General features: G+C 70.5%; 55 protein-coding genes, 2 tRNA genes and 1 pseudogene (2 of these 58 running past the window's edge). 40 read left to right on the top strand and 18 right to left on the bottom strand.

All coding sequences use genetic code 11. The features are described 5' to 3' along the window. Window positions 1-68, top strand: part of the annotated coding region (locus GQR16_RS13760; protein ID WP_157415712.1) for a M23 family metallopeptidase (this coding region is incomplete at its 5' end). Its footprint begins 1128 nt before the window's first position; 68 of its 1196 annotated nt are in view. Between the two features lie 222 nt (window positions 69-290). Here the strand turns inward: GQR16_RS13760 and GQR16_RS13755 are convergent. Next, complete coding sequence (locus GQR16_RS13755; RefSeq protein ID WP_246200839.1) at window positions 291-2003, bottom strand: glycoside hydrolase family 13 protein; 1713 nt, start codon at window positions 2001-2003, stop codon at window positions 291-293. A gap of 274 nt (window positions 2004-2277) precedes the next feature. Here GQR16_RS13755 and GQR16_RS13750 point away from each other — a divergent pair, with 274 nt between their 5' ends. From GQR16_RS13750 to GQR16_RS13720, 7 genes are all read left to right on the top strand, one after another. Continuing rightward, window positions 2278-3510, top strand: a complete 1233-nt coding sequence (locus tag GQR16_RS13750) for a sugar ABC transporter substrate-binding protein (RefSeq protein WP_157415710.1) — start codon at window positions 2278-2280, stop codon at window positions 3508-3510. Between the two features lie 115 nt (window positions 3511-3625). After that, a complete protein-coding gene (locus GQR16_RS13745) occupies window positions 3626-5266 on the top strand; it encodes an ABC transporter permease subunit (protein ID WP_157415709.1) in 1641 nt (546 codons plus the stop codon). Window positions 5267-5379: 113 nt separating this feature from the next. Then, window positions 5380-6249, top strand: a complete 870-nt coding sequence (locus GQR16_RS13740) for a sugar ABC transporter permease (RefSeq protein ID WP_157415734.1) — start codon at window positions 5380-5382, stop codon at window positions 6247-6249. An 80-nt stretch (window positions 6250-6329) separates the two neighbouring features. Beyond that, complete coding sequence (locus GQR16_RS13735) at window positions 6330-8231, top strand: glycoside hydrolase family 13 protein (protein WP_157415708.1); 1902 nt, start codon at window positions 6330-6332, stop codon at window positions 8229-8231. 121 nt (window positions 8232-8352) lie between these two features. Further along, window positions 8353-8784 (top strand): DUF4190 domain-containing protein, encoded by a 432-nt coding sequence (locus tag GQR16_RS19615; protein WP_170298503.1) that lies wholly within the window; start codon window positions 8353-8355, stop codon window positions 8782-8784. 117 nt (window positions 8785-8901) lie between these two features. Further along, window positions 8902-8973: transfer RNA gene (locus GQR16_RS13725), tRNA-Thr, on the top strand. Window positions 8974-9019: 46 nt separating this feature from the next. Continuing rightward, window positions 9020-9093: transfer RNA gene (locus GQR16_RS13720), tRNA-Met, on the top strand. Here the strand turns inward: GQR16_RS13720 and GQR16_RS13715 are convergent. After that, window positions 9091-9384, bottom strand: coding sequence for a hypothetical protein (locus GQR16_RS13715; protein WP_157415706.1), 294 nt, complete (start codon window positions 9382-9384; stop codon window positions 9091-9093). The two genes, GQR16_RS13720 and GQR16_RS13715, sit on opposite strands and share 3 nt — an antisense overlap. A 171-nt stretch (window positions 9385-9555) precedes the next feature. Here GQR16_RS13715 and GQR16_RS13710 point away from each other — a divergent pair, with 171 nt between their 5' ends. From GQR16_RS13710 to GQR16_RS13690, 5 genes are all read left to right on the top strand, one after another. Beyond that, window positions 9556-10566, top strand: coding sequence for an ABC transporter permease (locus GQR16_RS13710; RefSeq protein ID WP_157415705.1), 1011 nt, complete (start codon window positions 9556-9558; stop codon window positions 10564-10566). After that, on the top strand, window positions 10563-11468 hold the full coding sequence (locus GQR16_RS13705) for an ABC transporter permease (RefSeq protein WP_157415704.1): 906 nt from the start codon (window positions 10563-10565) through the stop codon (window positions 11466-11468). Before GQR16_RS13710 ends, GQR16_RS13705 begins: the two co-directional genes overlap by 4 nt. 100 nt (window positions 11469-11568) lie before the next feature. Next, entirely contained in the window at window positions 11569-13140 is a 1572-nt protein-coding gene (locus GQR16_RS13700; protein ID WP_170298502.1) for an ABC transporter substrate-binding protein, read from the top strand. Window positions 13141-13261: 121 nt separating this feature from the next. Beyond that, window positions 13262-14257 (top strand): ABC transporter ATP-binding protein, encoded by a 996-nt coding sequence (locus GQR16_RS13695; RefSeq protein WP_157415702.1) that lies wholly within the window; start codon window positions 13262-13264, stop codon window positions 14255-14257. Next, window positions 14247-15227: an ABC transporter ATP-binding protein gene (locus tag GQR16_RS13690; protein ID WP_157415701.1), complete on the top strand. Its 981-nt coding sequence runs from the start codon at window positions 14247-14249 to the stop codon at window positions 15225-15227. Before GQR16_RS13695 ends, GQR16_RS13690 begins: the two co-directional genes overlap by 11 nt. Before the next feature lie 232 nt (window positions 15228-15459). Here the strand turns inward: GQR16_RS13690 and GQR16_RS13685 are convergent, their stop codons facing one another. From GQR16_RS13685 to GQR16_RS13675, 3 genes are read right to left on the bottom strand one after another with little or no spacing between them, the layout of a single operon-like run. Then, window positions 15460-16464, bottom strand: coding sequence for a cyclase family protein (locus tag GQR16_RS13685; protein ID WP_157415700.1), 1005 nt, complete (start codon window positions 16462-16464; stop codon window positions 15460-15462). A 52-nt stretch (window positions 16465-16516) separates the two neighbouring features. Further along, window positions 16517-16720 (bottom strand): ferredoxin, encoded by a 204-nt coding sequence (locus GQR16_RS13680; RefSeq protein WP_157415699.1) that lies wholly within the window; start codon window positions 16718-16720, stop codon window positions 16517-16519. A 2-nt stretch (window positions 16721-16722) separates the two neighbouring features. Next, window positions 16723-17892 (bottom strand): cytochrome P450, encoded by a 1170-nt coding sequence (locus GQR16_RS13675; RefSeq protein ID WP_157415698.1) that lies wholly within the window; start codon window positions 17890-17892, stop codon window positions 16723-16725. A gap of 168 nt (window positions 17893-18060) precedes the next feature. Here GQR16_RS13675 and fdxA (GQR16_RS13670) point away from each other — a divergent pair, with 168 nt between their 5' ends. The 9 genes from fdxA (GQR16_RS13670) to GQR16_RS13630 all read left to right on the top strand — a co-directional run bounded on the left by fdxA (GQR16_RS13670) (window position 18061) and on the right by GQR16_RS13630 (window position 27332). Then, entirely contained in the window at window positions 18061-18375 is a 315-nt protein-coding gene (gene fdxA / locus GQR16_RS13670) for a ferredoxin (RefSeq protein WP_157415697.1), read from the top strand. A gap of 337 nt (window positions 18376-18712) precedes the next feature. Further along, window positions 18713-20191: an MFS transporter gene (locus GQR16_RS13665; protein ID WP_170298501.1), complete on the top strand. Its 1479-nt coding sequence runs from the start codon at window positions 18713-18715 to the stop codon at window positions 20189-20191. Window positions 20192-20293: 102 nt separating this feature from the next. Then, entirely contained in the window at window positions 20294-21169 is an 876-nt protein-coding gene (locus GQR16_RS13660) for an SDR family oxidoreductase (protein WP_157415695.1), read from the top strand. 50 nt (window positions 21170-21219) lie between these two features. Further along, entirely contained in the window at window positions 21220-22713 is a 1494-nt protein-coding gene (locus tag GQR16_RS13655) for an aldehyde dehydrogenase (protein ID WP_157415694.1), read from the top strand. Window positions 22714-22870: 157 nt separating this feature from the next. Further along, window positions 22871-24175, top strand: a complete 1305-nt coding sequence (locus GQR16_RS13650; RefSeq protein WP_157415693.1) for a cytochrome P450 — start codon at window positions 22871-22873, stop codon at window positions 24173-24175. Then, on the top strand, window positions 24175-24387 hold the full coding sequence (locus GQR16_RS13645) for a ferredoxin (RefSeq protein WP_157415692.1): 213 nt from the start codon (window positions 24175-24177) through the stop codon (window positions 24385-24387). Before GQR16_RS13650 ends, GQR16_RS13645 begins: the two co-directional genes overlap by 1 nt. Next, entirely contained in the window at window positions 24384-24878 is a 495-nt protein-coding gene (locus GQR16_RS13640; protein WP_157415691.1) for a Zn-ribbon domain-containing OB-fold protein, read from the top strand. Before GQR16_RS13645 ends, GQR16_RS13640 begins: the two co-directional genes overlap by 4 nt. A gap of 4 nt (window positions 24879-24882) precedes the next feature. Next, the gene (locus GQR16_RS13635) at window positions 24883-26031 is read left to right on the top strand and encodes a thiolase family protein (protein WP_157415690.1); all 1149 of its coding nucleotides are present in this window, start codon (window positions 24883-24885) and stop codon (window positions 26029-26031) included. After that, the gene (locus GQR16_RS13630; protein WP_211373518.1) at window positions 26028-27332 is read left to right on the top strand and encodes a CaiB/BaiF CoA transferase family protein; all 1305 of its coding nucleotides are present in this window, start codon (window positions 26028-26030) and stop codon (window positions 27330-27332) included. The genes GQR16_RS13635 and GQR16_RS13630 overlap by 4 nt, the downstream gene beginning before the upstream one ends. A 150-nt stretch (window positions 27333-27482) precedes the next feature. On the opposite strand, the gene GQR16_RS13625 is transcribed toward GQR16_RS13630, so the two are convergent. From GQR16_RS13625 to GQR16_RS13605, 5 genes are all read right to left on the bottom strand, one after another. Beyond that, the gene (locus GQR16_RS13625; RefSeq protein ID WP_157415689.1) at window positions 27483-28688 is read right to left on the bottom strand and encodes an Mrp/NBP35 family ATP-binding protein; all 1206 of its coding nucleotides are present in this window, start codon (window positions 28686-28688) and stop codon (window positions 27483-27485) included. Window positions 28689-28690: 2 nt separating this feature from the next. Further along, window positions 28691-30043, bottom strand: coding sequence for an FAD-dependent oxidoreductase (locus tag GQR16_RS13620; RefSeq protein WP_157415688.1), 1353 nt, complete (start codon window positions 30041-30043; stop codon window positions 28691-28693). Window positions 30044-30046: 3 nt separating this feature from the next. After that, window positions 30047-30370 (bottom strand): ferredoxin, encoded by a 324-nt coding sequence (fdxA, locus tag GQR16_RS13615; protein ID WP_157415687.1) that lies wholly within the window; start codon window positions 30368-30370, stop codon window positions 30047-30049. A gap of 53 nt (window positions 30371-30423) precedes the next feature. Further along, on the bottom strand, window positions 30424-31656 hold the full coding sequence (locus GQR16_RS13610; protein WP_157415686.1) for an NAD(P)/FAD-dependent oxidoreductase: 1233 nt from the start codon (window positions 31654-31656) through the stop codon (window positions 30424-30426). Between the two features lie 267 nt (window positions 31657-31923). Continuing rightward, window positions 31924-32739, bottom strand: coding sequence for an IclR family transcriptional regulator (locus GQR16_RS13605; RefSeq protein WP_170298500.1), 816 nt, complete (start codon window positions 32737-32739; stop codon window positions 31924-31926). Between the two features lie 192 nt (window positions 32740-32931). On the opposite strand from GQR16_RS13605, the gene GQR16_RS13600 reads away from it, so the two are divergent. From GQR16_RS13600 to GQR16_RS13585, 4 genes are read left to right on the top strand one after another with little or no spacing between them, the layout of a single operon-like run. Continuing rightward, the gene (locus tag GQR16_RS13600; protein WP_157415684.1) at window positions 32932-33729 is read left to right on the top strand and encodes an SDR family oxidoreductase; all 798 of its coding nucleotides are present in this window, start codon (window positions 32932-32934) and stop codon (window positions 33727-33729) included. 14 nt (window positions 33730-33743) lie between these two features. Next, entirely contained in the window at window positions 33744-34412 is a 669-nt protein-coding gene (locus GQR16_RS13595) for a carboxymuconolactone decarboxylase family protein (RefSeq protein ID WP_157415683.1), read from the top strand. After that, on the top strand, window positions 34409-34921 hold the full coding sequence (locus GQR16_RS13590; protein ID WP_157415682.1) for an HtaA domain-containing protein: 513 nt from the start codon (window positions 34409-34411) through the stop codon (window positions 34919-34921). The genes GQR16_RS13595 and GQR16_RS13590 overlap by 4 nt, the downstream gene beginning before the upstream one ends. A 2-nt stretch (window positions 34922-34923) precedes the next feature. Further along, window positions 34924-35637 (top strand): TetR/AcrR family transcriptional regulator, encoded by a 714-nt coding sequence (locus tag GQR16_RS13585; protein WP_157415681.1) that lies wholly within the window; start codon window positions 34924-34926, stop codon window positions 35635-35637. 84 nt (window positions 35638-35721) lie between these two features. Here the strand turns inward: GQR16_RS13585 and GQR16_RS13580 are convergent, their stop codons facing one another. After that, entirely contained in the window at window positions 35722-36660 is a 939-nt protein-coding gene (locus tag GQR16_RS13580) for an SDR family NAD(P)-dependent oxidoreductase (protein WP_157415680.1), read from the bottom strand. A 170-nt stretch (window positions 36661-36830) separates the two neighbouring features. Between GQR16_RS13580 and GQR16_RS13575 the strand changes: the two genes are divergently transcribed. The 5 genes and pseudogenes from GQR16_RS13575 to GQR16_RS20185 all read left to right on the top strand — a co-directional run bounded on the left by GQR16_RS13575 (window position 36831) and on the right by GQR16_RS20185 (window position 40798). Then, entirely contained in the window at window positions 36831-38471 is a 1641-nt protein-coding gene (locus GQR16_RS13575; protein ID WP_157415679.1) for a flavin-containing monooxygenase, read from the top strand. After that, window positions 38471-38773: a DUF4286 family protein gene (locus GQR16_RS13570; protein WP_157415678.1), complete on the top strand. Its 303-nt coding sequence runs from the start codon at window positions 38471-38473 to the stop codon at window positions 38771-38773. Before GQR16_RS13575 ends, GQR16_RS13570 begins: the two co-directional genes overlap by 1 nt. A gap of 110 nt (window positions 38774-38883) precedes the next feature. Beyond that, on the top strand, window positions 38884-39393 hold the full coding sequence (locus GQR16_RS19945) for a hypothetical protein (protein WP_246200837.1): 510 nt from the start codon (window positions 38884-38886) through the stop codon (window positions 39391-39393). Further along, a complete protein-coding gene (locus tag GQR16_RS13565) occupies window positions 39329-39796 on the top strand; it encodes a fasciclin domain-containing protein (RefSeq protein WP_246200835.1) in 468 nt (155 codons plus the stop codon). The genes GQR16_RS19945 and GQR16_RS13565 overlap by 65 nt, the downstream gene beginning before the upstream one ends. Before the next feature lie 196 nt (window positions 39797-39992). Then, window positions 39993-40798, top strand: a pseudogene (locus GQR16_RS20185) (siderophore-interacting protein). A gap of 120 nt (window positions 40799-40918) precedes the next feature. Here the strand turns inward: GQR16_RS20185 and GQR16_RS13555 are convergent. From GQR16_RS13555 to GQR16_RS13545, 3 genes are read right to left on the bottom strand one after another with little or no spacing between them, the layout of a single operon-like run. Next, on the bottom strand, window positions 40919-41692 hold the full coding sequence (locus GQR16_RS13555) for a DivIVA domain-containing protein (protein WP_157415676.1): 774 nt from the start codon (window positions 41690-41692) through the stop codon (window positions 40919-40921). Further along, window positions 41689-42882: a globin domain-containing protein gene (locus GQR16_RS13550; RefSeq protein WP_157415675.1), complete on the bottom strand. Its 1194-nt coding sequence runs from the start codon at window positions 42880-42882 to the stop codon at window positions 41689-41691. The genes GQR16_RS13555 and GQR16_RS13550 overlap by 4 nt, the downstream gene beginning before the upstream one ends. A 4-nt stretch (window positions 42883-42886) precedes the next feature. Beyond that, window positions 42887-43291 carry a group I truncated hemoglobin gene (locus GQR16_RS13545; protein ID WP_157415674.1) on the bottom strand — a complete coding sequence of 135 codons (405 nt, stop codon included), beginning with the start codon at window positions 43289-43291 and terminating at the stop codon, window positions 42887-42889. A 176-nt stretch (window positions 43292-43467) separates the two neighbouring features. On the opposite strand from GQR16_RS13545, the gene GQR16_RS13540 reads away from it, so the two are divergent. From GQR16_RS13540 to GQR16_RS13530, 3 genes are all read left to right on the top strand, one after another. After that, on the top strand, window positions 43468-43701 hold the full coding sequence (locus tag GQR16_RS13540) for a hypothetical protein (RefSeq protein WP_157415673.1): 234 nt from the start codon (window positions 43468-43470) through the stop codon (window positions 43699-43701). Further along, complete coding sequence (locus GQR16_RS13535; protein ID WP_157415732.1) at window positions 43701-45152, top strand: phytoene desaturase family protein; 1452 nt, start codon at window positions 43701-43703, stop codon at window positions 45150-45152. The genes GQR16_RS13540 and GQR16_RS13535 overlap by 1 nt, the downstream gene beginning before the upstream one ends. 82 nt (window positions 45153-45234) lie before the next feature. Next, the gene (locus GQR16_RS13530; protein ID WP_157415672.1) at window positions 45235-45693 is read left to right on the top strand and encodes a YdeI/OmpD-associated family protein; all 459 of its coding nucleotides are present in this window, start codon (window positions 45235-45237) and stop codon (window positions 45691-45693) included. A 62-nt stretch (window positions 45694-45755) separates the two neighbouring features. On the opposite strand, the gene GQR16_RS13525 is transcribed toward GQR16_RS13530, so the two are convergent. Continuing rightward, the gene (locus GQR16_RS13525; protein WP_157415671.1) at window positions 45756-46460 is read right to left on the bottom strand and encodes a DUF5995 family protein; all 705 of its coding nucleotides are present in this window, start codon (window positions 46458-46460) and stop codon (window positions 45756-45758) included. Between the two features lie 192 nt (window positions 46461-46652). Between GQR16_RS13525 and GQR16_RS13520 the strand changes: the two genes are divergently transcribed. The 5 genes from GQR16_RS13520 to GQR16_RS13500 all read left to right on the top strand — a co-directional run bounded on the left by GQR16_RS13520 (window position 46653) and on the right by GQR16_RS13500 (window position 52688). Next, window positions 46653-47759, top strand: a complete 1107-nt coding sequence (locus GQR16_RS13520) for a LacI family DNA-binding transcriptional regulator (protein WP_157415670.1) — start codon at window positions 46653-46655, stop codon at window positions 47757-47759. Window positions 47760-47851: 92 nt separating this feature from the next. Continuing rightward, a complete protein-coding gene (locus tag GQR16_RS13515) occupies window positions 47852-48571 on the top strand; it encodes an L-ribulose-5-phosphate 4-epimerase (protein WP_157415669.1) in 720 nt (239 codons plus the stop codon). After that, window positions 48568-50205: a xylulokinase gene (locus GQR16_RS13510; RefSeq protein WP_157415668.1), complete on the top strand. Its 1638-nt coding sequence runs from the start codon at window positions 48568-48570 to the stop codon at window positions 50203-50205. The genes GQR16_RS13515 and GQR16_RS13510 overlap by 4 nt, the downstream gene beginning before the upstream one ends. A gap of 29 nt (window positions 50206-50234) precedes the next feature. After that, window positions 50235-51758, top strand: coding sequence for an L-arabinose isomerase (gene araA, locus GQR16_RS13505; protein WP_157415667.1), 1524 nt, complete (start codon window positions 50235-50237; stop codon window positions 51756-51758). Further along, window positions 51759-52688 carry an aldose 1-epimerase family protein gene (locus GQR16_RS13500; RefSeq protein WP_211373517.1) on the top strand — a complete coding sequence of 310 codons (930 nt, stop codon included), beginning with the start codon at window positions 51759-51761 and terminating at the stop codon, window positions 52686-52688. Window positions 52689-52890: 202 nt separating this feature from the next. On the opposite strand, the gene GQR16_RS13495 is transcribed toward GQR16_RS13500, so the two are convergent. Further along, on the bottom strand, window positions 52891-53178 hold the full coding sequence (locus GQR16_RS13495; RefSeq protein WP_246200831.1) for a hypothetical protein: 288 nt from the start codon (window positions 53176-53178) through the stop codon (window positions 52891-52893). Window positions 53179-53200: 22 nt separating this feature from the next. On the opposite strand from GQR16_RS13495, the gene GQR16_RS13490 reads away from it, so the two are divergent. Then, window positions 53201-53719 (top strand): MarR family winged helix-turn-helix transcriptional regulator, encoded by a 519-nt coding sequence (locus GQR16_RS13490; protein WP_157415666.1) that lies wholly within the window; start codon window positions 53201-53203, stop codon window positions 53717-53719. On the opposite strand, the gene poxB is transcribed toward GQR16_RS13490, so the two are convergent. Together poxB and GQR16_RS13480 are read right to left on the bottom strand one after the other, a co-directional pair. Then, entirely contained in the window at window positions 53716-55449 is a 1734-nt protein-coding gene (gene poxB / locus GQR16_RS13485; RefSeq protein WP_157415665.1) for a ubiquinone-dependent pyruvate dehydrogenase, read from the bottom strand. The genes GQR16_RS13490 and poxB overlap by 4 nt on opposite strands. An 88-nt stretch (window positions 55450-55537) precedes the next feature. Then, a protein-coding gene (locus GQR16_RS13480; RefSeq protein WP_484456020.1) for a DNA polymerase IV crosses the window boundary here: on the bottom strand, window positions 55538-55677 show its end. 931 nt of this gene lie beyond the right edge of the window; 140 of the gene's 1071 nt are visible here — the last part of the coding sequence; the start codon falls outside the window, past its right edge; the stop codon is at window positions 55538-55540.

Genomic DNA, 55677 nt, shown 5'->3' with positions numbered 1-55677 from the left:
TCCGCATCGGCGGCATCAACGGCGAGTGGGTCGACCCGCTCGAATGGCTCTACGCCAACACGAACTGACGCGCCGCCCTCGCGGGCTTCCGCCACGGGCTTCCGCCGCATCCGGGCCGGTTCATCGGGCGACGAATGCGCCGAAGACCCGTGACGCAGAGGGCGGGCGGATGTCGCAGGCGGGCGGATGTCGCGGGGCGCCGGTTGAGCCGGCAGACGCACGCAGAACGGGCGCCCGCTGGTGCGGACGCCCGTTCGGGAGCGCGAGCGCGGAGGCCGCGCCGGGAACGGCTAGGCGGCGATCCAGACGGTCGTGTCGCCGGGCAGCGTGCCGCCGTCGAGCGCGCCGCTCGCGAGCAGCACGTCGCCCTCGGGCAGCGCGACGGGCGTCGAGCCCGTGTTCGCCACGACGAGCATGTCGCCGTTTCGGAAGGCGAGCACCGCGGGGTCGGCGACGCCCTCGAGCGGGACCCACTCGAGCGTGCCGGCGCCGAGCGCGTGCTCGCGCCGCAGGCGCAGGGCGGCCCGGTAGAGCTCGAGCGTGGATTCCGCGTCGCCGCGCTGCGCGTCGCGCGCGAGCGTGCGCCACTGTTCGGGCTGCGGCAGCCACGGCGTGCCGGTGGCGCCGAAGCCGTAGTTCGCGGCATCCGCGTTCCAGGGCAGCGGCACGCGGCATCCGTCGCGTCCGTAGCGTTCGCCGTTCGTGCGGAACCAGGTCGGGTCTTCGCGGGCCTCGTCGGGCAGGTCGATGACCTCGGGCAGGCCGAGTTCTTCACCCTGGTAGAGGTACGACGAGCCGGGCAGCGCGAGCATGAACGCGGTGGCCGCGCGGGCCCGGCGCACGCCGGTGGCGTACTCGGGCAGGCCCTTCGAGCGCGGACCCAGTCCGTGGCCCTGCGGGTTCGGCTCGGTCACCGACAGGCGCGTGGCGTGGCGCACGACGTCGTGGTTCGAGAGCACCCAGGTCGAGGGCGCGCCCACGGCGCCGAACGCGGCGAGCGAGGCGTCGACGACCGAGCGGAGCGCCGCGGCCTCCCAGGGGGTCTCGAGGTAGGCGAAGTTGAACGACTGGTGCATCTCGTCGGGGCGCACCCAGTTCGCCAGGCGCGGCAGCGGGTCGACCCACGCCTCGGCCGCGAGGATGCGGTCGCCGGGGTACTCGTCGAGCAGCAGTCGCCAGTCGCGGAAGATGTCGTGCACGCCGTCTTGGCCCCAATAGGGTGCGCCGGCGGGCTCCTCGTCGCTGATCTCGGGCTCGAGGGCGACCCCGGGCGCTCCAGCACCGTCGGCTCCGTCGAGGCCGGCTGCACCGCCCATGCTGCCGCCCTCGGCGGGCGGCGTGTAGTCGGGCAGGCCCTCGGCCTTGGCCATGCCGTGCGCCACGTCGACGCGGAACCCGTCGACGCCGCGGTCGAGCCAGAACCGCAGGATGCGCCGGAACTCCTCGTGCACCTCGGGGTTGGTCCAGTCGAAGTCGGGCTGCGAGCTGTCGAAGATGTGCAGGTACCACTGGCCGGGCGTGCCGTCGGCCTCGGTGATGCGCGTCCATGCGGGGCCGCCGAAGACGGACTCCCAGTTGTTCGGGGCCTCGTCGCCGTTCGCACCACGACCGTCGCGGAAGAGGTAGCGGGCGCGCTCGGGGCTGCCCGGCTCGGCGGCGAGGGCGGCCTGGAACCAGGCGTGCGCGCTCGACGAGTGGTTGGGCACGAGGTCGACGATGACGCGGATGCCGCGGGCGTGCGCCTCGGCGAGCATCACGTCGAAGTCGGCGAGCGTGCCGAACAGCGGGTCGACGTCGCAGTAGTCGGCGACGTCGTAGCCGGCGTCCTTCTGCGGCGACGTATAGAACGGCGACAGCCAGATGGCGTCGATGCCGAGCTCCTGGAGGTCGGCGAGGTGCGCGGTGATGCCGGCGAGGTCGCCCATGCCGTCGCCGTTCGCGTCGGCGAAGGAGCGTGGATAGATCTGGTAGATCGTGGCGGTACGCCACCACTCGGAAGTCATGGCGACACTGTACGACATCCGTCAACCCAATGGAAACGCTTGCATAACGAGCCGGAAACTCGAATGGTCACAAACCCGTATCGATAGACGGTTCCCGGTTTGGCGATTGACTTGATGAAAGGTATACCTGTAATCGCTTGCATTTCTTGCGGGCATTCCACACGGAAGAACGGCCTTTCGGTCTCGGTGCACGTGCTGTCCCTCATTCGGGGGTTACTCGCGTCGTCGCCCGGCGAAGGAGCCGGTCTCAACGCACACTGAGAAGGGCACACCAATGAGGGTGAACACGAAGAGCCTCCTCGCCGCAGGCGCTGTCGCGGTCGTCGCGACGCTCGGCCTCGCGAGCTGCGCCGGCGCCGACAGCGGCTCCGAGAGCGAAGCCTCGGCCAGCGGCACGCTGACCGTCTGGGTCGACGCCGAGCGCGTCGACGCGCTGAAGGGCGCGGCCGAGTCCTACACCGAGAAGACCGGCGTCAAGGTCGACCTCGTCGGCAAGGACAACGCCGACATCAAGGACGACTTCATCCAGCAGGTGCCGACCGGCAAGGGCCCCGACATCACCATGGGTGCGCACGACTGGCTCGGCGAGCTGTCGACCAACGGCGTCGTGGCGCCGCTCGAGCTCGGCGACTCCGCCGCCGACTACCTCCCCGTCGCGATCGACGCGTCGACCTACGACGGCACCGTCTACATGCTCCCGTACGCGGTCGAGAACATCGCCGTGCTGCGCAACGCCGACCTCATCCCCGAGGCCGCCACGAGCTTCGACGACATGATCGCGAAGGGCAAGGCCGCCGGCCTCGCCCAGCCGTTCGTCGTCGAGCAGGGCGCAGAGGGCAACCCCTACCACCTGTACCCGTTCCAGACGGCGTTCGGCGCCCCGGTGTTCGGCAGCGACGAGAACGGCTACAACGCCGACGACCTGCAGCTCGGCAGCGCCGGCGGCGAGGCGTTCGCCACCTGGCTCGGCTCGCAGGGCAAGAACGGCACCGGCGTCTTCAACACCGACATCGACGGTGACATCGCCAAGCAGGCCTTCCTCGACGGCACCGCGGCCTTCTGGCTGACCGGCCCGTGGAACGTCGGCGCAGCCGTCGACGCCGGCATCAACGTCGCGGTCGACCCGACCCCGAGCCCGACCGCCGACCCGGCGCAGCCCTTCGCCGGCGTCAAGGGCTTCTTCATCTCGGCCGAGTCGAAGAACAAGGTCGCCGCGAACGACTTCCTCGTCAACTACCTCGGCAGTGAGGACACCCAGCTCGAGCTGTTCAAGGCCGGCAACATCCTGCCCGCGAACGCCGCAGCCGCCGAGACCGCCTCGAGCGACCCGATCCTCGCCGGCTTCGCCGCCGCAGGTGCCGACGCCGTTCCGATGCCCGCGATCCCGGCCATGGGCCAGGTCTGGCAGTACTGGGGCATCGCCGAGGCCGACATCATCAACGGTGCCGACCCGGTGACCACGTGGCAGAAGCTCACCGCCGACGTGCAGGCGGCGATCGCCGGCTAAGAGAGCGGATGCCCCGGGGCGGGGCCCGTCGTGCAGGTCCGCGCATCGCGCGGCCGGCGACGGGCTCCGCCCCTGGGGCGCATCCCCCTCCGACTCGACAGGAAGACCAGGCAGCATGAGCACCACCATCGACGACCCGGCCACGGCCGGCGAGCCCAACACGGGCGCCACGGGCGGAACGCCGCCCACGCGACGACAGCGACAGGCCGCAGGCATCGCCGACGCGGCATCCGTCGGGGTCAAGGTGCTGCTCGTGAAGCTGCTGGGTCTCGGCATCGTCGACGCGCTCGCGATCTTCGGCATCATCATCCTCGTCGGCGCCGAGCAGTGGCTCGTCGCGGCGATCGTCGCGATCGTCGCGATCGCCGTCAACTGGATCTACTTCTCGCGGCGCAAGCTGCCCGCGAAGTACCTCACGCCCGGCGTCATCTTCCTCGTGATCTTCCAGGTGTTCGTGCTCGTCTACACCGGGTACATCGCATTCACGAACTACGGCACGGGCCACAACGGCTCGAAGGAGCAGGCCGTCTCCTCGCTCATGGCCTCGTCGCTCGAGCGGGTCGAGGACTCGCCCAGCTACCCCGTCACCGTGGTCGACCGGGGCGGCGAGCTCGGGCTGCTCGTGACCGACCCCGAGGGCGACGCGCTCGTGGGCACGGCCGAGCAGCCGCTCGAACCCGTCAGCGCCGAGTTCGACGGCGACAAGGCCGTCGCCGCCGACGGCTGGACCACGCTCGACTTCGCGCAGGTGCTCGCCCGCACCGACGAGATCACCGAACTCGCGGTGCCCTACTCGAGCGACCCCAACGACGGTGCGATCCGTACGCCCGACGCGTCGAGCGCGTACCTCTACGTCTCGACGCTCGAGTACGACGAGACCGCCGGCACCATGACCGACCTCGAGACGGGCACCGTCTACTCCGACATCGGCACGGGCGCGTTCACGGCAGAGGACGGCACCGAGCTGCTGCCGGGCTGGCAGATCGTCATCGGCTTCGACAACTTCGTGCGCGCCGTGACCGACGAGCGCCTCGCCGGGCCGCTCGTGTACGTGACGCTCTGGACGTTCGCGTTCGCGCTCATCTCGGTCGCGTCGACGTTCTTCCTCGGGCTCTTCCTCGCCATCGTCTTCAACGACGCGCGCATGCGGGGCCGCAAGTTCTATCGCGTGCTGATCATCCTCCCGTACGCGATCCCGTCGTTCCTGTCGGCGCTCGTGTGGGCGGGCATGATGAACGAGAGCTTCGGCTTCATCAACCAGGTGCTGTTCGGCGGTGCCTCGATCCCCTGGCTCACCGATCCATGGCTCGCCAAGGTGTCGGTGCTCGTCGTGAACCTCTGGCTCGGGTTCCCCTACATGTTCCTCGTGTGCATGGGTGCGCTGCAGTCGATCCCCGAAGAGCTGCAGGAGGCCGCGACCGTCGACGGAGCGAAGCCGTGGGCGATCTTCCGCCTCATCAAGCTGCCGCTGCTGCTCGTCAGCGTGGCGCCGCTGCTCATCGCCTCGTTCGCGTTCAACTTCAACAACTTCAACGTGATCTACATGCTCACCGACGGCGGGCCGCGCGACTCGAACGCGCCCATCCCCGTCGGGTTCACCGACATCCTGATCTCGATGGTCTACAAGGTCGCCTTCACCGGGCAGACGCGCGACTACGGCCTCGCGAGCGCCTACTCGATCCTGATCTTCCTCATCGTGGCCGTGATCTCGATCATCGCGTTCCGCCGAACCAAGTCCCTCGAGGAGCTGAACTGATGGCACGCAAGCCCGTTCCCGGCACGCAGGCCGGCCTCGTCGTCGGCGAGCTCGAGGAGTTCGACGACTCGACCCGCGCCCACGCCAGCCTCGGCACCGGTCAGGTGCGCGAGATGCCGAAGCGTCCGTTCAACTTCGGCCGCTGGTTCCGCGCGACCGGCTGGCGGCACATCGTCGGCGTGCTCATGCTCCTGTTCTCGCTGTTCCCGATCGTGTTCGTCGTCTCGTCGTCGCTGAACCCGAACGGCACGCTCACGGGATCGAACGCCCTGTTCTCGAAGATCGGGCTCGACAGCTACGTGCGGATCCTCACCGACCCGCAGGTGCCGTTCACGACCTGGCTCGGCAACACGCTCATGATCGCGGGCATCACCGCGCTGCTCACGGTGTTCCTCGGAGCGCTGGCGGCGTACTCGTTCTCGCGCATGCGGTTCACGGGCCGTCGCTTCGGCCTCATCGGCATCGTCGTCGTGCAGATGTTCCCGCAGCTGCTCGCCGTCGTCGCGATCTTCCTGCTCATGAGCGCGATCGGCGACCTGTTCCCGGCCATCGGCCTGAACACGCACATCGGACTGATCATGGTCTACCTCGGCGGCGCGCTCGGCGTGAACACCTACCTCATGTACGGCTTCTTCAACACGATCCCCGTCTCGATCGACGAGGCGGCCAAGATCGACGGCGCCGGGCACGCGCGCATCTTCTTCACGATCGTGCTCCGACTGGTCGCGCCGATCCTGGCGGTCGTCGCGCTGCTCTCGTTCATCGCGTCGGTCAACGAGTTCGTCGTGGCATCCGTGCTGCTCATCGACACCGAGAAGCAGACCCTCGCCGTCGGCCTGACGAAGCTCGTGTCGAACCCGCGCTACGCGGACTGGAGCGCGTTCTCGGCTGGCGCCGTCATCGCGGCCCTGCCGGTCGTGGCGCTGTTCCTCTTCCTGCAGAAGTACATCGTGGGCGGCCTGACCGCCGGCGCGGTGAAGTAGGCGGATGCCGCGGGGCGGCGTCGTGCGGCGGCGTCGGGCGAGTTCATGCCGATGTCACACGGAGATGGAAGGGTGAGCGCATGTCCGTTCAGCTGAGCCCGCTGCATCCGCACCACGACGGGTCGCCGCTGCACGTCTCGAATGCCGCGCCCGCGCTCGGCGAGACGGTGTCGGTGCGGCTGCGAGTGCCGGCCGACGCGGCGGCCGCCGACGGTTCGCCGATCGGCCCGCTCGCGTGGGTGGGCACCCGATCGAACCCGAACCGCGAGCCGCGGTTCGCCGAGGCATCCGTCGTCGAGACCACCGACGGCTGGGCGTGGTGGCAGGCCGAGGTCGAGGTCGAGAACCCGGTGCACGGGTACCGGTGGCTGCTCGTAGGCGCCGACGGCCGCCAGCACTGGCTGAACCAGCTCGGGCTCAGCGCCACCGAGACGCGCGACCGCGACGACTTCCGGCTCGTGGCGCACGAGCCGGCTCCGGCGTGGGCCGCGTCGAGCATCCTGTACCAGGTGTTCCCCGACCGCTTCGGGCGGTCGTCGGCGGCTGACGCGCGCCCGGCGCCCGACTGGGCGTTCCCCGCCGAATGGGGCGACCCGCAGCGCCTCGACCCGCCCTATCGGTCCAGTCAGTTCTACGGCGGCGACCTCGACGGCGTGCGCGAGAAGCTCGACCACCTCGAGTCGCTCGGCGTCGACCTGCTCTACCTGACGCCCGTCTTCCCGGCCCGGTCGAACCACCGGTACGACGCGTCGACGTTCGACCACGTCGACGAGCTGCTCGGCGGCGACGACGCGCTCGTGCGGCTCGTCGAGGCGGCGCACGCCCGCGGCATCCGCGTCATCGGCGACCTCACGTCGAACCACTCGGGCGACGCGCACGAGTGGTTCCGGGCGGCGCAGGCCGACCCCGCGGCATCCGAGCGCTCCTTCTACTTCTTCCGCGACGCCGAGCACGGCGGCGGCTACGAGTCCTGGCTCGGCGTGCCCAGCCTGCCGAAGTTCGACTGGAGCTCGGCCGAACTGCGGCGCCGCTTCATCGAGGGGCCGGACTCGGTCGTCGCGAAGTACCTGCAGGCGCCGTTCGGTCTCGACGGCTGGCGCATCGACGTCGCGAACATGACCGGCCGACTCGGCGGGGCCGATCTGAACGCCGCGGTGCGGCAGACGATCCGCCGCACGATGCTCGACGTGAACCCCGACACGATCCTGCTCGGCGAGTCGACGAACGACGCCGCGAGCGACTTCCAGGGCGACGCATGGCACGGCGCCATGTCGTACACGCCGTTCACCCGACCGCTGTGGAGTTGGCTGCTCGAGCCGGGCAGCCCGGGCGGCGGCGGCATCGGCTTCGCGCTCGGCCGGGTGCCGACCTTCACCGGCGGCGAGTTCGTCGCGACGCACCTGCGGTTCGCCGCCGAGTTCCCGTGGCGCACGCGCGCCGCGACCATGAACGCGCTCGACACCCACGACACCCCGCGCTTCGCGACGCACGCGCGCCCCGGCACGGTGCCCGTGGCACTCGGCCTCGCAGCGACGTTGCCCGGCATCCCGGTCGTGTGGGCGGGCGACGAGTTCGGCCTCACGGGCGAAGACGGCGAGGCGTCGCGCACGCCCATGCCGTGGGGGAGTGAGGGCTCGCCCGAGGTGGCTCCCGTGCTCGAGACGTACCGCGCGCTGCTGCGGCTCCGGCGCGAGCACCCCGTGCTCGCGACCGGCGGCATCCGCTGGCTCGCGGTCGGCGACGACACCGTGGCGTTCGTCCGCGAATCCACGGATGCCTCGGTGCTCGTGTTCGCGGCACGTGCGGGTGCGACGTCGTCGTTCGACGCGGCGGCGCTCGGCAGTGCGACTGCGGCGGATGTCGCGACGGCCCTCTACGGCGATGGCCGGCTCGCGGCATCCGAAGGTCTCGTTCATCTCGAGAGCGACGGCCCGTCGTTCACGGCCTGGCTGCTGCCCGGGGTCGCGTCGCCGGTCTGGTGAGGATACGTTCCGGTCGCGACCGATCGGCGTTGCTCACAGGCGGGCGCCGCCGCCGGCGGACGGCGGCCCAGTAGCATGGCGATCTGACCTGGCACCAACCCCATCGAGCCGGAGCCCTCACATGGACGCACCCACGCCCACGCCCATCCCCGTCGCGCCCGCGGCGCCGCCGAGCGGTGTCCTGCCGACCGGTGCCGCACCCTACGGTGCGCCCGCGTTGCCGCCGGCCACGCCATACGGCGTCGCGCCCGCATGGGCACCGCCGACCGCCGCCCCGCACAACGTGCTTGCGTGGGTGGCGCTGGGCCTGGGAGTCGGCAGCCTGATGTTCGGACTGCTCGCTTCGATCGCCGCGATCGTCTGCGGACACATCGCCCGCCGACAGATTCGCGAACGAGGCGAACAGGGTGGTGCCGCGGCCCTCACCGGGCTCCTCCTCGGGTACATCCTGAGCGGACTCTTCGTCGTCGGATTCGTGCTGTACCTCCTCTTCATCCTGGTGATGGTCGGCGTCGGTGCGGGCAGCGCGTCGAGCGGGTTCACGAGCCTCTGACCGTGTGCCGGGAGCGCGACGATGCCATGGCGGAAGCCGGTATCGTCGGCCCCGGCCCCTGGTTCGGAAGTTGGCCGAAGAGGTGATATCCTCTTCAGGTTGCCGATTACGGCGAACGCCCCGATAGCTCAGTGGTAGAGCACTTCCATGGTAAGGAAGGGGTCGTCAGTTCAATCCTGACTCGGGGCTCGGTTCTCTCGGTTCGGCCTTCGGGCAGAGCCGGTGAAGCCTTCCCGGCGGGGTAGCTCAGGTGGTTAGAGCACACGGCTCATAATCGTGGTGTCGCGGGTTCGAGTCCCGCCCTCGCTACACAGTCAACAGCCCTGGATCTTCGAGATCCGGGGCTTTCGTGTTTTCGGGGCACTCCGGGCCGGACGCCGACGCCGACTCTGATTCCCGCACGATCGCGGCGATCGCGACCTTCTCGCGCGCCATCTTCGGCCACCGGCGCGATCGTTTCAATATCTCGACACGAATGCTTAGTTCATTCGGATGGTGGAGCGCAGCGAGCCTGATCGGCGTTGTCTTGGTGAGGTAAACCTTTCCCTTCGTGTCGTTGTGATGTCGGCAACTGATTGAGCAGGTTTGCTCAATACTCATTGACACAGCGCAATTTAGCCTGCACAATCCTCATGTGTTGCGTTGTACTGCAACGCTGTTCCGTCTAGCGGAACGATCTGATGTGACGTCGGTTCGCCGACGAACTCGACAAAGGAGTCCGAGTGCACGATCACGATTCGACCCCAGCCGCAGTGGCGGGAGGTGCCTGCGATGTGGTCTGACATCCTCCGACGCGGGGGCTACGCGCTCCTGGTGATCCTGCTCGTCACGATCGGCGTGCAGGCGCTCATGGCGCTCGCGCCGGGATCGGTCGCGGAGGTCATCCTCGGCGAGGCGGCGACCCCCGAGGCCGTCGCCGCGATGAACGCCGAGCTCGGGTTCGACCGTCCCTTCTTCGTCCAGTACTTCGACTGGCTGTTCTCCGCGCTGCAGGGCGATCTCGGCACCTCGCCGATCACCCACATCCCGGTGACGGAGGCGATCATGCAGCGGCTGCCGGTGACGCTCGAGCTCGCGGTGCTGGCGCTGTCGATCGCGCTCCTCGTCGCGATCCCGCTCGCCGTGCTCTCGGCGACGTTCCCGAACAGCGGGCTCGATCGCGGGATCAACGCGGTCACCTCGGCGTTCCTGTCGATCCCGGCGTTCGTCGCCGGCCCGGTGCTCGTCTTCTTCTTCGCCGTGACGATGAAGACCCTTCCGGCACTCGGCTGGACGCCGATCGAGGAGGGCCTCGGGCCCAACCTCCGCGGCGCGATCCTGCCGGCCCTCGCCGTCGCGCTGACCGAGATCGCGGCGTTCCACCGGGTGCTGCGCGCAGACCTCATCGGCACGCTCCGGGAGGACTACGTCGCCGCGGCTCGGGCGAAGGGCATGACCGGCACCTACGTGCTGTTCCGGCACGCGTTCCGGCCGTCGTCGTTCTCGCTCCTGACGATCTCGGGGCTCAGCCTCGCCCGCCTCATCGGCGGGACCATCATCGTCGAGGCGCTCTTCGTGCTGCCCGGAATCGGACAGCTCATCTCGAGCTCGATCATCCAGCGCGACGTCGTGACCGTGCAGGGCGTCGTCGCGTTCATCGCGGTCGGCTTCGTCGTCATCAACATGCTCGTCGACGTCGGATACGGGGCCATCGACCCCCGCGTGCGTCGCGGGCCGCGGGCCAGGAAGGCGCCGGTCGCCGCGAAGGCCCGCACGACTCAAGGGAAGGCGGTGTCGGCATGACCGTCGTCACCAGGAGCATCTCCTCGGTATCCGGACAGGCCCTTCGTGGCGCACGCACCGGGATCCCCGTCGTCGCCCCGGCGAAGCGACAGTGGTCGGTCCTCGTCTGGTTCTCCTACTTCTGGATCGGGCTCGTCGTCTTCCTCGCGATCTTCGCGTCGGTGCTGCCGATCGCGCCGATCGACGCGGTCGTCGGCCCGCCGCGCCAGCCGCCGCAGCTCGGATCGCTCGACACGCTCCTCGGCACCGACGGCACGGGGCGCTCGCTGCTCTCGCGGCTCATCTACGGCGGACAGGTCTCCCTCGTCGTCGGCACGGTGTCGGCCGCGGGCGGCGTGCTGGTCGGCACGATCCTCGGACTGCTGGCCGGGTACTTCCGCGGGAGGGTCGACTGGATCGTCACCCTCGCCGCCGACGTGCTGCTCTCGTTCCCCGCCCTCGTGCTCCTGCTTGCGATCACCTCGATCTTCTCGCCGAGCGTTCCGACGCTGCTCATCGGACTCGCGCTCACCAGCACCCCGACGTTCATCCGGCTCGCGCGCGCCAACACGATGGCGTGGTCGAGCCGGGAGTTCGTCAGGGCCGCGCGGAACATGGGCGCCTCCGACACCCGGATCGTGCTCCGCGAGATCCTGCCGAACGTCGTGCCGACGATCGCTGCCTATCTCCCGCTCGTCGTCGCGGCGCTGATCGTCGCCGAGGGATCGCTGAGCTTCCTCGGACTCGGCGTGCCGCCGCCCACCCCGAGCTGGGGCGGCATGATCAACGCCGGCGCGGCCGAGATGCGCACGTCCCCGTACCTGGTCTTCGTGCCGGCGACCGTGCTCTTCCTCACCGTCTTCGCCCTCAACCAGGCGGGGGAGCACCTGCGCCTGCGCTTCGACCGCACGCTCCGCGACTGACCGGGACCCCGCCGACCGACACCGCGCACCGACACCGCGCATCAGACCTGCACGTACCGACCGCAGCACCGAACCGATGACCCACCAAGAGAAGGACAGGATGACCATGATCACCAGGAAGCGATCAGCGCTGATCGCCGTCGTGACGGCTGCAGCGCTGCTGCTCGCCGGATGCGCCGGCTCGGGCGAGGCGGCGACGGGCGGCGACTCCGTCTCGAGCGAACCCGTGGCGGGCGGGACACTCCGCGTGCTCGAAGTGGTGCAGCCGACGGGCTTCGACCCCGTGCAGGTGTTCAGCTCGACGTCGATGCCGATCACGTACACGGCCCTCTACGGTCAGTTCGTCATCGCCAACGAGGAGACCGGCGGCTACGACTGCGGCCTGTGCGAGTCGTTCACCACGAGCGACGGCGGTGCCACCTGGGACGTCGTCACGCGTGAGGGCATGACCTTCACCGACGGCACGCCCTTCGACGCCGAGGCGCTCAAGTACAACTGGGATCGCATGAAGGATCCGGCCCTCGGCTCCGCGAGCGCCGGCGTCGCGAGCCAGATCGACGACATCGAGATCGTCGACGCCCGCACCGCGAAGCTCCACATGGTGGTGCCGACGCCCGGCCTGCTCGGCCTCATGCCGATCTACGCCCTGCAGTGGATCGCCTCGCCCACCGCGCTCGAACAGGGGCAGGAGGCGTTCAACAAGAACCCCATCGGCGCCGGCCCGTTCGTCTTCGAGAGCTGGACCCCGGGCGGCACGTTGAAGCTCGCCCGCAACGAGGACTACTTCGGCGATCCCGCGTACGTCGACGCGATCGAGGTCCAGGGCGTGACGGACAACACCCAGCGGCTCAACGCTCTCATCTCGGGTCAGGCAGACATCATCCTGAACTCGGATGCCTCGACCTTCGTGGAGGCGGAGGCCGCGGGCTACACGAACGTGATCGACACCTTCAACGGCGGTATCGGATTCATGTTCAACACCGCGAAGGCGCCGTTCGACGACGTGCGGGCTCGACAGGCCGTCGCGTACGCCCTCGACCTCCAGCAGCTCTCCGACGCGGTCAACAAGGGCAACGGCTCCGTTCCGAAGACGCTCTTCACCAAGGACTCGCCGTTCTACGAGGACATCGCGCTGCAGACCTACGACCCCGAGAAGGCGCAGGAGCTCTTCGACGAACTCGCCGACGAGGGCAAGCCGGTGGAGTTCACGTACACCGTCTTCCCCGGCACCGGTCCGGCGTACTTCGACGCGCTGCAGGCGCAGCTCGCGCTGTATGACAACGTCACCGTCACCGCGGATCAGCGCGACTCGTCGGAGCAGGGCGTCGTCACGACGACCGGCGACTACAACCTCGCCAGCTCCTCGCTCGCCTTCGTCGACCCGGCCTCGCGCCTGTGGGGTGCCCTGAGCGGGGACGCGAACCGCACGAACTACTCGCGGATCGACGACCCCGAGCTGAACGCGGCGCTCGATGCCGCGCTCGCGACGACCGACCTCGAGGAGCAGAAGGCCCAGTACAAGATCGTCCAGGAGCGTCTGGCCGAGGTCGTGCCGTACGTGCTGTTCCAGGAGTACCTGAACGGTGCGACCGTCACCGACCAGGTGCACGGCGTCGAGATCTACGGCTACACGACGCCGGCGGCTGCGAACATCTGGCTCGACCAGTCCTGAGCCGACCCGGGGTGCGGGGCGCCATGCCTCGCACCCCGGCCCGTCTCGCGCGACGGCACACGGGCGGCACGCCGAAGGCACGCCGAAGGCACACGAAGGCAAGACGAAGGAAGGAGCAGCGATGACCGCAGAGCTGCTGGAGGTCACCGACCTCCACGCGTACATCGGATCCCCCAAGGGCGTGGTGAGAGCCGTCGACGGCGTGTCGTTCGACCTGCGCCGAGGCGAGGCGCTCGGCGTCGTCGGCGAGTCGGGCTCGGGCAAGTCGGTCATGGCCCGGGCGATCATGGGCCTGATGCCGGCGCGCTCGGATCGCACGGGCGAGATCCTCTTCAAGGGCCGAGATCTGCTCGGGTTGTCCCGCAAGGAGCTCCAGGAGATCTGGGGTCCGCAGATCGCGATGGTGTTCCAGGATCCGGGCCGTTCGCTGAATCCCGTGGTGCGCATCGAGCGCCAGCTCACCGAGGGCATGCGGCGACATCTCGGCATCTCCCGCAGCGAGGCGAACACCCGTGCCCTCGACCTGCTGAAGGAAGTCGGCGTCCCGGACCCGGAGCAGCGACTTCGCGCCTACCCGCACGAGCTCTCGGGCGGCATGCGGCAGCGGGTCATGATCGCGGTCGCGCTCGCGTGCGAGCCCGACCTGCTCATCGCCGACGAGCCGACGACCGCCCTCGACGTGACGATCCAGCGGCAGGTGCTCGATCTGCTCCGTCGCGTGCAGACGGAGCGCGGCATGTCGCTCATGCTCATCTCGCACGACCTCCACGTCGTCGCCGGCCGCACCGACCGCACGGCGGTCATGTACGCGGGCCGGCTCGCCGAGATCGGCGAGAGCCACGAGGTCTTCGAGGATCCGCGGCACCGCTACACGAGCGCGCTGCTCGGTGCGACCCCGTCGATCGAACACGCTCGACACGCACCGCTCAACGTCATCTCGGGGTCGCTGCCCTCTCCCACCGACCCGCCGCCCGGGTGCCGGTTCGCACCTCGTTGCGCCGCGGCATCCGAAGCCTGCGATTCGGCTCAGCCGGCCATGCTCGGCGTCGGCGTCGATCACGCGGTGGCCTGCCTGAACCCCACGAACATGAGAGAAGGTGAGCTCGTTGGCCGGTAGCGGCAGCGCGCACCTGCGCGGAGACGCGGCGATCCTGTCGGTCGAGGATCTCGAGGTCGAGTACCACACGGCGCGAGGGGCCTTCAAGGCCGTGGCCGGGGTCAGCTTCGACCTGCTGCCCGGCGAGACGCTCGGCATCGTCGGCGAATCGGGCTGCGGCAAGTCCACGACCGGACGCGCCGTGCTGCGCCTCGACCCGATCGCGGGCGGCACGGTCCGCTATCGCGAGGAGCGCATCGAGTCGGCCTCGCCGGCGCGCATGCGCGAGCTGCGCCGCGACATGCAGATGATCTTCCAGGACCCGGTCAGCTCGCTGAACCCCCGTCGCGCGGTCAAGGACCTCGTCATGGAGGGGGCCGAGATCGGCGGCGTCGCCAAGAAGCAGCGCGAGCTTGAGGCGCCCGAGATCCTGACCCAGGTCGGCCTGCCGAGCGAACGGTTCGCCGAGATGCTGCCGCGGCAGCTGTCGGGCGGCCAGGCGCAGCGCGTGGCGATCGGGCGCGCACTGGCCGTCAAGCCCGGCCTGCTCATCTGCGACGAGCCGGTTTCGGCACTGGATGTCTCGGTGCAGGCGCAGGTGCTGAACCTGCTCGAGGAGCTCAAGGCGAAGTACGACCTCACGATCGTCTTCATCGCGCACGACCTGGGCGTCGTCCGCAGCTTCAGCGACAACGTGCTCGTCATGTACCTCGGCAAGACGTGCGAGTTCGGCGACTCCGTCGAGGTGTACGCACGCCCCGCTCACCCGTACACCCGGGGTCTCCTCGACTCGGTGCCCTCGCCCGAGAGCCCGGAGGGCTTCACCGGGCCTGCGCTGACCGGCGACATCCCCTCGCCGCTCAACCCGCCGTCGGGCTGCCGGTTCCGCGCGCGCTGCCCGATCGCGCAGGACGTCTGCGCCATCGAGGAGCCCGCCATGCGCGAGGTGCGGCCCGGGCAGTATGCGGCCTGCCACTTCCCGCTCGACTGAGGCGGTTTGTTCGCGCGGCCGACCCCGAACGCAGAACGCCGGCGACGTCTCCGACCTGGAGCGTCGTCGGCGTTCTGCGTTCTGCGTTCTGCGTCCCGCGGTCGGCGGCGGTGTTCCGGGACGGCAGTCGCCTCTGCGATCGTCAGGTCCGGCCTGCGGATGTCGCGGCCGACGCCGATGGGGCCGGCACCCTCGCGGGTCGCCGGCCCCATCGGGCTGGTGGGGCTGCGGCTCAGTAGAGCAGCAGCGGGTTGATGAGCACGCCGGTCGATCGGTGGATCGCGGTGGGAGCCGCGACGACGAGACCGGTGGCCGCGCCCGCCTCGCGGAGCGTCTCGACGGCCGGGCCGAGCAGGCAGTTGTCGACGATGCAGAGCCCGATCGCCGAGATCAGGTTGTGCACTTCGAGCGAACCCCGGGCGTTGTCGCGCGCGTCGTGGAAGTCCCACAGCAGCACACCGGGCTCCTTCGCGGCGATCCACGCGGAACCGTCGGCGCCGATGCCCGGGCGGGCGACGGCCGCCGCGCCGCTCGGGTAGACATTGCCGGCGGCCTCGTATCGGTCGCGGCCCTGATAGACCACGAGCGCATCGCCCGGGACGAAGTCGACCCCGGCGGCCTCGAGGGCGGCGTCGAGCTCGGCGGCCGTGACGGGCCGATCCGCGGTGACCCACTCGACGTCCCTGACGGTCGTGATGTCGAGCACGACGGCCCGGGTCGCGATGCCGTGCTGCGCCCAGTTGACCATGGTGTCCTCGTCGGTCTGCGACGCCTCGGCCGGGATCGGACCGTGCCACGCGGCATCCGCCCCGATGTGTGCGAGCCCGTCGAGGTGCGTGTTGTGCACGCCGTGCGCGTCGTACGAGATGACGTCGCCGCCGTGCGCGTGGCGGCCGTGCAGGCCGACGGTCACCTTCAGGTCGACACTGCCGTGGCCCTGCGGGAGATCGGCGTTGCCGAGCGCCCGCCACTGCTTGGCTTCGGCATCCGCGATCGCCCGACCGTCGGCCAGCCGGTCGGGCCGGGTCTCGACCTCGCGCTCCAGCGAGATCGCCCGGCCGAGCTGCACCGACGCGATGCCGCGCAGGCGGGCCGCCTCGTCGATGCGGGCGACCGAGCCGCGGCACTGGACGCCCGGCTCGTGGCGTGCGGCTTCATGGTCGTCGGCGATGCGCCGGAGCCAGGGCTCGTAGGGGTCGGCCAGGGCGGGAGCCTCGGTGGTCTGCTTCAGGGTCATGCGTTGCTCCGTCTCTCGGATGCGGTGGGGAATCGCCGCGCGGTCGCGCGGGTCACGGGGCCGACTCGACCAACCGGAGCGACCGGCTCGGGCAGACGTGGACGGCTTCCGTCGCGCGGGCGATCTCCTCAGTCGCCGCAGGCTCGGGCCGGAGCACGAGCACCAGCCCGTCGTCGTCCTGGTCGAACGCGTCGGGGTCGGTGAACACGCACTGCCCGGCCCCGATGCACGTGGCGCGGTTCGCGGTGAGCTGCATCGTCACCACGCCACCGGGAGGCGGTAGACGCCGTAGTTCGGGCCCCACTCCTTGAACGAGATGTCGTCGAACGTGCCGGCGAAGCGGAGTGTGGGGATGCGTCGGATGACGGCCTCGAGCACGATCTCGAGTTCGAGGCGGGCCAGGTTCTGGCCGAGGCACTGGTGCGGGCCGAACCCGAAGGCGACGTGGTTGCGTGCGCCTCGGGTGAAGTCGATCGTGTTCGGCTCGGGGAAGACCTCGGCGTCGCGGTTGGCGGTGTTGCAGAGCGCGAAGACCGCGTCGCCGGCGGGGATCAGCACTCCACCGACCTCGAGGTCGGCCGTGGCGAGGCGGAGGCCGCCGACCTCGGCGATCGTGAAGTAGCGCAGGAGCTCCTCGACCGCACCGGGAAGGAGGGCCGGGTTCTCGCGGAGCTGCTGCAGCAGCTCGGGCTTGTCGATGAGCGTCGCGACGCACAGCGAGATCATGTTCGCGGTGGTCTCGTGGCCGGCGATCAGCAGCAGGAAGCCGAGGGCCGTCAGCTCTTCGGGCGGTGCGCCCGCGGCGAGCTGGCGGCTCAGGATGTCGTCGCCCGGCCGTTCGATGCGATCGGCGACGAGGCCGCCGATGTACTCCTTGAGCGCACCCATCGCGGCCATGCGCTGCTCGGGGGTCGCGTCGGCCTCGACGAAGGCCGCGCTGTTCTCCTGGAAGAGCGAGTGATCCTCGAACGGCACGCCCAGGAGCTCGGCGATCACGACCGACGGGACCGGCAGCGACAGCGCCTCGACGAGGTCGGCCTCGGTGCCCGACGCGAGCATCGCGTCGATGGTCTCCTCGACGATCTGCTCGATGCGCGGACGCATCGCGGCGATCTTCTTGACGGTGAACTCGCCCATCACCCGCACGCGCTGCTGCGTGTGCTCGGGCGGGTCCATCTCGATGAGGTTCTTGAGCTTGCTCGCGGACGTGTAGCCGGCGAAGGTCGGGTGCCCGGGCAGCGAACGATCGGAGCTGAAGCGGGCGTCGCCGAGTACCGTGCGGACGTCGGCATGCCGGGTGACGGCCCAGATCGTCGTGTCGTTGCGCCAGGGCACCTGGCTGACCGGAGCCTCCTGTTGCAGGCGCAGATGCTCTGCCGGGGGCGAGTACGGGTCGATGCGTTGCATCGAGAAGGTCGCTGTCGTCATCGAGTTCTCCTGTCGTGAACAGCCTTGGTCACTGTGCATCTCGTAATAGGTGCTTCCGGGTGTTAGATTTGAGAATCAACGCTTAGAAGTGTCGTCAGTGTACTCAAGACCAAGCGGCGAGTCCAGACGGCATCCGCTCAGACGACGAAGTCGAGAAGGAGAAATGAAATGGCCTTTGTGGTGACCCAGGCGTGCGTGGACGTCAAAGATCGCAGCTGCATCCAGGTCTGTCCGGCCGACTGCCTCTTCGAGGGCGGGCGCATGATGTACATCAATCAGGATCTCTGCATCAATTGCGGTGCCTGCGAGGCGGTATGCCCTACGCAGGCCATCAGATACGACGACGAGCTCGACGGCGACGAGGAGCAGTTCATCGCGATCAACGAGCAGTTCTTCGAGGGTCTCGACATCTCGAAGGGCGGCCGCAAGATGGGCCTGATCGAGCATGATGCCGAGTTCGTGGTGCAGTTGCCGATCGGCTGATCCTGCCGGATCGACGCGAAGGGCCCGACGAGCGATGCTCGTCGGGCCCTTCGTCATCGGAGTGCCATTAATGAGCGCAGGCGCTCAAAAATGACTTCCGCCATCCGCGTTGACACGAGGGAAGTCTTGTCGCACACTAGTTCTGTTGTAGAGATCAGCCGTTCTTTTCAACCGAACGATAGCAGGGCAACGATGCCGCCTCAAGCGACGGCGCAGGCGCCGTCGCTCGCGTTCGCCCCAACCCACGGCCACGGTGAAGGCCGGGTGAGAGCCCCGGATTCCCGAATCGTCTCGAACGCCTCGTCGGCGCATCCGACCCTCAATGTGGAGAGTGGAAATGACCTCAACCCAGACGACCGAACCGGCAGCCGCCTCCCGCCGCCGCCCGCTCGCCTTCGTCATCGCGGTGCTCATGCTCGTCGCCGTCGTCAGCTCGTTCGAGTCGACGATGATGTACACGGCGCTGCCGAGCCTGATCACCGAGTTCGACAGCACCGAGAGCGCCGTCAGCTGGGTGCTGACGGGCTTCCTGCTCGTCGGCGCGGCATCCGCCGCAATCAGCGGACGCCTCGGCGACATCTTCGGTCGCAAGCGCGTGCTGATCATCCTGCTCGTCGCCTCGATCGCCGGATCGGTGATCAGCCTCGTGTCCAACGACATCCAGGGCGTGATCCTCGGCCGCGCCGTGCAGGGTCTCGCCGGCGGCCTGCTGCCGCTCTGCTTCGGCATCATCCGCGACGCCGTCGCGTCGAAGCACCTCACGACCGCCGTCTCGCTCGTCGCCGGCACCGCCATGCTCGCCGGCGCGGCCGGCAACATCATCGCCGGCAACATCCTCGACGCGTTCGGCTGGCGTTCGATCTTCGCCGTCGCGATCGGCATGGCCGTCGTCACCGTCGTCGGTGCGCTCTTCCTCCGAGCGGAGACGCCCGTCGGTCCGCGTGATCGCATCGACTGGCTCGGCGGCATCCTCTTCGCTCCCGGCCTGGCGCTCGTGCTCTTCGGCATCAACGCGGCGCACGGTCTCGGCTGGTTCTCGCCCATCGTGCTCGGCTGCATCGTGCTCGGCATCGCCGTGCTCGTCGGCTGGTACGTCTGGGAGCTCCGCCACCCGACCCCCATGGTCAACGTGCGCCTGTTCGCCCAGCGCAACCTCGGCCTCACGATGCTCGCCGCCGCGCTGCTCGGAATGCCGCTCGGCATGTCGGGCTACCTCGGCCAGCTCATCATGCAGTACCCGACGGAGGCGCCGGTCGGATTCGGCATGGCCGCGGCCGCCGCAGGCGCGGTGTCGTTCGTGATCGGCCTGTTCGGCTTCGCGCTCTCGCCGCTCAGCGGTCGCATCGCCCGCAACGGTCGCGCCCGCATCTCGCTCATGATCGGCGCCTCCGCCGGCATCATCGCCGCGGTCCTCACGGCGCTCGGCGCGGCGGTCTGGCACTCGTTCCCGGCATTCGTCGTCAGCCAGGTCGTGCTGACCGTCTCGACCGCGTTCGTGCTCTCGGCCCTGCCGATGCTCGTCGTCGAGAGCGCCCCGGCGAAGAACACGAGCGAGGCCACCGGCATGTACACGGTCGTGCAGACCGCCTTCACGGGCGTCGGCACCTCGCTGAGCACTTCGATCATGGCCGCCTTCATCCTCCCGGGCGCCCACTTCTCGTCGGAGGCCGGCTACATCGCCGTGTTCGCGGTGGTTGCGGTGCTCTCGCTCGCAGCGCTCGTCGTCGCGACCCAGCTGCGCACGCCCAAGTCCGGCGCAGCAGGCTCGGCGGACTCGGCGAACAGCGACGACGTGGTCGTCGCGGTCGCGCACTGAGCGCCTGCGCTCCCACATCCGCCACCTGAGCGACATCCGTCACCCGACCGATCTCGGCATCGACCGAGAACCTCTCGAATTCATCAGCAAGGAGCACTGCACATGACCGATCACTTCGGATACACCGGCAAGACCGTCGTCGTCACCGGCGCGGCATCAGGCATGGGCCGGGCGCTCACCGAGATCCTCGTCGACCTCGGCGCGAACGTGTACGCCCTCGACCGCGTCGAGCCGCCCGTTCCGGGCATCGCCAAGTCGATCATCGCGAACCTCGGCGAGCGAGCGTCGATCGACGCCGCGTTCGCGGAGATCCCGGCGCGGATCGACGCCTTCTTCGGCGTCGCCGGCATCTCGGGCGTGCACAACACGTTCCTCGAGACGCTGACCGTGAACTTCATCGCGAACAAGTACGTCACCGACGCATACCTGGTCGACCGCGTCGTCGACCACGGGTCGATCACGTTCGTGACGTCGAACGGCGGACTGCGCTGGGAGAACCCGGCGGTGCGCGAGGAGCTCGTGCCGTTCGTGCGCGGCGGCGACTGGGACGACCTCGTGCGCATCACGCAGGAGTTCGAGGCCGAGTTCGGCACGGTGCCCGGTTCGCTCGGCTACATCGTGTCGAAGCGCGCGCTGAATCTCTGGGTCGCCGAGCAGGTCTCCCCGCTCGCGGACCTCCGCAAGATCCGCATCAACGCCGTGCTGCCCGCCATGACCGTGTCGGGCATGCTCTCGGAGTTCGCCGAGATGAAGGGCGGGCAGGACAAGGTCGAGGCCGAGGTCGGCCCGGCCGGCCGCCTCGCCGAGTCGGCCGACATGGCCAAGGTGCTCGCGTTCCTCGGCAGCGACCTCGCGAGTTACGTCTCCGGCCTGCATCTCTCGGTCGACTACGGCATGAACTCGCTCGAACTCGCCGGGCTCGCGCCCGACCGCCTGAGCTGGACCCTGCGCGGCGTCATGTCGCGCCAGGCCGCCTGACGCATCACGCAATCCCACCAACCGATCGAAACGAACAGAAGGAGAGCGACGTGACCGACGTGCTCACGGTCCGCGAGACCCCCATCAGCCTGCAGCACCCCGACCGTCTCTACATCGACGGCTCATGGGTCGCCCCGGCAGGCGCCTCGACCCTCGAGGTCATCGACGCGACGACGGAGGAGAGCTTCTACCGCATCGCCGAGACGACCCCGCAGGACATGGACGCGGCGATCGCCGCCGCGCGCCACGCCTTCGACCACTCGCCGTGGCCGTTCCTCGAGCCGCGCGAGCGGGCCGAGTACCTCCGCAAGCTCGCGGCCGGGCTGCGCGCCCGCTCCGAGGAGGCGGCGACCTTCTGGACGCGCCAGACCGGACCGACGTTCCGGATGGCCGTCGGCTCCATCTCGCGGGTCCCCAACCTCTTCGAGTACTACGCGGATCTCGCCGAGACCTACCCGTGGGAGACCCTCGACACCCCCGAGTTCGCCGCGTTCGGCGCGGTCGTGAACGAGCCGGTCGGCGTCGTCGGGGCCATCGTGCCGTGGAACACCCCGCTCTCGCTCGCCGCCTACAAGATCGCCCCCGCGCTGCTCGCCGGGTGCACGATCGTGCTCAAGGCGCCGCCAGAGGCTCCGGGCGAGCTCTACATCCTCGCCGAGATCGCCCATGAGATCGGCCTGCCGGCCGGTGTGCTCAACGTGGTCAACGGCCACCGCACCGTCTCGGAGCAGCTCGTGCGCGACCCGCGCGTCGACAAGATCGCGTTCACCGGGTCGAGTGCGGTGGGTCGGCAGATCGCCGCCACCGCGGGCGGCCGTCTCGCCCGGTACACGCTCGAACTCGGCGGCAAGTCGGCCGCGGTGCTCCTCGACGACTACGACCTCTCGGCCGCCGCCGCATCGATCTCGCAGCAGGAGTGCTCGCTCAACGGCCAGGTCTGCATGTCGCTCACCCGGGTCATCGTGTCCAAGCACCGCCACGACGAGTTCGTCGATGCGCTCGCCTCGACGTTCGGCTCGGTCAAGGTCGGCGACCCGTTCGACCCCGAGACGCAGCTCGGCCCGCTCGCGCTGGCCAAGCAGCAGCAGAGCGTGCTCGGCTACATCCAGCAGGGCATCGCCGACGGCGCTCGTCTCGTCACCGGCGGCAAGCGACCCGCGCACCTCGACCGCGGCTACTTCGTGGAGCCGACGGTCTTCGGCAACGTCGACAACCGTTCGACGATCGCCCAGGAGGAGCTCTTCGGGCCGGTCATCTCGGTGATCCCGGCGGAGAACGAGGAGCACGCGATCGAGCTCGCCAACGACACCCAGTACGGCCTGAACAACGCGGTCTTCACCAACGACAACGACCGGGCCTACCAGGTCGCCCGTCGACTGCGTTCGGGAACGGTCGGCCACAACGGCTTCAAGACCGACACCCGCATGGGCTTCGGCGGCTTCAAGCAGTCGGGCGTTGGCCGCGAGGGCGGCATCCAGGGCGTCGCACCGTACTTGGAGTCGAAGACCGTGCTGCTCGACGGCACCCCGACCCGCTTCCAGTGAGTCGCCGGGCCGCACCGGTGCGCTGACGCGTTCCCGGTGCGGCCCGTTCCCGCCCGCCGATCCCTTGACAGTCACGGAGCGACCGGCCAAGCTATTCGTATCGTTATACGGTACAGACGTTCGGTAATACCGAACGAATGAGAAAAGGAACCACACGATGACCACCGTCGAGATCTCCCCAGCGGACACCGACTTCTTCACCGACCCCGAGGTCGCCGCGAAGGCCGAGCCGTACTTCGACCACATGCTCGCGAACCACCCCGTGTTCCAGGAGCCCAAATACGGCGTGGTCATCGTCACCGGCTACGAAGAGGCCCTGCAGGTCTACCACCAGCCCGACGTCTACTCGTCGATCAACCGCACCGGCGGCCCCGTCGTCGACCTGCCCTTCGAGATCGTCGGCGACGACATCTCGGAGATCCTCGAGCAGCACCGCTCCTTCTTCGCGCAGAACGACCAGATCGTCACCTTCGATCCGCCCATGCACACCGACCACAGGTCGATCCTCATGGGCCTCATCACGCCGAAGCGCCTCAAGGAGAACGAGCAGTTCCTGAAGGACACGGCCGACCGCTACCTCGACCAGATCCTGGCCACGGGCAAGAGCGAGTTCATCTGGGACTACTGCAAGGGCTACACGATCCTCGCCGTCGCCGACCTGCTCGGCGTGCCGGTCGAAGACCACCAGATGCTGCTCGACCTGCTCGCGTCCGAGCCCGGCCCCGTGCTCGGCAACCTCGAACTCCAGGCGAACCACCACAGCAGCCTCGAGCGGCTCTACGAGTACTTCGTGGCCCGCATCGAGGAGCGACGCCTCGCACCTCGAGACGACGTGCTCACCGGCATGGCGCTCGCGACCTTCCCCGACGGCTCGCTCCCCGAGCCCATCGAGGTGGCCCGCATCGCCTCGAACATGTTCGCCGCAGGCCAGGAGACGACCGTGCAGCTCATGGGCATCACCATGCAGCGCATCGCCGACGACGCCGAACTGCAGGAGCGCCTTCGACAGGACTTCAGCCTCATCCCGAAGTTCATCGAGGAGACGCTCCGGGTCGAGGCGCCCATCAAGGGGTCCTTCCGCCTGACGAAGCGCCCGACCGAGCTGGGCGGTCTCGACCTCCCCGTCGGCACCGTGGTGATGCTGCTGCACGGCGCGTCCGGCCGCGACGGCCGCGTCTTCGAGGACCCGTCGCGCTTCGACGCCGAGCGGCCCAACGCCCGCCAGCACCTCGCCTTCGGTCGTGGCATCCACACCTGCCCCGGCGCCCCGCTCGCGCGCGCCGAGGCCGTGTTCACGATCCAGCGCATCCTCGAGCGCACCACGAGCATCTCGATCGACGAGTGGCACCACGGCCCTGCCGACAACCGCGAGTGGGATCTCATCCGCAGCTACAAGTTCCGCGGTCACACCCACCTCTACCTGCGCCACGAGGCCGTCGAGTCCGCCCCGGTGGAGGCCTGATGTCCGAGCACCTCACGGTCGACCGCGACCGCTGCATGGGCTCCGGCCAGTGCACGTTCTACGCGCCCGCGACCTTCGACCTCGACGACATCAGCGTGGCGATCGTGATCGACGACCACGGCGACCCCGAGGCGCAGATCCAACAGGCCATCGATGTATGCCCGACGCGTGCCATCGCGCGGGCGCTCGCAGAGAACGGAGCGACGGCATGACCCCCACGACCTCCGAGGCCGCTCGCATCGAGGCGTCCGTCTCCCTCCCCGTGCCCGACCTCGACGCCGACGGCCTCGTCGACCTCTTCGACGAGGGTCCGCGACTGGTGGGCACGCGCTGCGACGCCTGCGGGCGCACCATGCTCGGCGACCGCATCGTCTGCAGCGACTGCGTCGGCACCGCCGTCACCCGCGTCGCGCTGCCGGCCACCGGCGTGCTCTACGCCTTCACCCGCTTGCACGTCGGCGCTGCCGGGGTTCGCGCACTCGGCTACGTCGACCTGGCCGGCGACGTGCGCACCCTCGCCGACCTCCGTGAAGACGGCCAACCGCTGCAGCCCGGCCTGGCGGTCGAGTTCGCCGTCGACGGCGACGACTGGTACTTCGCGCCGAGCGCCGGGCCCGCGGCATCCGCCCCCGCAGCATCCGCCCCTGCGGCAGCGGACGCGAACCTGCACGCGAACCCGCATGACGAAGTAGAAGAGGACTGACCCGATGACCGAGAACGTCCACGTGATCTCCGCGGCCATGGTGCCGTTCGGCAAGCACCGCTCGTCGTCGTACGTCGGCCTCGCCGTGCCCCCGCTCATCGACGCCCTCCGCGGCGCGGGCGTCGAGAAAGCCGACGTCGACGCGGTCTACGTCGGTCACTCGTACGGCGGCATGATGACCGGCCAGCGCATCTGCAAGGAGATCGGCCTGGGCGGCGTGCCGACCGTCAACGTCGACAACGCCTGCTCGAGCGGTGCGACCGCCGTGCACGAGGCCTGGTCGGCGATCGCGCAGGGACTCGTCGAGGTCGCCGTCGTGATCGGCGTCGAGAAGCTCACCCAGTTCGGCGGAGGCACCCTGCCCCTCTCGCCCGAGGACCGCGAGGTGAAGCAGGGCATCGTCATGCCCGCCGTCTACGCCATGCGCGCCAACCGGTATCTCTACGAGACCGAGGCGACCCCCGAGGACCTCGCGCTGGTCAGCGTGAAGGCCCGCAGGCACGGCGCGCTCAACCCGTTCGCGCAGTTCCGCACGGAGGTGAGCGTCGAGGAGGTGCTCGGCGCCCGCCCGGTCGCCGACCCGTTGACGCTGCTCATGTGCTGCCCCACCGGCGACGGTGCGGCCGTCGTCGTGCTCGCCTCCGAGCGTGCGCGCGCCCGGCTCGGCATCTCGTCGAGCATGCGCGTCGCCGCCTCGGTGCTGCACTCGGGCCGGGTCTCCGAGGGGTTCCGCGACATGACCTACCCCGAGATCAGCGCGCACTCGGCGCACGACGCATACGAGGCCGCGGGCATCGGCCCAGAGGACCTCGACATGATCGAACTGCACGACGCGTTCTCGATCGCCGAGCTCGTCTACTACGAGGCATTCGGGCTCGCCGAGCGCGGGCGCGGCATCGACCTCATCCGCGACGGCCGCACGACCTTCGGGGGCGACGTGGTCGTCAACCCGAGCGGCGGCCTGCTCGCCAAGGGGCACCCGGTCGGCGCCAGCGGCGTCGCGCAGATCGCCGAGGCGTTCTGGCAGCTCACGGGCAACGCCGGCGACCGTCAGATCGACGATGCCCGGTGGGCGATGACGCACGTCACGGGCGGCGGCACCGCCGGCCTCGACCACGGCGCCTGCACCGTGCACCTCTTCGAGGCGGCGTGAGCGCCGGCAGAGGGGCGGATGCCGCGGGCGACCCGATCGGCGACGGCACCGCGCGTGCCGGTGCGGGCGCCGGCATCGGCGTGCAGCGCCCGCCCCTCGAGGGCGTGCGCGTCATCGACCTGACGACGTTCCTCTCGGGGCCGTCTGCGACGCAGCTGCTCGGCGACCTCGGCGCGGACGTCGTCAAGGTCGAGGCGCTCGCGGGGGACTCGAGTCGCGCGATCGCCGGGCCCGAGGTCGGCGGCGACAGCGCGTACTTCCTGGCCAACAACCGCAACAAGCGGAGCATCGCGATCGACCTCAAGTCCCCGCGCGGGCAGGAGGTCGTGCGGCGGCTCATCGCCGGCGCCGACGTCGTGATCGAGAACTTCCGGCCAGGGGTCACCACGCGCCTGGGCCTGGCGCCCGAGGGCGTCGTGGCGGAGCATCCGTCGCTCGTCTGGGCCTCGATCAGCGGATTCGGCCAGGAGGGCCCGTGGCGCGACCGGCCCGCCTACGACATGGTCGTGCAGGCGCTCAGCGGCGTCATGAGCCTCAACGGACACCCCGGTTCACCTGCTGCGCGCCTCGGCATCCCGGCCGGCGACGTCGTCGCCGGGCTCTATGCGGTCATCGGCATCCTGGCGGCGCTCAACGCCCGCGCCGAGACCGGCCTCGGACGCATCGTCGACGTGTCGATGCTGCGCGGGCAGCTCGCGATGCTGTCGTACCAGGCGCTCTACGCGGGCGTCAACGAGACGGCGCCGGGCCCCCAGGGTGCAGCGCACGACTCCATCGCCACGTACCGCTCGTTCCGCGGCGGCGACGGGCGCGAGTTCGTGGTCACGGCGAACACGCCGCGGATGTGGGAGGACTTCTGCCGCGTGCTCGGGCTCGACGCGCTCGTCGACGACCCCCGCTTCGTCGACGCGGCCTCGCGGCTGCGGAACAAGCATGAGCTCTGGGACCTGCTCGAGGCCCGGATCGCCGAGCGGCCGGCAGCGGAGTGGGTCGACGCGCTCACCGCGGCGTCGGTGCCCGTCGCGCCGGTCAAGAACGTACTCGAAGCGCTCGGCGATGCGCGCGCGGCCGCCGACGGTTCGCTGGTGACCGTGCAGAACGAGGAGGTCTCGTTCGAGAACGTCGCGACGCCGATCAGGTTCGTGGACACCGCCGACGTGGAGCCCGGGTATCCGCCGGCCCTCGGCGGCGACACGGTGCAGCTCCTCGCGGGCGAACTGGGCTTCACCGACGACGACGTGGCCGCGCTCATCGAGGACGGCATCGTCGGCGCCGCACCCGAGCGGGTCGGCGCGCGCTGAGCTCCTGTGCGGCCGCAGGTCGTGCGGACGGGAGGCGAAGGGCCGGATGCGGGACATCCGGCCCTTCGTTGCGCCTCGGCGATGTGCTCGGCGAGGGCGTCGAGCGAGGTCGGGCGACGGCGAACGGATGCCGGGCGACGGCGAACGACGTCAGGCGACCGCGAGCGGCAGCCTGATGCCCGCGAGGCCGCGAGCCCGCACGGAGAGCGTCGCTGCGAGCTCGGCGAAGGCGCGTGCAGCGGGGTCGGCCGGGTGCTCGGCCACGACCGGGAGGCCCTCGTCGCCGCCGGACCGCAGCGCCGTGCTGAACGGGATCGAGGCGATGACGCGCACGGCGTCGTCTGGCGTCGAGAGACGTGCGGCGACGGCTTCACCGCCACCCGAGCCGAACGGTTCGAAGACCGAACCGTCGGGCATCGCGGCCGGAGCCATCGTCTCGACGACGCCGAGCAGTCGTTGGCCGAGCTGGAGGGCGAGCTGGCCGCTCCGGACGGCCACGCTGGCCGCCGCCCGCTGCGGGGTCGTCACGACGAGCACCTCCGCATGGGGGAGCAGGTGGCCGACCGAGATCGCCGCGTCGCCCGTGCCGGGCGGCATGTCGATGAGCAGGAGGTCGAGGTCGCCGAAGTAGACCTCGCCGAGGAACTGCTCCAGCGTGCGGTGCAGCATCGGACCGCGCCAGGGCACCGCGGTGTCTTCGGCGCCGGGCTTCAGGAACATGCCGATCGAGATCGTCTTGACGCCGTAGGCGACGGGCGGGAGGGCGAGGTCCTCGACCCGGGTCGGGCGCTGGATGCGACCGTCGGGGTCGACCAGCCCGACGAGCCCGGGGATGGAGAAGCCGTGCACGTCGGCGTCGATGAGCCCGACGCGGAGCCCGCGGTTGGCGAGCGCGATAGCGAGGTTGGCGGTCACGCTCGACTTGCCGACCCCGCCCTTGCCGCTCGTGACCGCGATGACGCGCGTCAGCGAGTCGGCCGTGAACGGATTGGCCGCGGTCGGGCGCCCGCCGCGGAGCTTCGCGGTGAGCGCGGCGCGCTGGTCGTCGTCCATGACGCCGACGTCGACGTGCACCTCGCGGATGCCGCGCACCCCCGCCGCTGCGTCGTGCACGTCGCGTTCGATGCGCTGCGCCATCGGGCAGCCCGCGATCGTGAGCAGGATGCCGACGGAGGCGACGCCGTCGGCGACCGCGACCGCGTGGATCATGTCGAGCTCGCCGAGCGGCCGTCGCAGCTCCGGGTCGGTCACCGCGCCGACCGCCTCGCGGACGGCGGAGACGGTAGCGGAGACGGTTGCCGCGTCTGCGGTCTCGGCGTCGGCAGCGGCGTTCGCCCCCGTGGCGGTGCGAGGCACGGCTAGGCCCCGGCGTACTCGGGGGCCGGGCTCGCCGCGCGGAGCATGTCCTCGCGCCGGTGGAGCTTGATGCGCTCACGGCCGACGGCCGCTCCAGCGGCGATCTCGGCGGCCTCGATCGCGCGCCAGGCGGCCCAGTCGACGACCTCGACGCCGCGCTCTCGGAGCAGGGCGTCGACGTCGGCGGCCGACGTCGAGGTCGACGCGCCTCCGCGGGCCGCGACATCCGCGAGGATCGAGGTCACGGTCTCGAGGGCGCACTTGCGATTGGTGCCGACGACGCCGTTCGGTCCGCGCTTGATCCAGCCGGCGACGTAGACGCCGGGCACGACGTCGTCGCCCTCGGCGACGCGAGAGTCGAGGTGCGGGATGGTGCCGCTGCGCTCGTCGAAGGGCAGCCCGTCGAGCGGCTTGCCGAGGTATCCGACCGATCGCAGGGCGAGGTCGACGTCGAGCGTCTCGGTCACCGTCGGGTCGCTCGTCCTGGCGAGGCGGATACCGGTGACCGCGCCGTTCTCGCCGACGAACTCGACGGGCGTGCGGTCGAAGAGGAACCGGATCGTCTTGGCGCGCCCGAGCGACCCGCGCTCCGCGGCCTTCTGGAAGGTCGACACGAGTCGCCGCGCGGCCGGATCGGCGTCGACGAAGGCCTGCTGGTCGGCATCGAACTCGAGGTCGGCTGGGTCGATGAGCACGTCGGTCGATTCGACCTCGAGGAGCTCGATGAACTCCTTGTTGGTGAACTTCGCGTAGCCGGGTCCGCGGCGACCGATGACGACGACCTCGTCGATCGTGCTCGCGGCGAAGGCCTCGACGACGTGCTCGGGGATGTCGGTCGCGCGGAGGTCGGGCACCTCGCGCACGAGCATGCGCGCCGCGTCGAGCGCGACGTTGCCGACGCCGACGACGACGGCGCGGCGGCCGCCCTCGAGCAGGAACGCGTCGACGGACTGGTCGGGGTGTCCCTGGTACCAGGAGACGAACTCGCGGACCGCGCTGATGCCACCGAGGTCTTCGCCGGGGATTCCGAGGCGCCGATCGTGCGGCGCGCCGTGGGCGAAGACGACGGCGTCGTAGTGCGTGCGGAGCTCGTCGAGCGAGACGTCGCGGCCGATCTCGACGTTGCCGAGGAATCGCAGGCCGGGCGTCTCCTCGAACACGTCGGTGAATGAGGTGATGATCGACTTGATGCGGGGGTGGTCGGGCGCGACGCCGTAGCGCACGAGGCCGAAGGGCGTTGGCAGTCGGTCGAACACGTCGACCTCGACCGGTGACTCCGACTCCTCGGTGAGCAGTTGGGCGGTGTACGCGCCGGAGGGTCCGGAGCCGATCACGGCGACACGGGTGGGGGACATGGTTCAGGCCTTTCCGCGCGGCGCGAGGGCCGCGATCTCGTCGACGTCGAAGAAGATCTTCCCGGCCTTGCGGCCGCTCTTGGGGGTCTCGACCTCGGCGAAGAACCGCTCGTTGAGATCGAGGTACGCCTCCTGGTCCGCCGGCAGTTCGGCGTCGTAGTAGACGGCGTCGACCGGGCATGCGGTGACGCACGCACCGCAGTCGATGCAGAGGTCGGGGTTGATGTAGGTCATGCGCCCGCCCTCGAAGATGCAGTCGGCGGGGCATTCCTGCATGCAGCTCTTGTCCTGCACGTCGACGCAGGCTTCGGTGACCACGTAGACCATGACGGTTCCTTCCTTCAGGGTGTCGGGATGTCGCGGATGCCGGTGCTCGGCCGTCAGGCGGCGCGCAGGCCGAGTTCGTCGACGATGTCCGCGGCCGGGCGGCCGGCGGCGAGCAGGCGGCGCACCTGGTTCAGCGCGCGCACCCAGTTGACCGTGACGGCGCCGCAGGCGATGCCGTCGGCGTCGGCGTGGATGACGGCGACGCGCCCGTCGGCGTCGAGGTCGCCGACCACGATCGACGTGCCCGCGGCGTCGCGGCGGCCGACGGAGTGCACCTTCCAGGCGTACTGGTCGGACCAGACGTAGTCGGCGGAGTCGAACGGGGCGCTCACGCCCTGCGTGATCGCGGTCGCGACGTAGCGCGCCTGGTCGCTCGCGTTCGTCCAGTGCTCGGCGCGGATGTCGGTGCCGTGGCCGGGGTGCGGCCAGCGGGCGACGTCGCCGATCGCGTAGACGCCCTCGGTGCCGATCGCGCGGAGGTAGGGGTCGGTGACGACGCCGTTCGCGATGGTGAGGCTCGAGTCCTCGAGCCAGCCGGTGTTGGCGACCGAGCCGATGCCGACGATCGCGGTGGAGGCGCGCAGCTCGGATCCGTCGTCGAGCACGACGGTGAGGTCGCCGGCCTCACCGCGGATGTCGGTGACGCCGACGCCGAAGCGGGTCACGGCGCCGTTGTCGCGGTGGAGTTCGACGAGGGCGCCGGCGATCTCGGCGCCGACGAGTCGGGTCATGGGCTCGGCCACGGGGTCGACGACGGTCACGGCGCAGCCGAAGCCGATCGCGGCAGCGGCGATCTCGGTGCCGATGAATCCGCCGCCGACGACGACGACGGGTTCCTGCAACGCGAGTCGCTCGGCGATGGCGCGGGAGTCGGCGAGGGTGCGCAGCTGCAGCACGCCCGAGGGCGGATTCCACGGCGACGGGCGTGCTCCTGCGCCCGTCGCGATGACGAGCACGTCGTACGCGACACCGGTGCCGTCGGCGAGGTCGACCGTTCGCGTGTCGAGGTCGAGCCCGGTCGCGGCGACGCCGAGCCGGAGGTCGATGTCGAGGTCGTCGAGTTCTGCTTGGGTGACGAGGCGCACGCCGGCGACGGATTCGTCGGACCAGTCGGAGGTCAGGAGCTCCTTCGACAGCGGCGGCCGGTCGTAGGGGAGCTCGTCCTCGGCGCCGATCAGGGTGATCCGCCCGGTGTGGCCGTGGGTGCGCAGGCCCTGTGCGGTGCGCGTGCCCGCCAGTGACGCTCCGATGATCACGACGTGACGGTCGGCGCCGGTTTCGCTCATGGTGCTGGTCCTCAACTTCGCTGTCGGGGGTGACGATGGGTTCTGTTCAACGGAACAGTAATTCGCTATTACGCAACAGTGAGTATCGCTGGAGCGTCGAGCGATGTCAACCGAGGGAGCGTGGATCGGGGTCGCCGAATGCCGCCGCGAGCACGGGATCCCGGGCAGCACGAACGTGCGCTCTGGCCGCCGGGCGAGAGGATCGGGCTGCGGCGTGCGCCGATCGGCGAGCGGTCGTCAGCCGATCAGCGCGCGGTCGTCAGTCGATCAGCGGTCGAGGTGCTGCCCGCTGATGTTGGCCGTGATCTGCGCGGCCGCCTCGCGGACGTCGATCGCGAAGGCCGTCGTCTTCGATTCGTCGAAGCGCGACTCGGGGACCGAGATGCCCGCCGCGCCCGCGATCGCTCCGGGAACCAGGCCGAAGACGGGGGCGGCGATCGCCACCGCGCCGCTGATGCGCTCTCCGCGCGTGATGGCGTAGCCGTCTCGGCGGATCTGCACGAGGCGCTCGAGGAGTGCGTCGGGGTCGGTGATCGTGTCGGGGGTGAGTTGCGCGAGCGGCTTGCGGACGATCTCCCGCTGCACCTCCTCGGGCAGGAAGGCGAGGATCACGAGCCCGCTCGCACCGCCGTGCAGCGGCATCCATTGCTGAAGGGGGAGGGAGTACCGGAGCGGATGCGGGGACTCGACCGTCGAGGTGAACATCATCTCGTGGCGCTGGTCGTTGTAGAGCGACGAGAACGCGGATTCGCCGGTCTGTGCGACGAGGTCCTGCAGTACACCGAGCGCGAGTTCCTGCGAGGGGTAGCGGCCGGTCGTGAGCCATGCGAGCCGAAGGAACTCGAGTCCGAGCCGGTAGGAGGTGCCGTTCTCGGCGCGGCGCACGAGGCCGAGCTTCTCGAGATCGGTGATGAGGCGGTGCGCGGTGCTCGGGCTGACGCCCAGCCGGCCGGCGAGTTCGCGAACGCCGTGCGAGTCCTTGGGGCTCTCGATCATATAGGTGAGCAGCTCGATGCCACGGGCGAGGGGTTGGCGGCGGCGGCTCGCCTCTCCCGTGTCGGTCCCGGCCTCATCGGTCGCCATGCTCATCGCCTGCCCATTCGTCGCGTGTACCTGCCAACAGTGGCTTGACATCCGACCGCTGCGCAAGCATTCTATTTGCTGTTGCTCAACAGAACAGATGTTCCGTTGAACGACACTAGCGTCACCGGGCGCGAACCCCTCTCATTGGCGAGTCGTGTTCCCTCCCGGCCTTCAATGGAGAGGAAGTACGACATGTCGATCGCCGAGGCGCCCGTCGCCGCACCGGGCGAGACCGCCGCCCCCGAGCAGAAGGTCGCCGTCATCACGGGCGCCGCAGGGGGCATCGGGCTGTCGATCGCCCAGCGGCTCGCCGAAGACGGCTTCGCCGTCGCGATCATCGGCCGCACGCCGGGCACCGCCGCCGCGGCGGCCGACGGCATCGCGACGGGTGGCGGCATCGCCCGCGGGTATGACGCCGACGTCGCCGACCGCGAACAGGTCGACGCCGCGCTCGCCCGGATCCGCGCCGACCTCGGCCCCATCGCCGTGGTGGTCGCGAACGCGGCCGTCGCACCGCAGCAGGCCTTCCTCGAGATGACCCTCGAGCAGTGGAACACGGTGCTCGGCATCAACCTCACCGGCACCTTCAACACCGTGCAGGCGAGCCTGCCCGACCTCGTCGAGGCCGGATGGGGTCGCATCGTGCTCATCTCGTCGTCGAGCGCCCAGCGCGGCGCGCCCCGCATGGCCCACTACGCGGCCTCGAAGGGCGGGCAGATGGCGATGACGAAGGCCCTCGCCGTCGAGTTCGGCAAGGCCGGCATCACCGTGAACACCGTCGCCCCGTCGTCGGTCGACACCCCGAGCGTCGCGAAGAAGCGCGCCGCCGGCACCATCCCCTCGGCCGACGACATGGCCAAGTACATCCCGGTCGGCCGGGTCGGCGTCGGGGAGGACATCGCCGCGGCGGTCTCCTACCTCGTGTCCGACCAGGCGGGCTACGTCACGGGCCAGACGCTCAGCGTCAACGGCGGATCCTTCATCGGCTGATCGGAGACGACGACATGACCGACACCATCGACACCACCCACCCCATCGAGGCCGCCGACGCGAGCGAGCCCACCGTCCCCCGCGTGCCTCCGCGCCCCACCGACGAGTGGACCGACGACGTCGACGAGGCGTTCTCGGTGCTCCGAGCCCACGCGCCGGGAGGTGCGCCCGCCGACGGCCCGGTGCAGCGCCCGAAGGCGAACATCCTCGGCATCTACGCCTGGCACCCCGACTTCATCCGCGGGTGGATGCCGTTCTCGAACCACCTGCGCAAGTCGACGCTCTCGGACCGCCAGCGCGAGATCGCGATCCTCCGCACGACGTGGCTCGGCTACGGCGAGTACGAGTGGGCCCAGCACGTCTGGATGAGCACGGCGAGCGGCGCGCTCACCGAGGCCGAGGTCGCCGCGCTCTCCGAGGGGCCGGATGCCGCGGGGTGGAGCCCGGAAGACGCGGTGCTGGTGCGGTCGATCGACGAGATGGTCACGGGCGACCGCCTGATCTCCGAACAGACGTGGGCCGGCATCGCGGCGCAGCTCGATCGACAGCAGCTCATCGACTTCGTGTTCACCATCGGCACCTACGACATGCACTGCATCGCGTTCCGCAACCTCGGGCTCGAGCTCGAGGACGGCATGGTCGGGTTCCCGCCCGGGCATCGTGCACCGAAGGACGCCTCATGACGACCACGACGGCGGCGACGCCCGAGGCCGTGGCGATCGCCATGGAGGACGCGCTCGACTGGGCCGTCCGCGATTCGCTCACGACCTACGTGACGAAGATCGCGCGCGGCGGCTACACGGTCGACGGCGGCGCGGTCGAGCGGGAGGGCGGGGTCTTCTCGTTCCCATTGCGGCGGGCGGTCCGCGAGGGTGCCGACTGGCGATTCTCGTTCGTGGGATCGGTGCGCTTCGTCGCGCACGGCGGCCTCATGGACATCCTCATCAAGGACCCCGAGATCGTCGTCGGGCCCGACCGCGGCGTGCTCGCCACCCACGTCGCCGACGACCCCGACGAGCTCCTCGCGGTCGTCGCGCTCGCGGCGGCGCTCCCCGAGGCCGACGAAGCCGGCCTCACCTGGAGCGGTGTGCCGACGCAGTTGGCGCCGGCCGCGGTCGATCTGTTCGGCACGGTCTACCCGGCGGGCACCGAGATGGCCCCGATCAGCATCAGGATCGCGCTAGATTCCTAAGCATGTCTCAATCCGCGTCTGAAGGCGCCGCCCGCCGGTCCACGCGTCGGGTCTCGGTGGAGCGCGGAAACGTGCGGGGCGAGGCCACTCGCCAGCTCATCCTCTCGGCCGCCGAGCGCCTCTTCGCCGAGCACGGGATTTCAGCGGTGCCGCTGCGTGACATCGGCGCAGAGGCCGGCCAGCGCAACCATGCGGCCGTGCAGTACCACTTCGGCGACCGCGAGGCGCTCGTGACGGCGATCATGGAGTCCCGAGGGTCCGAGAGCGAGCTCGAGCGCGCCGACCTCGTGGCCGGGCTCATGCTCGGCGGCGTGGCGCCGACCGTCGCCGACGTCGTGAGCGCGTTCGTGCGACCGCTCGCCATCCACATCCGGCCCGACAACCACTACCTCGCTTTCCTCTCGCTCTTCATCACCGAGGAGGGCGGCTACGAGGGCCTCACGAACCAGGGCGTGCACACCGGGGCATCCGTCATCACGCTTCGTGCGCTGCTCGCGCGGCTCGTGCCCGACGTGCCCGCCGCGGTGCTCGATGAACGCTGGTGGGTCACGCTCACGAGCGCGGTGCACACGCTCGCCCGGTATCAGGCGGCGCAGCTCAAGCGCGCGCAGCCCGTGAAGATCGACGTGCTGATCGACGATCTCGTCGTGTACCTGGCCGCCGGTCTCGTCGCACCGACCGTCCCCGGCGACCCTCGGGTGGTCGCGGCCGACTGAGGTCGGGCGTGCCGGCGACGCCGAAGGGGGCGCGAGCGGTTTCGCTCGCGCCCCCTTCTCAGGAGTTCGGATGCCGCGTGGGGCTCAGGCCACGAGGTGCGCCATGAATCGCGACGACCAGTCCGTGAGGCTCTCGGGCACGTAATAGCCGTCTCGATCGTTGATCTCGTCCCAGTTGGCCGCGATCTGCTCGGGCGTCGGGTCGCCGTCGGAGAGCCAGCCGGGCGTGATGCCGAGGAACCAGCGCGAGAAGCGCTTGGCGCCTGCCACGAGGATCTCGCCGTTCACCGGGCAGGTCTCGTGCGAGAGGAGTGCGACCATGGGTGAGACGAGGCCGGTCTCCATGGCCTGCAGGCGGGCCGGGTCCATCGGTGCCGACGTCACGATGTTCGGCTTGGTCGCCGTCTCGCTCGGCCGCGTGATCGCGTTCGGGGCGATGGCGTTGACGAGGATGCCCTTGGGGGCCGCCGCGACGGCGAGGCTGCGTGTGAAGCCGATGAGCGCGCCCTTCGCGGTGGCGTAGGCGAGGTTGTCGGCCAGTCCGAGCATGCCGGTCGACACGGTCGTGATCACCCGTCCGTAGCCCTGGGCCTCGAAATGCGGCCAGGCCGCACGCGTCGTGTGCCAGGTTCCGCGGAGGTGCACGTCGAGCGTGCGCTCGAGGTTGTCGGCGTCGGCCTCGGGGAACGAGGCCCACCTCGAGATGCCGGCGTTGTTGACGAGCACGTCGATGCGGCCGAACTCGCGGACCGTCTTCTCGACGAGGGCGTGGCAGTTCGCCTCGACGCCGATGTCGCTCGCATCGGCGATGGCCTCCCCGCCGGCGGCGAGGATCTCGGCGACGACATCGTTCGCGGGGCCGGTGTCGTTGCCGACGCCCTCCTTCGAGCCGCCGAAGTCGTTGACGACGACCTTGGCTCCTCGTTCGGCGAGCAGCAGCGCGTGTGCCCGGCCGAGGCCGCGGCCGGCGCCGGTGACGACGGCGACGCGTCCGTCGAAGCGGAGGTCAGCTGGTGCGTTCATCATTCTCCCTTGAGTGATCGTTCATGGATTTCATCACACATGATGAATTCCTGCAATTCCCCGGATGCCCGTCAATGAGTGCATGTGTAGAGTCTGCTTGCCTGTTTTCAGCAGATGTGCTTAGCTTTCGGCGATGCCGCAGGCAGAGCACAAGATCAGGAGCGAGCCGCATGACGAGCAAGACCGACAAGGACGTCGACGTCGAAGTACTGGTGATCGGGGCCGGCGTCGTCGGCATCTACGCCCTCCACCGGGCGATCGAGGCCGGGTTCACCGCGCTGACCCTCGAGGCCGGCGACGACGTCGGCGGAGTCTGGTACTGGAACCGCTACCCGGCGGCCCGCTTCGACTCCGAGAGCTACACATACGGCTACCTCTTCTCGAAGGAGCTCTTCGCCGACTGGAAGTGGGAGGAGGAGTTCGCCACGCAGCCCGAGATCGAGCGCTACCTCAACCACGTCGTCGACCGCTTCGACCTGCGTCGGCACATCCGCACGGGGCAGCGCGTCGTCTCGGCCGTCTGGAACGAGGAGGCGACGAGCTGGGACATCGCGACGGCCGCAGGCGAGACGTTCCGGGCGCGATGGGTCATCTCGGCGACGGGCGGACTCTCGGTGCCGCACTATCCCGAGATCGACGGACTCGAGGACTTCCGGGGCGAGGGCCACCACACCGGCGCCTGGCCCCGCGAGCCCCTCGACTTCGCGGGCAAGCGCGTCGCGATCATCGGCAACGGTCCGAGCGGGGCCCAGATCCTGCCGGTGATCTCCGAGATCGCCGCGCAGGTCGACCTCTACCAGCGCACCCCCACGTGGACGACCCCGCTCAACAACGCGCCGCTGACCGACGAGAAGCACGCATGGCTCAGCGAGAACTTCGAGCAGATCGTGCAGACGCTCACCTCTCCGGCCAACCCGACCGGGTTCATGCATCCGCCCGCCGGCAGGTTCTCGACCGATGACACGCCGGAGGAGCGTCAGGCGTTCTACGAGCAGATCTGGAAGGCGCCGGGCTTCGGCAAGCTCACGTCGAACTACTACGACATGACGACGAACCGCGAGGCGAACCTCGAGTTCTGCGCGTTCCTCGCGAACAAGGTCCGCTCGATCGTCGCCGACCCCGTCACCGCTGAGCGACTCATCCCGACCGACCACCTCTTCGGCGCGAAGCGTCCTCCGTTCATCGCCGACTACTACGAGTCGTTCAACAAGCCGAACGTCTCGCTCGTCTCGCTGCGCGAGACGCCCTTCGTGCGCGTCGACGCCACCGGCATCCAGACCACCGAAGGCCACCGCGACTACGACATCATCGTGTACGCGACGGGCTTCGACTTCGGTACGGGCGCGCTCACCCGCATGGGCGTCGTCGGCCGCGACGGCCTCGATCTCAGCACCGACTGGGAGGACGGCCCCTCGGACTTCGCCGGGTTCACCGCCCACCGTCTGCCGAACTTCTTCTTCCCGGGCGGCCCGCACGGCGCGGGCGGCGGCAACTACCCGCGCTACTCGCAGGACCAGGTCGACTGGATCGCGACGACCCTCATCCACGCCCGCGAGCAGGGCTTCGATCGCTTCGAGCCGACCGCCGAGCACGAGGCCGCCTGGATGACCATGGTCGAGACCCTCGCGCCGCTCTCGATCTTCTCGGCCGAGCACAGCCACTACTACGGGGCCAACGTGCAGGGGAAGCCTCGCAAGTTCCTGCTCAACCCCGGCGGCCGGCCCAAGCTCCACGAGATGCTCGGCGAGTTGACCGAGACCCCCGACTACGGCGGCGCCTTCGCCCCCGTGCACGAGAAAGCAGGTGTCTGATGGCAGCACACGAAGCGCTCATCGCGCTCGTCAACTCCGTTCCGGGCCGCGACGAGGAGTTCCGCGAATGGTACTGGGGCACGCACGTGCCCGAGGTGCTCGCGCTCCCCGGCTTCGTCGCGGCGCACCGGCTGCGGCTGGGCGAGGAGCCCGGCGGCGCGGCGCCGTTCCGCTACGCGACGATCTACGAGATCGACGGCCCGGCGACCGATGCCCGCGACCTCATGTTCGGCTCCGGGCTCGGCATGAGCGACACGATGGACCTCAGCGCGATGATCGTGGCCCCCTACCTGCCGGCCTGACTCGACGGCGTCGGCCCGCCCCGACGGCGGGCCATGAGGATCATGGCCCGAGCCGTTCGGGATCCGTATGGGCCGGCGCCGACAGCCCCGCGGCGGCGTACACCGGAGACATGACGCTCACCAGCATCCTCCCGTCCATGCGCCGCCTGATCCCCGACCCGATCGTGGCCCGCCACTGGCCGGCGAACACGGTGGCCGGACTCGACGACGTCGTGATCGCCGCGGTCTCGCTGCGTCGACTCGCCGAGGTCTGCGGCACCCCGTGCGTGCACACCGCGGCCGCCGTGCAGCCGGGCACCGGCGGCCGTGCCTCGCACGAGGAGACCGTGTCGGTCGTCGTCGCTCGGGTGACCCGCGTGGACGACCGTTCGGGCGACCGACTCGTGCAGCTCGACGCCGACCTCGCGAACGTCGAGGCCCTGCCCGTGGATGCGCGTCTCATCGCCCGGATCTCGACCGTGCGCTCGACGCCGGCGCTGCTCGGCTCACCCGAACGGCCGTCGCTGCTGCCCGCCGACCTGGCCGTGGGCGACCTGCTCGCGATCCTGTGCCGCGATGCCGCCTCGCTCCACGACGTGCGGCCGAACGACGGCGAGCCGTACGGCCGGTGCGGGCGGTGATGCAGCGATCGTCACCACGCTCTCGGACACGTCGACGAAGTTCACGGCCTTCACCCCCAACGACCGGGCGTTCCTCCGGCTCGTGAAGGACCTGACCGGCACCGCGCCGGCCAGCAAGGCCGACGCGCTCGCGACCATCTCGGGCGCCCTGACGGCTGAGCAGCTCACCAACGTGCTGCTGTACCACGTCGTTCCGGGCAAGCAGCTCGGCCCGATCCGCGTCGTGCTGTCGAAGTCGCTCACGATGGCCAACGGCGGCATCGTGAAGCCGCGCCTGCTCACGCTGCGCGACGAGAACCCGGCGTTCACCGATCCGCGCCTGGTGGTCTCGGGCATCAACATCACGGCCTCCAACGGCGTGATCCACAGAATCGACCGCGTGCTCGTGCCCGGCGTGCTCTGAAGCGGAGTCGTCGTGCGACCGCCCTCGCCGAGCGCTTCGACGAGGGCGGTTCGCGGTGACCGGGATCGCCCGGAGCGGCGTGCACGGACGCAATGCATGGTGAGATGGAAGGCGGGTTCCGTGCTCGGCGCGGCCCTCTCCGGCATCCGGAGGTCATCGATCCGCCCGCCCCTCGAGCCACCCATGGAGCAGCCGCATGCCGACCACCCGTCTCGTCGTGACCGGCACCTCGTGGGTCACGCCCGCCCTGCGCCGGGTACACCTGCGCAGCGACGACCTCTCCGCGTTCCTCGGGAGCGGGTTCACCGACCGGTACCTCAAGCTCGTCTTCTCGAAGCCGGGCGTGACCCTGCCCGAGAACATCGACGTGCGGGAGTTGCGCGGCACGTTGCCGGCTGAAGACCTGCCGGTCGTCCGCACGTACACGGCACTGCATCCGGATGTCGCGGCCGGCACGCTCGACATCGACTTCGTGGTTCACGGCGACGAGGGGGTCGCGGGGCCGTGGGCGGCGAACGCCCGGGTGGGCGACATCCTGCTCGCCAACGGTCCCGGTGGTGCGTACCGACCGGATCCCGAGGCGGACTGGCATCTGCTCGTCGGCGACGAGTCGGCGGTGCCCGCGATCGCGGCGGCGCTCGAGGTGCTGCCCGCCGACGCCGTCGCCAGGGTGATCGTGCTCGTCGAGTCGGCGGCGTACGAACCGCAGCTCGCGCGGCCCGACGCGCGAGCGTGGTGTTCGTGCATCGCGACGGCGGCACCGGCGCCGGACTGCTCACCGCGGCCGTCCGGTCGGTCGACTGGCCCGAGGGCCGGGTGCACGCCTTCGTCCACGGCGAGGCCGAGGAAGTCATGCGCGGCGTTCGCCCCTACCTCCGGGCCGAGCGCGGCCTCGCCCGTGAGCAGCTCTCGGTCTCGGGGTACTGGCGACGCGGGCGCTCGGAAGACGGCTTCCGCCAGTGGAAGGCGGACTCCGCGCGCACCGAGGGCGACGAGGGATAGCAACGCCGCGCCGCGGCATCCGCCGGAAAGGCCCGACGAACCGGCGGCCCGACGATCCGCCTCCACTCGGCCTCCCGCACTGCGGGGGCGAGGGCGGCGGATCGTCGGGCCGTCGACGGGTCAGGGGCTGACGTACGACTGCCGCCCCTTCGTCGGTTGCGGAGGCACGGCGGGCAGCCAGTCGGGCTCCTCGTCGGGGAACTCGTCGTCGGGAACCGCGCCGACGGCCTCGACGGCCTCGACGGGCTCGGGCTGCGGCAGCGTGCCGAGGCGGTCGACCTGCTCGGTGAGTGCATCGAGCACCGAGCGCAACTGGACCTGCGCGACTTGCGCGTAGGTGCGCACGAACTCGATCTCGTGCATGGACGGCAGCGAGATCGACCCCGTGGCGGTGCTCGGCTCGGAGCCCGCGGCCGAGGCGGGCGCCGCGCCGGAAGCCGCCGCCGGTGCGGATGCCGCCGCCTCGGCGGCGTGGCGCTCCTGCGTCTCGCGGTACTGCGTGCGCGCCGTGAGCACGAGGTCGCGCGCGTACGCCTCGGCGTCGGCGACCGCCTTGTCGGCGATCATCTGCGCCTGCGAGAGCAGGCCGACCGCGCCGAGCGTGACCTCGTGCTCGAGGTCGGCGTTGTCGGAGCTGCGGAGCTTCGTGTTCTCGGCCCGGAGTTCGGCGAGCTCGCGGCGGTCCTCGTCGAGGGCGGCCCAGACCGCGGCCACCGACTCGGCGAGGTCGTCGACGAATGCGTCGACCTCGGCGCGGTCGTATCCGCCGAGCGGCCGTGGGGCGAACTTCACGGCACCCGACGAGGGCAGACGTGAGACGGCGGCCACGAGGCCGCCTTCGGGCGCGGGCGGTCGGGGGATCGGGAGTTCCTCTTCGTCGTCCCAGATGGTCATCGGGCACTTCCCATCGGTTGTTCGGCGAGCTGCGGCGACTGCGGGTCGCGGCGCTCGTGATCGTCTTCGAGTCGGGCGAACAGTTCGAAACGGATGTCGGGGGAGGGCACGCCGAGGTCGCGCAACCGGGAGGCGGTGTACTGGACCATCGACTGCGATCCGCACACCATCGCGAGCGCACCGGGGATGACCCCGGTCTCGGCGACCGCATCGCTCACGAGCCCCTTGCGGCCCGGGTAGCTGGGGTCGTCGGACACGACGGGCGTGTAGTCGAACCAGGGCCGACCGGCCAGGCTCTGCAGCAGCCGGTGCTCGTACAGGTTCCACGGCACCCGGGCGCCGTGGAACAGGTGCACGCGCGGGGCGTCGCCGGTCGCCTGCCACTGCAGGTCGATGCGCTCCAGGTGCGACCGCAGCGGGGCGAGGCCGGTTCCGCCGGCGACCATCACGAGATCGCGACCGCGGTCGGCCTCGTCGAGGGTCAGCTCCTGGCCGACCGCCGAGCCGAGCCGAAGCACGTCGCCGACCTTCAGTCGACGCGCGACGGCACCGGACACCTGCCCGCCCGGCACGAGCTGCACGTGGAACTCGATCGTGCCGTCGGCGCGCGGCGCGTTGGCCGGGCTGTAGTACCGCCACATGCGCGGCGTGTACGGCGTCTCGACCGCGAACGACTGCCCCGGCTCGAACGCGAGGTCGGGTTCGGGGCGCACGTGCACGATCGCGATGTCCATGCTCCGACGGTCGACGCCGATGACATGGCCCGCCCAGGACGGCGGACTGCTCAGCTCCGACTCCTCTGCGGCCTGCACCATCGCGGTCGCGATGACGCCGTACGCGGCCGCCCAGTCGGCGGCGAGCTCCGGGGTCCAGAGCTCGCCGAGGAAGTGCTTCAGCGTGGTCAGCAGCGAGAGGCCGACGGCGTCGTAGTGCTCGGCGACCACTTCGAATCGCCGGTGGTCACGGCCGAGCTGCTGGATGAACGCGGTCACCTCGTCGAGCTGGTCGACGTTCGACACGATGCGCCCGAGCGCGCCGACGAGCCGGTCGCGCTGGGTGGCCATCGCGACCGGGAACATCGCCCTGAGCTCGGGGTGCGTGTAGAAGAGGTGCGAGTAGAAGAACAGCGGCACCTCGTCGCCGAGCGTCTCCGCCAGCGACCAGGTGTGCTTCAGCGCGGCGGTGTCCACGCCGTCAGGCCTGGGCCGCGGGGACCTCGACGATGTCGGGCTGGGTCGCAGCGACGGCGCCAACGGTGCGGTCGATGATCTCGGACGGCACGCCGGCCTCGGTCAGTGCGGCGATGAGGTGGCCGGCGACCGCGCCGAACTCCTCGGCCGTGATGCCCATGTTCGCGTGGGCCGCGCGCAGCTCGCGTCCTTCGTAGGCGACCGGACCGCCCATGACCTGGGAGACGAGGGCGACCTGGTGCCGCTTGAGGCGGGCCATCTCGGTGCCCTCGAAGTGCTTGGCGAGCAGGTCGTCGCCGAGCACGAGCTCGTAGAACCGGTTGACGACCGCGGTGATCGCGGGCGCACCGCCGACGGCGGCGTAGTCGCTCTGGGCTGCGGATTCGGTCTGCAGATCGAGGGAGGTCATGTCGGGTGTCCATTCAGTAGGGGGGTTTGGGACCCCCCTTTCCTAGCAGAAGGGAATCGACCAGATCAAAGCATTTCCGAATGTCGTGGTGTCCCCCAGGAGGGGGACAGGTTCGCCCGCTCGGGCGATCGGGCTCTCCTGACCGCTCCGCACAGGGTCGACGGTAGGCTGACGGGGTGGAACCCGGCCTGATCTTCGCCCTCGCGTGGGCCGTGCTCGCGCTCGTCGGCGGTGTCGCGCTGATCGTCCGACGGCGTTGGTTGGCCGACACCATCACGGCCGAGCGCCAGTCGAACGTGGCGAGGGCCGACGCCCGCGGCCCCAGCGCGAACGTGTTCCTGATCGTGGGCGTCGTGTTCGTCGCGATGGGCCTGTTCATCATCGTCTGGTGGGCGTCGGCCGCCTTCTGATGACGGATGCCGATGCCGTCGTCGTGGGCGCCGGGCCCAACGGGCTCGCGGCGGCCGTGACGCTGGCTCGCGCGGGCCTGCGCGTGCAGGTGTTCGAGCGGGCCGACACGATCGGCGGCGGGGCGCGCACGAAGGAGCTGACGCTGCCCGGGTTCCGGCACGACGTGTGCTCGGCGGTGCATCCGATGGCCCTGGCGTCGCGGTTCTTCCGCGAGTTCGAGCTGGCCCGACGCGTCGAGCTGCGGCATCCGGAGGCCGCGTACGGGCACCCGCTCGACGGGGGCCGTGCGGGCCTCGCGTACCGCGATCTCGATCGCACGGTCGAGGGGCTGGGCCGCGACGGGCGCGCCTATCGGCGCCTGATGGGGCCGCTCGTCGCCCGGGCCGATGCCGTCGCGGAGTTCACGGGCAGCAACCTGCTGGGCGTGCCGGGCGATCCCGTGACGGCGGCACGGTTCGGGCTGCGCGTGCTCGAGCAGGGGTCGCCGCTCTGGAACGCGCGCTTCGCCGAGCAGGTCGCGCCGGCGATGCTCGCCGGGGTCGCGGCGCACGCGATCCTGCCGCTTCCGGGTCTCGCCCCCGCCGGCGTCGCGCTGTCGCTCGGCAGCTACGCCCACGCGCGCGGCTGGCCGATCCCGGTCGGCGGCAGCCAGTCGATCGTCGACGCGCTCGCCGAAGACCTGGTCGCGCACGGCGGCACGATCACGACGGATGCCGAGATCACCGACCTGCGCGAGCTGCCCCGTGCCCGTGCGGTGCTGTTCGACGTCACGCCGAAGGCGCTCGTCGCGATCGCGGGCGAGCGGATGCCGCGGCGCTACGCGCGGGCACTGCAGGCGTTCCGGTACGGCAACGGGGTCGCGAAGGTCGACTTCGCCCTGTCGGGCCCGGTGCCGTGGGCGGATCCACGGCTCCGGGACGCCGGCACCGTGCACGTCGGCGGCACCCGTGCCGAGATCGCGAGGGCCGAACGGGACGTCGCCCGTGGGCGCCACTCGGATGCCCCGTACGTGCTCGTCTCGCAGCCCTCGATCGTCGACGACACCCGCGCGCCCGCCGGGCGTCAGGTGCTCTGGGCGTACACGCACGTTCCGAGCGGCTCCGGCGTCGACCAGCGCGAGGCGATCACCCGGCAGATCGAGCGGTTCGCGCCCGGCTTCCGCGACGTGGTGCTCGAGGCGGCGAGCCGCACGGCGCTCGACGTCGAGCGGTACGACCCGAACTACGTGCTCGGCGACATCGCCTCCGGCGCCCCGACGATCGGGCAGCTGCTGCGACGCCCGGTGCTCTCGACCGATCCGTGGCGCACGCCGGTCGAAGGGGTCTACCTCGCGTCGGCGTCGACGCCGCCCGGGCCAGGCGTCACCGGCCTCAACGGCTGGTACGCGGCGCGCAGCGCGCTGCGGCACGAGTTCGGCATCAGGTCGGCGCCGAGGCTCGCGCTCGACTGACGTCGGCCCGCGACATCCGCCCGTCTTCCGTCCGCGCGTCACGGCGAGGTCATAGGCTCGGTCGGGTCGAGAGGAGACGCCGATGGCGCAGTTCCGGGCGGTCGTGGAGCCGCAGGAGAAGATGCACGGCCTCGAGGTGCCGCCCGCGGCGGTCGACGAACTCGGCGGCGGCAAGCGGCCGCGCATCACCGTCACGGTCAACGGGCACTCGTGGGAGACGCGCATCGCGATCATGCTCGGCCGCAACCTCATCGGGTTGAGCAACGCCAACCGTGCCGCGGCCGGGCTCGTCGTCGGCGAGGTGGTCGACGTGCGGCTCGATCTGGCGGACGAGCCCGCCGCGCCCGACCTGCCCGACGACATCGCCGCGGCGCTCGATGCCGATGCCGCCGTGCGCGAACGCTTCGACGCGAAGACCGTGAGCCAGCGGCGCCAGTTCGTTCGCGTCATCGACCAGGCGAAGACCGAGGCCACGCGCGAGCGCCGCATCGCGAAGCTCGTCGAGGAGCTCGGCGGCGAGCCGGCGCCGGCGGCGGGGTAGTCGCGGGCGTCGAGCCGCGGCATCCGGCCGTTCGGCCCACGTCGCGTGCGGGTCGGGCGGGCTCAGTCCTGCGGGTCGAACCGCACGAGCAGTTGGCGGCTCACCAGCCCGACCGTGCTCGCGAGGGCGCGCGCCGTCGACCCGGGCACGAGCGGCAGGTCGCGCACGGCCCAGAGGGTCAGGGTGGTCGCCCACGCGGCATCGCGGGCCTTCTCCATCGAGAAGTTCGTGACGAGGTCGGCGAGTGGCGAGAGCGGCGCCCCGGCGCGCACGACCTCCTTCTCGAGGAAGCCCCGCCTGATCGGCCGCACGAGTTCTGCGAGCACGCCGTTGATGCGGTCGAAGTCGGCGTGCACGGTGCCGCGGTTCGGGTCGAGTCCGCGCCGCTCGCAGGTCTCGACGACGGCGAGTGCGAGGTCGTGGTTGATGTGCGCGTTCATGCCGGCGAGGGCGTACTGGAGCGGATACAGGCGCGCTGCGCGCCGGTCGATGAGCGGATCCCACGCCTTCGGCACGGGCTTGCCCGCGGCGATCGCCTTCGGAACGGCGAGGAAGTAGCCCGCGAACACCACGTCGAGTTCCTCGATGAACGCCGGATCGTCGAACCGGCCCTCGGCCACGCGCTGCCCGACGAGGGCGGTGACCTGCCGGTACATGTCGACGAAGACGGCGAGTCCGTCGGAGGCGCGCAGCGGGCGCCGCACGCGGTCGAGGTCGGCGACGACCTCGGCGATGGGGGAGCCCGGAAACAGCTGAGGCTTGCTCATGTCGGCATCATAGGGCCGGGTGCGGCGGTCGCGCCGGAACGTCGGCACGGCGGTGGCGCCGGTCGAACGGGCGGCGGTGCACCGACGGCAGTGGATCGCCGACCGTGCAACGGCAGAAGGCGTGCTCGGCCGCCCGCCGGGCGGCGGTCGGTTACGCTCGGGATCGACACCACGCGGGCACGAGGGGCGGACATGCAGGCATCCGGCACGGAGCGCGCGCCCGGCGGACCCGAGGCGCCCGCCGCCACGCCCGCCGCCGCATCCGTCGCCCCTGCCTCCTCGCGCGCGGTCGGCGTGCGCGACGTCGCCGTGCTCGCCGGGGTCTCGCGCCAGACGGTGTCGCGCGTGCTGAACGATCATCCGCAGATCAAGGAGGCCACGCGGCGCCGGGTCATGGATGCGATCGCCGAGCTCCAGTACACGCCGAACTTCGCGGCTCGCGCCCTCGGCACGAAGCGGTCGCGCACCATCGGCGTGCTCGCGTCGGACTCGCGCAACTACGGCCCCTCGACGAGCATCGCGGCCCTCGAGGCTGCCGCGCGTGCCGCGGGCCACTGGGTGAGCACGGCCTACGTCGACTCCGAAGACCTCGACTCGGTCTCGGCCGGCATCGCGCACCTGCGCGGGCAGGCCGTCGACGGCATCGTCGTGGTCGCGCCGCACGTGCGCGTGCTCGAGGCGCTCGACGAGCTGCGGGTCGACGTGCCCGTCGTGACGCTGCTCGCGGGCGGCCGCGGCGGTCGCAGCGACCACAGCCCGGCCGTCGACCAGGTCGAGGGTGCACGCATCGCGACCCGCCACCTCGTCGAGCTCGGCCACACGCGCATCGCGCATCTCGCGGGGCCGTCGGACTGGCTGGAGTCGAGCTCGCGCGAGCACGGCTTCGACCTCGAGCTCGCGGCGCACGGCCTCGAGCCCGTCGCCGTCGTTCGCGGCGACTGGTCGGCCCGGTCGGGCTATGACGCAGGGGAGCGCCTGCTGGCGGATGCCCCGACCGCCGTCTTCGCCGCCAACGACCAGATGGCGCTCGGCCTCATGCGCCTCGTGCGCGAACGCGGCGGCGCGGTGCCCGGTTCGCTCAGCCTCGTGGGCTTCGACGACATCCCCGATGCGGAGTTCTTCTGGCCGCCGCTCACGACCGTGCGGCAGGACTTCGACGAGCTCGCGCGCCGCGCGGTCGCCGCGCTCGTCGAGCGCCCGGACGAGTTCGGCGGGGCGGATGCCGCGGCGAACCGCCCGATGCTCGTGCCCGAGTTGATCGTGCGGGCGTCGTCCGCGCCGCTGTCCGTGCCGCGCTGACCGAGCCCGTCGGGCTCCGCGATTGACACCCGCATCCGTCTGAGTCAGAATGTGACCGGTCACAGTGGCCCGATCGCGATGGAGGACGCCCCGTGAATGCACCACCCCAGGAGTTCGGTGCCGACGTCGAATCGGCGATCGCCCGTGTTCGGACCGAGGTTGCGAAGTTGCATGCGGAGTTGACGCGGTATGGCCTGGTGGTGTGGACGGGCGGGAACGTCAGTGGTCGGGTTCCGGGTGCGGATCTGTTCGTGATCAAGCCGTCGGGGGTGAGTTATGACGATCTGGCGCCGGAGAACATGATCCTGTGCGATCTGGACGGCACCGTGATCGAGGGCACTCCGGGTGCTGAGCGCAGTCCGTCGTCGGACACGGCGGCGCATGCGTACGTGTATCGGAACATGCCCGAGGTCGGCGGTGTGGTGCACACGCATTCGACGTATGCGGTGGCGTGGGCGGCGCGCAATGAGCCGATTCCGTGCGTGATCACGGCGATGGCCGATGAGTTCGGTGGTCCGATCCCGGTGGGTCCGTTCGCGATCATCGGGGACGACTCGATCGGTCGGGGCATCGTGGAGACGTTGACCGGGCATCGCAGCCGGGCGGTGTTGATGGCCAATCACGGGCCGTTCACGATCGGGTCGTCGGCGAAGGACGCGGTCAAGGCCGCGGTCATGGTCGAGGACGTCGCCCGCACGGTGCATCTTGCTCGTGAGGCGGGCCCGTTGGTCCCGATCCCGCAGGAAGCGATCGACCGGTTGTACGACCGGTACCAGAACGTCTACGGACAGAGCGGAGATGCCCGACGATGAGCACCGAACCCCAGAACGCCCACGAGGGCGCCCAGACGGATGCCGCGCGCACCGCGATCCTCGAGGGCCGCACGTCGCTCGGCATCGAGCTCGGTTCCACCCGCATCAAGGCCTGCCTCGTCGATGCGGCCGACCCGACGCGCGTGCTCGCCGTCGGCAGCCACGAGTGGGAGAACGAGTTCGTCGACCGCGTCTGGACGTACTCGCTCGAAGACGTCTGGTCGGGCCTGCAGGCCTCGTACGCCGACCTCGTCGCCGACGTGCGCCGCCGCTACGACGCGACGCCCGAGACGTTCGGCGCGATCGGCGTCTCGGCGATGATGCACGGCTACCTCGCCTTCGACGAGCGGGGCGACCTGCTCGTGCCGTTCCGCACGTGGCGCAACACCTCGACGGGCGCGGCGTCGGCCGAGCTCAGCGAGCGGTTCGGCGTGAACATCCCACTGCGCTGGTCGATCGCCCACCTGCATCAGGCAGTGCTCGACGCCGAGGCGCACGGGCCCGACATCCGCTTCGTGACGACCCTCGCCGGTTACGTGCACTGGAAGCTGACCGACCGCAAGGTGCTGGGCGTCGGCGACGCGTCGGGCATGTTCCCCATCGACGCCGTGACCCACGACTACGACGCCGCCCTCGTCGCCTCGTACGACGAGCTCGTCGGCGATCGCCTGCCGAAGCCGCTCGTCGAGCTGCTGCCCCAGTCGCTCGAGGCCGGTGCCCCCGCCGGCGTGCTGACCTCGGCGGGCGCCGCGCTGCTCGACCCGACCGGCGGCCTGAAGCCGGGCGCCCTGCTGTGCCCGCCCGAGGGCGACGCCGGCACGGGCATGGTCGCGACGAACTCGGTCGCCCCGCGCACCGGCAACGTCAGCGCCGGCACGAGCATCTTCGCGATGGTCGTGCTCGAGCGCGCCCTCGAGCACGCGCACCACGAGCTCGACCTCGTGACCACGCCCGCCGGCGACCCCGTCGCGATGGTGCACTGCAACAACGGCGCGAGCGAGCTCGCCGCGTGGGCGGGCGTATTCGGGCAGTTCGCCGCGGCATCCGGAACCCCGATCTCCTCCGACGCCGTCTTCGAGGCGCTGTTCACGGCCGCGCTCGAGGGCGAGGCCGACGCCGGCGGACTGCTCGCCTACAACCACCTCGCGGGCGAGCCCATCGCGGGCCTCTCCGAAGGCCGGCCGCTCGTCGTGCGCACCCCCGACAGCCGGCTCACGCTGCCGAACTTCGTGCGCGCGCAGCTCTACGGCGTGTTCGGCACGCTCGCGCTCGGCATGCGCGTGCTCGACGGCGAGGGCGTCGAGCTCGACCGCATGTTCGCGCACGGCGGCATGTTCCGCACGGCCGGCGTCGCCCAGCGCTTCCTCGCCGGTGCGCTCGACGCGCCGGTCGCCGTCGGCGAGACCGCCTCCGAGGGCGGCGCCTGGGGCATCGCGGTGCTCGCGTCGTACCTGCAGGCCGTCGCCGGCACCGACGACACCGACCTCGGCACCTACCTGAACGACCGCGTCTTCGCCGATGCGGGCTTCGACACGGTCGATCCGGATCCGGCGGATGTCGCCGGCTTCGCCGCCTACCTCGAGCGGTACCGGGCCGGCCTCGCGGCCGAGGCCGCCGCCGTCGACGCACTCTGACCTCCACCTCCCACCAGAAGGAAACGAACATGACCCGCACGCCGCTCACCACCTCGCTCGACCAGTACGAGGTCTGGTTCCTCACCGGCAGCCAGCACCTGTACGGCCCCGAGACCCTCGCACAGGTCGCCGAGCAGTCGGAGGCCATCGCCGCGACGCTCGACGCGGCATCCGACGTGCCCGTGAAGATCGTCTGGCTGCCCGTGCTCACCGACTCGGCCGCGATCAAGAAGGTCGCCCTCGAGGCGAACGCCGCGCCGAACGTCATCGGCCTCGTCGCCTGGATGCACACGTTCAGCCCCGCGAAGATGTGGATCGCCGGCCTCGACGCGCTGCAGAAGCCGCTCGCGCACCTGCACACGCAGGCCAATGTCGAGCTGCCCTGGGCCGACATCGACTTCGACTTCATGAACCTGAACCAGGCCGCCCACGGCGACCGCGAGTTCGGCTACATCCAGACGCGCCTCGGCGTGCCCCGCAAGACCATCGTCGGCCACGCGAGCGACCCCGTCGTGCAGCAGCAGCTCGGCACCTGGCAGCGTGCGGCCGCGGGTCTCGCCGCGAGCCGCGACCTGAAGCTCGCCCGCTTCGGCGACAACATGCGCTACGTCGCCGTCACCGAGGGCGACAAGACCGAGGCCGAGCTGCGCCTCGGCGTGCAGGTCAACACGTGGGGCGTCAACGAGCTCGCCGAAGCGGTCGCCGCGGCATCCGAGGCCGAGATCGACGAGCTCGTCGCGGTCTACGAGACCGAGTACGACGTCGTTCCCGAGCTGCGCAAGGGCGGCGAGCGCCACCAGTCGCTGCGCGACGGCGCCGCGATCGAGATCGGCCTGCGCTCGTTCCTCGAGGAGGGCGGCTTCGGCGCGTTCACCACGTCGTTCGAAGACCTGGGCGAGCTGAAGCAGCTGCCCGGCCTCGCCGTGCAGCGCCTCATGGCAGAGGGCTACGGCTTCGGCGCCGAGGGCGATTGGAAGACCGCGATCCTCGTGCGCATCGCGAACGTCATGGGCGCCGGCCTGCCCGGCGGCGCGAGCCTCATGGAGGACTACACCTACGACATGACCCCCGGCGACGAGCTGATCCTCGGCGCGCACATGCTCGAGGTCTCGCCCTCGCTGACGAGCGCCAAGCCCACCCTCGAGGTGCACCCGCTCGGCATCGGCGGCAAGGACGACCCCGTGCGCCTCGTCTTCACGGCCGACCCCGGCCCCGCCGTCGTCGTCGCGATGAGCGACATGCGCGACCGGTTCCGCCTCACGGCCAACGTCGTCGAGAACGTGCCGCCGCGCGAGTCGCTGCCGAACCTGCCCGTCGGCCGTGCCGTCTGGAAGCCGGCCCCCGACTTCCGCACCTCGGCCGCAGCGTGGCTCACGGCCGGCGCCGCGCACCACACGGTCATGTCGACCGCGGTCGGCATCGAGGTGTTCCGCGACTTCGCCGAGATGGCCGAGCTCGAGCTGCTCGTCATCGACGAGGAGACCACGCTGCCCGGGTTCAAGCACGAGGTGCGCTGGAACCAGGCGTACTACCGTCTCGCGCAGGGCCTGTAAGTGGTCGCGGAGCACGCGCTCTCGGGCCACCAGCACACGATCGCCGCGCACGGCTACGAGGCGACCATCGCCAGCATCGGCGCCTCGCTGCGTTCGCTCACCTTCGAGGGGCGCGACCTCGTCGTGCCGTTCGAAGCCGACGAGGTGCGCCCGGCATACCGCGGCGTGACGCTCGTGCCGTGGCCGAACCGCGTCACCGACGGACGGTACCGCTTCGGCGGCGTCGACGAGCAGCTGCCGCTCACCGAGCCCGACCGCGGCCACGCGCTGCACGGGCTCGCGGCGTGGCTCGACTTCACCCCCGTGCTCCGCGAGAGCGCGCGCGTCGTGCTGACGGCGACCATCGAGGCGCAGGCGGGCTACCCGCACCGCGTCGAGATCTCGGTCGACTTCCGCGTCGACGCCGGCGGCCTGCACACCACGGTCACCGCGACGAACGTCGGGCCGGATGCCGCACCCTACGGCACGGGCCCCCACCCGTACCTCGTGGCGGGCGACGGCCTCGTCGACGACTGGACGCTCACGCTGCCCGCCGCCGAGGTGCTCGAGGTCACGCCCGACCGGCTCATCCCGACGCACCTGGCCGCGGTCGACGCCCCCCGCGACGGCGACTCGTTCGACTACCGGATGCCGCGGCGCATCGCCTCGACCGAGATCGACCACGCGTTCACGGGCCTGGCGTACGACAGCCCCGCGGCCGACGGTGCCGTGCAGGTCACGGTCGTCGACGCGAGCGGACGCGGCGTCGGCATGGCGTGGGGTCGGGAGTGTCCGTGGGTGCAGATCCACACGGCCGACGGCAGCGGTCGCACCGGCCTCGCGGTCGAGCCGATGACCTGCCCGCCCGACGCCTTCAACTCGGGCACCGACCTCATCGTGCTGGACCCCGGCGCCTCGACGTCGGCGCACTGGACGATCTTCGGCATCTGACGCGCTCGGCGCGTCTCGTCGCGACATGACTCGGCCCGGCTGGGGCTCGGTCGGTCACCGCCCTTCGACGAGGGTGGTGGTCGACCCGGCTCCAGCCGGGCCGTTCGCGTACGCGGCTCGCCGGTCGAGGAGGCGCGACAGCGCCGTCTCGAGACCAGCGGGGTGGCACGGGGCGCGCTGGTCTCGATTCGCTCCTTCGTCGCTACTCGACGGGCGAAGCGGCGGCAGGCGGGCAGTGCACCTGCGTGCGCTCGCCCGAACGGTCGATGTCGTGCGCGGCCATGGGCCCGCCGCAGAGCGGGCAGCGGGGGTCGGCCGGCGGAACGTACGGCGCCTCGGGGCGGCCGATGCCGACCTGCGCGGGGCCCGTGAACCGGAAGATCATGCGGTTGAAGGCGTTGTAGAAGCCGCGCTTGCCGAGGAACGGGTTCAGCGGGTTGAGGCCGCGCTCGGGCGTCCAGTTCGCCGGGTCCTCATTCGTTCGTGCCATAACAGTTAGTATACTAATGAATATGGATGCCGCCACCGCCGCAGTCGACGAGGTCGACCCGCTCGCCCTCGACCGTCAGCTCTGCTTCGCGCTCGCCGTCGCATCGCGGCTCGTGATCGGCACGTACAAGCCGATCCTCGAGCCCATGGGGCTCACGCATCCGCAGTACCTCGTGATGCTCGCCCTCTGGGAGCACGAGCCGCTCGCCCTCTCCGAGATCGCGGCCCTCGTGCGGCTCGAGCCCGCGACGCTGTCGCCGCTCGTCAAGCGCCTCGAGGCCGCCGGGCTCGTGACCCGCGAGCGCTCGCCGCGCGACGAACGACAGCTCGCGCTGCGACTCACCGACGCCGGCCGCCGGCTCCGCGACCAGGCCGAGCGCGTGCCCGAGCAGGTCGTCGCCTCGCTCGGCGTCGAGGTCGACGACCTCGTGCGCCTGCACGCCGAGCTCTCCACGCTGATCCAGCGCATCAGCCCCGGCCCCGGCGGTCAGCCCGCCGAAGGCGCACCCGGCCGCGACGAGCGACTGGCGACGAGCGACTAGCCGAAGAGGCGCCGCCACACGTTCGTGTCGGCGAGGTCGAGCAGCTCGTCGCCGCGGCCCGACATGACCGTGCGCAGTGCGTAGAGGGCGAACCCCTTCGTCTGCGCGGCCGTGATCGACGGCGGGATCGAGAGCTCCTGGCGCGCGACGACGACGTCGACGAGCGCGGCGCCCGGTGCGGCGAACGCGCGGGTCAACGCGGCCTCGAGATCGGCCCCGCGCTCGACCCGGATGCCGGTGATGCCGACCGACTCGGCGACCGCGGCGAAGTCGGGGTTCACGAGCTCGGTGCCGAAGTTCACGATGCCGGCCGCCTTCATCTCGACCTCGACGAAGTTCAGCGACGAGTTGTTGAACACGACGATCTTGATGGGCAGGTCGTTCTGCCGGATCGAGAGCAGGTCGCCCATGAGCATCGAGAGGCCGCCGTCGCCGGCGAGCGCGATGACCTGGCGTTCGGGGGCCGCGCCCTTGGCGCCGAGCGCGTGCGGCATCGCGTTGGCCATCGACCCGTGCGTGAACGAACCGATCAATCGGCGGTCGCGCGTCAGGTGCAGGTATCTCGCCGTCCAGACGACGGGCGAACCGACATCCGCCGTGAAGATCGCATCGGAGTCGGCGAGCCGATCGATGAGCTTCGCGACGTACTCGGGATGGATCGGCTCCTTGCCGTCGTCGTTCGCGAGGCCGTCGAGTTCCTTGCGCGTCTTCTCGTAGTGCTTCACGCTCGACTCGAGGTGCTTCGGGCTGCGCTCATCGGCGATCAGCGGCAGCAGCGCGATCGCGGTCTCGCGCACGTCGCCGACGAGGCCGACGTCGACGGGCGTGCGGCGTCCGAGCTGCTCGCCGCGCAGGTCGACCTGCACGATCTTCGCCTTCGACGGGTAGAACTGGCGGTACGGGAAGTCGCTGCCGAGGATCAGCAGCGCGTCGCACTTCTCCATGGCGCGGTACCCCGAGGCGAAGCCGAGCAGCCCGGTCATGCCGACGTCGTACGGGTTGTCGTACTCGATGTGCTCCTTGCCGCGGAACGCGTGCACGATGGGCGCCTGCAGGCGTTCGGCGAGCGCGAGCACCTCGTCGTGCGCGCCGGCGACGCCCGCACCGGCGAGGATCGTGACGGATGCCGCGGCGTTCAGCGCCGCGGCCGCCTCGGCGAGCTCGTCGGGGGAGGGCACGACGCGCGGGCTCGCGGCGCGGATGGGCGAGCCGGGCCTGCGCGCGGGTGCGTCGGCGAAGAACACGTCGCCCGGAACGACGACGACCGCGACGCCCTGCTTCTCGACGGCCGTGCGCATCGCGATCTCGAGCACCCACGGCAGCTGCGAGGGGTCGCCGACGAGCTCGCTGTACACGCTGCACTCGCGGAACAGCTCCTGCGGATGCGTCTCCTGGAAGTAGCCGCTGCCGATCTCCGACGACGGGATCTGCGACGCGATCGCCAGCACGGGCACGCGGCTGCGCTGCGCGTCGAAGAGTCCGTTGATGAAGTGCAGGTTCCCCGGCCCGCAGCTGCCGGCCACGACCGCGAGCTCGCCCGTGACGGCGGCGTCGGCGGCGGCGGCGAAGGCGGCGGTCTCCTCGTGCCGCACATGCATCCAGCGGATGCCGCCGTCACGGCGCAGCGCGTCGGTGAACGCGTTGAGCGAGTCGCCCGGCAGGCCCCAGACCCGGCTCACCCCCGCCCGCTTCAGCGTCTCGACGAACAGTTCGGCGACCGTCTGCGACATGCGTCATCCCCCCGGATGGTGTGCCGGCGCCGTACGGCGCCCTGCGTCCACCGTACGTCGCGACGGTGCCGGCTACCACCCGTGCCGACTACCACCCGCCCCGCGTCGGGGTCTCGCTCTCGCGTGCGTCGTCGGGCATCTCCATCTCGGCCCTCAGCCCGAGCAGTCGGATCGGACGGGCGGGCTCGATGCGGTCGGCGGCGAACCGGCGCACGTGCGCCAGCACCT

Source organism: Agromyces allii (assembly GCF_009749385.1).
Classification (GTDB): Bacteria; Actinomycetota; Actinomycetes; order Actinomycetales; family Microbacteriaceae; genus Agromyces; species Agromyces allii.
Note: the sequence above shows the minus strand (reverse complement) of the source record. Positions and strands in the feature narration are given on the sequence as shown.

Coding starts and splice junctions, on each gene's coding strand:
- GQR16_RS13555 (WP_157415676.1), bottom strand. CDS start 41,692: ATGACCATCTGGGACGACGAAGAGGAACTCCCGATCCCCCGACCGCCC.
- GQR16_RS13495 (WP_246200831.1), bottom strand. CDS start 53,178: ATGGCACGAACGAATGAGGACCCGGCGAACTGGACGCCCGAGCGCGGC.
- GQR16_RS13545 (WP_157415674.1), bottom strand. CDS start 43,291: ATGACCTCCCTCGATCTGCAGACCGAATCCGCAGCCCAGAGCGACTAC.
- GQR16_RS13645 (WP_157415692.1), top strand. CDS start 24,175: ATGTCCGAGCACCTCACGGTCGACCGCGACCGCTGCATGGGCTCCGGC.
- GQR16_RS13490 (WP_157415666.1), top strand. CDS start 53,201: ATGGATGCCGCCACCGCCGCAGTCGACGAGGTCGACCCGCTCGCCCTC.
- GQR16_RS13580 (WP_157415680.1), bottom strand. CDS start 36,660: ATGAACGCACCAGCTGACCTCCGCTTCGACGGACGCGTCGCCGTCGTC.
- GQR16_RS13570 (WP_157415678.1), top strand. CDS start 38,471: ATGGCAGCACACGAAGCGCTCATCGCGCTCGTCAACTCCGTTCCGGGC.
- GQR16_RS13585 (WP_157415681.1), top strand. CDS start 34,924: ATGTCTCAATCCGCGTCTGAAGGCGCCGCCCGCCGGTCCACGCGTCGG.
- GQR16_RS13745 (WP_157415709.1), top strand. CDS start 3,626: ATGAGCACCACCATCGACGACCCGGCCACGGCCGGCGAGCCCAACACG.
- poxB (WP_157415665.1), bottom strand. CDS start 55,449: ATGTCGCAGACGGTCGCCGAACTGTTCGTCGAGACGCTGAAGCGGGCG.
- GQR16_RS13750 (WP_157415710.1), top strand. CDS start 2,278: ATGAGGGTGAACACGAAGAGCCTCCTCGCCGCAGGCGCTGTCGCGGTC.
- GQR16_RS13520 (WP_157415670.1), top strand. CDS start 46,653: ATGCAGGCATCCGGCACGGAGCGCGCGCCCGGCGGACCCGAGGCGCCC.
- GQR16_RS13635 (WP_157415690.1), top strand. CDS start 24,883: ATGACCGAGAACGTCCACGTGATCTCCGCGGCCATGGTGCCGTTCGGC.
- araA (WP_157415667.1), top strand. CDS start 50,235: ATGACCCGCACGCCGCTCACCACCTCGCTCGACCAGTACGAGGTCTGG.
- GQR16_RS13685 (WP_157415700.1), bottom strand. CDS start 16,464: ATGACCCTGAAGCAGACCACCGAGGCTCCCGCCCTGGCCGACCCCTAC.
- GQR16_RS13510 (WP_157415668.1), top strand. CDS start 48,568: ATGAGCACCGAACCCCAGAACGCCCACGAGGGCGCCCAGACGGATGCC.
- GQR16_RS13675 (WP_157415698.1), bottom strand. CDS start 17,892: ATGACGACAGCGACCTTCTCGATGCAACGCATCGACCCGTACTCGCCC.
- GQR16_RS13695 (WP_157415702.1), top strand. CDS start 13,262: ATGACCGCAGAGCTGCTGGAGGTCACCGACCTCCACGCGTACATCGGA.
- GQR16_RS13680 (WP_157415699.1), bottom strand. CDS start 16,720: ATGCAGCTCACCGCGAACCGCGCCACGTGCATCGGGGCCGGGCAGTGC.
- GQR16_RS13735 (WP_157415708.1), top strand. CDS start 6,330: ATGTCCGTTCAGCTGAGCCCGCTGCATCCGCACCACGACGGGTCGCCG.
- GQR16_RS19945 (WP_246200837.1), top strand. CDS start 38,884: ATGACGCTCACCAGCATCCTCCCGTCCATGCGCCGCCTGATCCCCGAC.
- fdxA (WP_157415687.1), bottom strand. CDS start 30,370: ATGGTCTACGTGGTCACCGAAGCCTGCGTCGACGTGCAGGACAAGAGC.
- GQR16_RS13600 (WP_157415684.1), top strand. CDS start 32,932: ATGTCGATCGCCGAGGCGCCCGTCGCCGCACCGGGCGAGACCGCCGCC.
- GQR16_RS13535 (WP_157415732.1), top strand. CDS start 43,701: ATGACGGATGCCGATGCCGTCGTCGTGGGCGCCGGGCCCAACGGGCTC.
- GQR16_RS13740 (WP_157415734.1), top strand. CDS start 5,380: ATGCCGAAGCGTCCGTTCAACTTCGGCCGCTGGTTCCGCGCGACCGGC.
- GQR16_RS13650 (WP_157415693.1), top strand. CDS start 22,871: ATGACCACCGTCGAGATCTCCCCAGCGGACACCGACTTCTTCACCGAC.
- GQR16_RS13590 (WP_157415682.1), top strand. CDS start 34,409: ATGACGACCACGACGGCGGCGACGCCCGAGGCCGTGGCGATCGCCATG.
- GQR16_RS13595 (WP_157415683.1), top strand. CDS start 33,744: ATGACCGACACCATCGACACCACCCACCCCATCGAGGCCGCCGACGCG.
- GQR16_RS19615 (WP_170298503.1), top strand. CDS start 8,353: ATGGACGCACCCACGCCCACGCCCATCCCCGTCGCGCCCGCGGCGCCG.
- GQR16_RS13605 (WP_170298500.1), bottom strand. CDS start 32,739: ATGGCGACCGATGAGGCCGGGACCGACACGGGAGAGGCGAGCCGCCGC.
- GQR16_RS13620 (WP_157415688.1), bottom strand. CDS start 30,043: ATGTCCCCCACCCGTGTCGCCGTGATCGGCTCCGGACCCTCCGGCGCG.
- GQR16_RS13665 (WP_170298501.1), top strand. CDS start 18,713: ATGACCTCAACCCAGACGACCGAACCGGCAGCCGCCTCCCGCCGCCGC.
- GQR16_RS13700 (WP_170298502.1), top strand. CDS start 11,569: ATGACCATGATCACCAGGAAGCGATCAGCGCTGATCGCCGTCGTGACG.
- GQR16_RS13660 (WP_157415695.1), top strand. CDS start 20,294: ATGACCGATCACTTCGGATACACCGGCAAGACCGTCGTCGTCACCGGC.
- GQR16_RS13710 (WP_157415705.1), top strand. CDS start 9,556: ATGTGGTCTGACATCCTCCGACGCGGGGGCTACGCGCTCCTGGTGATC.
- fdxA (WP_157415697.1), top strand. CDS start 18,061: ATGGCCTTTGTGGTGACCCAGGCGTGCGTGGACGTCAAAGATCGCAGC.
- GQR16_RS13525 (WP_157415671.1), bottom strand. CDS start 46,460: ATGAGCAAGCCTCAGCTGTTTCCGGGCTCCCCCATCGCCGAGGTCGTC.
- GQR16_RS13575 (WP_157415679.1), top strand. CDS start 36,831: ATGACGAGCAAGACCGACAAGGACGTCGACGTCGAAGTACTGGTGATC.
- GQR16_RS13530 (WP_157415672.1), top strand. CDS start 45,235: ATGGCGCAGTTCCGGGCGGTCGTGGAGCCGCAGGAGAAGATGCACGGC.
- GQR16_RS13610 (WP_157415686.1), bottom strand. CDS start 31,656: ATGAGCGAAACCGGCGCCGACCGTCACGTCGTGATCATCGGAGCGTCA.
- GQR16_RS13755 (WP_246200839.1), bottom strand. CDS start 2,003: ATGACTTCCGAGTGGTGGCGTACCGCCACGATCTACCAGATCTATCCA.
- GQR16_RS13640 (WP_157415691.1), top strand. CDS start 24,384: ATGACCCCCACGACCTCCGAGGCCGCTCGCATCGAGGCGTCCGTCTCC.
- GQR16_RS13705 (WP_157415704.1), top strand. CDS start 10,563: ATGACCGTCGTCACCAGGAGCATCTCCTCGGTATCCGGACAGGCCCTT.
- GQR16_RS13715 (WP_157415706.1), bottom strand. CDS start 9,384: ATGAGTATTGAGCAAACCTGCTCAATCAGTTGCCGACATCACAACGAC.
- GQR16_RS13565 (WP_246200835.1), top strand. CDS start 39,329: ATGCCGCCTCGCTCCACGACGTGCGGCCGAACGACGGCGAGCCGTACG.